The sequence below is a fragment of the Bradyrhizobium sp. 187 genome (assembly GCF_023101005.1).
GTDB classification, from domain to species: domain Bacteria; phylum Pseudomonadota; class Alphaproteobacteria; order Rhizobiales; family Xanthobacteraceae; genus Bradyrhizobium; species Bradyrhizobium canariense_D.
In genome coordinates, this window is sequence record NZ_CP064693.1 from 4,877,383 (window position 1) to 4,933,254 (window position 55,872).

56 protein-coding genes and 1 pseudogene (2 of these 57 cut by a window edge) are annotated in these 55,872 nt (G+C 64.3%); 33 read left to right on the plus strand and 24 right to left on the minus strand.

The features are described from left to right. A protein-coding gene (locus IVB19_RS23610) for an SRPBCC family protein (protein WP_018455582.1) crosses the window boundary here: on the minus strand, positions 1-62 show its beginning. The gene continues 385 nt to the left of window position 1, outside the view; 62 of the gene's 447 nt are visible here — the first part of the coding sequence; its start codon is at positions 60-62; its stop codon lies off the left edge, out of view. Positions 63-246: 184 nt separating this feature from the next. On the opposite strand from IVB19_RS23610, the gene IVB19_RS23615 reads away from it, so the two are divergent. The 3 genes from IVB19_RS23615 to IVB19_RS23625 all read left to right on the plus strand — a co-directional run bounded on the left by IVB19_RS23615 (position 247) and on the right by IVB19_RS23625 (position 2,921). Beyond that, complete coding sequence (locus IVB19_RS23615; protein WP_247337359.1) at positions 247-1,602, plus strand: 3-carboxy-cis,cis-muconate cycloisomerase; 1,356 nt, start codon at positions 247-249, stop codon at positions 1,600-1,602. A gap of 36 nt (positions 1,603-1,638) precedes the next feature. Further along, positions 1,639-2,421, plus strand: coding sequence for a 3-oxoadipate enol-lactonase (gene pcaD / locus IVB19_RS23620; protein ID WP_018455580.1), 783 nt, complete (start codon positions 1,639-1,641; stop codon positions 2,419-2,421). A 107-nt stretch (positions 2,422-2,528) separates the two neighbouring features. After that, a complete protein-coding gene (locus tag IVB19_RS23625) occupies positions 2,529-2,921 on the plus strand; it encodes a carboxymuconolactone decarboxylase family protein (protein ID WP_085351059.1) in 393 nt (130 codons plus the stop codon). Here IVB19_RS23625 and IVB19_RS23630 read toward each other — a convergent pair. Next, positions 2,883-3,419, minus strand: coding sequence for a hypothetical protein (locus IVB19_RS23630; protein ID WP_018455578.1), 537 nt, complete (start codon positions 3,417-3,419; stop codon positions 2,883-2,885). The two genes, IVB19_RS23625 and IVB19_RS23630, sit on opposite strands and share 39 nt — an antisense overlap. Before the next feature lie 338 nt (positions 3,420-3,757). On the opposite strand from IVB19_RS23630, the gene IVB19_RS23635 reads away from it, so the two are divergent. The 5 genes from IVB19_RS23635 (at position 3,758) to IVB19_RS23655 (ending at position 8,848) form a co-directional block, all read left to right on the plus strand. Then, on the plus strand, positions 3,758-4,675 hold the full coding sequence (locus IVB19_RS23635; protein WP_018455577.1) for an ABC transporter permease subunit: 918 nt from the start codon (positions 3,758-3,760) through the stop codon (positions 4,673-4,675). An 11-nt stretch (positions 4,676-4,686) separates the two neighbouring features. Then, complete coding sequence (locus IVB19_RS23640; protein ID WP_018455576.1) at positions 4,687-6,006, plus strand: high-affinity branched-chain amino acid ABC transporter permease LivM; 1,320 nt, start codon at positions 4,687-4,689, stop codon at positions 6,004-6,006. After that, a complete protein-coding gene (locus IVB19_RS23645; protein ID WP_018455575.1) occupies positions 6,003-6,836 on the plus strand; it encodes an ABC transporter ATP-binding protein in 834 nt (277 codons plus the stop codon). The genes IVB19_RS23640 and IVB19_RS23645 overlap by 4 nt, the downstream gene beginning before the upstream one ends. After that, positions 6,833-7,573, plus strand: a complete 741-nt coding sequence (locus tag IVB19_RS23650) for an ABC transporter ATP-binding protein (protein ID WP_018455574.1) — start codon at positions 6,833-6,835, stop codon at positions 7,571-7,573. Before IVB19_RS23645 ends, IVB19_RS23650 begins: the two co-directional genes overlap by 4 nt. A gap of 156 nt (positions 7,574-7,729) precedes the next feature. Then, positions 7,730-8,848: a branched-chain amino acid ABC transporter substrate-binding protein gene (locus tag IVB19_RS23655; RefSeq protein ID WP_018455573.1), complete on the plus strand. Its 1,119-nt coding sequence runs from the start codon at positions 7,730-7,732 to the stop codon at positions 8,846-8,848. An 81-nt stretch (positions 8,849-8,929) separates the two neighbouring features. Here IVB19_RS23655 and IVB19_RS23660 read toward each other — a convergent pair whose 3' ends face one another. Continuing rightward, entirely contained in the window at positions 8,930-9,316 is a 387-nt protein-coding gene (locus IVB19_RS23660) for a response regulator (RefSeq protein ID WP_085351056.1), read from the minus strand. A 240-nt stretch (positions 9,317-9,556) separates the two neighbouring features. Between IVB19_RS23660 and IVB19_RS23665 the strand changes: the two genes are divergently transcribed. From IVB19_RS23665 to IVB19_RS23675, 3 genes are read left to right on the plus strand one after another with little or no spacing between them, the layout of a single operon-like run. Next, on the plus strand, positions 9,557-12,367 hold the full coding sequence (locus IVB19_RS23665; protein WP_247819893.1) for a PAS domain S-box protein: 2,811 nt from the start codon (positions 9,557-9,559) through the stop codon (positions 12,365-12,367). A 58-nt stretch (positions 12,368-12,425) separates the two neighbouring features. After that, the gene (locus tag IVB19_RS23670) at positions 12,426-13,421 is read left to right on the plus strand and encodes a P1 family peptidase (RefSeq protein WP_018455570.1); all 996 of its coding nucleotides are present in this window, start codon (positions 12,426-12,428) and stop codon (positions 13,419-13,421) included. A 49-nt stretch (positions 13,422-13,470) separates the two neighbouring features. Then, the gene (locus IVB19_RS23675; RefSeq protein ID WP_085351054.1) at positions 13,471-13,683 is read left to right on the plus strand and encodes a KTSC domain-containing protein; all 213 of its coding nucleotides are present in this window, start codon (positions 13,471-13,473) and stop codon (positions 13,681-13,683) included. Positions 13,684-13,695: 12 nt separating this feature from the next. On the opposite strand, the gene IVB19_RS23680 is transcribed toward IVB19_RS23675, so the two are convergent. Further along, complete coding sequence (locus tag IVB19_RS23680; protein WP_247361913.1) at positions 13,696-14,490, minus strand: EF-hand domain-containing protein; 795 nt, start codon at positions 14,488-14,490, stop codon at positions 13,696-13,698. A gap of 249 nt (positions 14,491-14,739) precedes the next feature. Here IVB19_RS23680 and rpe point away from each other — a divergent pair, with 249 nt between their 5' ends. From rpe to IVB19_RS23700, 4 genes are all read left to right on the plus strand, one after another. Continuing rightward, positions 14,740-15,441 (plus strand): ribulose-phosphate 3-epimerase, encoded by a 702-nt coding sequence (gene rpe, locus IVB19_RS23685; protein WP_247337352.1) that lies wholly within the window; start codon positions 14,740-14,742, stop codon positions 15,439-15,441. Between the two features lie 149 nt (positions 15,442-15,590). Then, on the plus strand, positions 15,591-15,731 hold the full coding sequence (locus IVB19_RS23690; RefSeq protein ID WP_162847284.1) for a hypothetical protein: 141 nt from the start codon (positions 15,591-15,593) through the stop codon (positions 15,729-15,731). 4 nt (positions 15,732-15,735) lie between these two features. Beyond that, positions 15,736-15,912: a hypothetical protein gene (locus tag IVB19_RS23695; RefSeq protein WP_162847283.1), complete on the plus strand. Its 177-nt coding sequence runs from the start codon at positions 15,736-15,738 to the stop codon at positions 15,910-15,912. Positions 15,913-15,933: 21 nt separating this feature from the next. Continuing rightward, positions 15,934-16,125 (plus strand): hypothetical protein, encoded by a 192-nt coding sequence (locus tag IVB19_RS23700; RefSeq protein WP_085351052.1) that lies wholly within the window; start codon positions 15,934-15,936, stop codon positions 16,123-16,125. Between the two features lie 24 nt (positions 16,126-16,149). Here IVB19_RS23700 and IVB19_RS23705 read toward each other — a convergent pair whose 3' ends face one another. The 5 genes from IVB19_RS23705 to IVB19_RS23725 form a co-directional block, all read right to left on the minus strand. Then, on the minus strand, positions 16,150-17,574 hold the full coding sequence (locus IVB19_RS23705) for a bifunctional serine/threonine-protein kinase/universal stress protein (protein ID WP_247337350.1): 1,425 nt from the start codon (positions 17,572-17,574) through the stop codon (positions 16,150-16,152). Between the two features lie 6 nt (positions 17,575-17,580). Next, positions 17,581-18,321 carry a metallophosphoesterase family protein gene (locus tag IVB19_RS23710; RefSeq protein WP_085351051.1) on the minus strand — a complete coding sequence of 247 codons (741 nt, stop codon included), beginning with the start codon at positions 18,319-18,321 and terminating at the stop codon, positions 17,581-17,583. A gap of 116 nt (positions 18,322-18,437) precedes the next feature. After that, entirely contained in the window at positions 18,438-19,043 is a 606-nt protein-coding gene (locus IVB19_RS23715) for a hypothetical protein (protein ID WP_018455562.1), read from the minus strand. After that, positions 19,036-19,722 carry a DUF2135 domain-containing protein gene (locus IVB19_RS23720; protein ID WP_085351050.1) on the minus strand — a complete coding sequence of 229 codons (687 nt, stop codon included), beginning with the start codon at positions 19,720-19,722 and terminating at the stop codon, positions 19,036-19,038. The genes IVB19_RS23715 and IVB19_RS23720 overlap by 8 nt, the downstream gene beginning before the upstream one ends. Further along, on the minus strand, positions 19,719-20,489 hold the full coding sequence (locus IVB19_RS23725; protein WP_085351049.1) for a MotA/TolQ/ExbB proton channel family protein: 771 nt from the start codon (positions 20,487-20,489) through the stop codon (positions 19,719-19,721). The genes IVB19_RS23720 and IVB19_RS23725 overlap by 4 nt, the downstream gene beginning before the upstream one ends. Before the next feature lie 179 nt (positions 20,490-20,668). Between IVB19_RS23725 and IVB19_RS23730 the strand changes: the two genes are divergently transcribed. From IVB19_RS23730 to IVB19_RS23740, 3 genes are all read left to right on the plus strand, one after another. Further along, the gene (locus tag IVB19_RS23730; protein WP_085351048.1) at positions 20,669-22,039 is read left to right on the plus strand and encodes a sensor histidine kinase; all 1,371 of its coding nucleotides are present in this window, start codon (positions 20,669-20,671) and stop codon (positions 22,037-22,039) included. Between the two features lie 7 nt (positions 22,040-22,046). Beyond that, positions 22,047-22,697, plus strand: a complete 651-nt coding sequence (locus IVB19_RS23735; RefSeq protein WP_085396093.1) for a response regulator — start codon at positions 22,047-22,049, stop codon at positions 22,695-22,697. A gap of 143 nt (positions 22,698-22,840) precedes the next feature. Next, positions 22,841-23,143 (plus strand): hypothetical protein, encoded by a 303-nt coding sequence (locus IVB19_RS23740; RefSeq protein ID WP_018455556.1) that lies wholly within the window; start codon positions 22,841-22,843, stop codon positions 23,141-23,143. Positions 23,144-23,200: 57 nt separating this feature from the next. Here the strand turns inward: IVB19_RS23740 and IVB19_RS23745 are convergent, their stop codons facing one another. Then, positions 23,201-23,785 carry a TetR/AcrR family transcriptional regulator gene (locus tag IVB19_RS23745; protein ID WP_018455555.1) on the minus strand — a complete coding sequence of 195 codons (585 nt, stop codon included), beginning with the start codon at positions 23,783-23,785 and terminating at the stop codon, positions 23,201-23,203. A 576-nt stretch (positions 23,786-24,361) separates the two neighbouring features. Between IVB19_RS23745 and purB the strand changes: the two genes are divergently transcribed. Then, a complete protein-coding gene (gene purB, locus IVB19_RS23750) occupies positions 24,362-25,669 on the plus strand; it encodes an adenylosuccinate lyase (RefSeq protein ID WP_247377866.1) in 1,308 nt (435 codons plus the stop codon). A gap of 106 nt (positions 25,670-25,775) precedes the next feature. Continuing rightward, positions 25,776-26,948: a M20 aminoacylase family protein gene (locus IVB19_RS23755; protein WP_247377868.1), complete on the plus strand. Its 1,173-nt coding sequence runs from the start codon at positions 25,776-25,778 to the stop codon at positions 26,946-26,948. A gap of 106 nt (positions 26,949-27,054) precedes the next feature. Here IVB19_RS23755 and IVB19_RS23760 read toward each other — a convergent pair whose 3' ends face one another. The 4 genes and pseudogenes from IVB19_RS23760 to IVB19_RS23775 form a co-directional block, all read right to left on the minus strand. Beyond that, on the minus strand, positions 27,055-28,380 hold the full coding sequence (locus IVB19_RS23760; RefSeq protein WP_204511648.1) for an LVIVD repeat-containing protein: 1,326 nt from the start codon (positions 28,378-28,380) through the stop codon (positions 27,055-27,057). A gap of 124 nt (positions 28,381-28,504) precedes the next feature. Continuing rightward, positions 28,505-30,313, minus strand: coding sequence for a caspase family protein (locus IVB19_RS23765; protein ID WP_018455551.1), 1,809 nt, complete (start codon positions 30,311-30,313; stop codon positions 28,505-28,507). Between the two features lie 39 nt (positions 30,314-30,352). Further along, positions 30,353-32,207, minus strand: a pseudogene (locus IVB19_RS23770) (caspase family protein). A 167-nt stretch (positions 32,208-32,374) separates the two neighbouring features. Next, positions 32,375-34,282, minus strand: coding sequence for an acyl-CoA synthetase (locus IVB19_RS23775; RefSeq protein WP_247377874.1), 1,908 nt, complete (start codon positions 34,280-34,282; stop codon positions 32,375-32,377). 258 nt (positions 34,283-34,540) lie between these two features. Here IVB19_RS23775 and IVB19_RS23780 point away from each other — a divergent pair, with 258 nt between their 5' ends. Beyond that, positions 34,541-35,632: a SecDF P1 head subdomain-containing protein gene (locus tag IVB19_RS23780; RefSeq protein ID WP_247397330.1), complete on the plus strand. Its 1,092-nt coding sequence runs from the start codon at positions 34,541-34,543 to the stop codon at positions 35,630-35,632. 278 nt (positions 35,633-35,910) lie between these two features. After that, positions 35,911-36,717: a Crp/Fnr family transcriptional regulator gene (locus tag IVB19_RS23785; RefSeq protein WP_018455547.1), complete on the plus strand. Its 807-nt coding sequence runs from the start codon at positions 35,911-35,913 to the stop codon at positions 36,715-36,717. Between the two features lie 16 nt (positions 36,718-36,733). On the opposite strand, the gene IVB19_RS23790 is transcribed toward IVB19_RS23785, so the two are convergent. Beyond that, entirely contained in the window at positions 36,734-37,375 is a 642-nt protein-coding gene (locus tag IVB19_RS23790) for a glutathione S-transferase family protein (protein WP_085396084.1), read from the minus strand. A 107-nt stretch (positions 37,376-37,482) separates the two neighbouring features. Then, on the minus strand, positions 37,483-38,034 hold the full coding sequence (locus IVB19_RS23795; RefSeq protein ID WP_085396082.1) for a cytochrome b: 552 nt from the start codon (positions 38,032-38,034) through the stop codon (positions 37,483-37,485). Between the two features lie 173 nt (positions 38,035-38,207). On the opposite strand from IVB19_RS23795, the gene murI reads away from it, so the two are divergent. From murI to IVB19_RS23825, 6 genes are all read left to right on the plus strand, one after another. Then, complete coding sequence (murI, locus tag IVB19_RS23800) at positions 38,208-39,005, plus strand: glutamate racemase (RefSeq protein ID WP_018455544.1); 798 nt, start codon at positions 38,208-38,210, stop codon at positions 39,003-39,005. A 61-nt stretch (positions 39,006-39,066) separates the two neighbouring features. Then, positions 39,067-39,840, plus strand: coding sequence for an HpcH/HpaI aldolase family protein (locus IVB19_RS23805; RefSeq protein ID WP_247819894.1), 774 nt, complete (start codon positions 39,067-39,069; stop codon positions 39,838-39,840). Positions 39,841-39,902: 62 nt separating this feature from the next. Then, positions 39,903-40,286 carry a cupin domain-containing protein gene (locus IVB19_RS23810; RefSeq protein WP_027518835.1) on the plus strand — a complete coding sequence of 128 codons (384 nt, stop codon included), beginning with the start codon at positions 39,903-39,905 and terminating at the stop codon, positions 40,284-40,286. 106 nt (positions 40,287-40,392) lie between these two features. Beyond that, positions 40,393-41,160 carry an acyltransferase gene (locus IVB19_RS23815; RefSeq protein WP_018455541.1) on the plus strand — a complete coding sequence of 256 codons (768 nt, stop codon included), beginning with the start codon at positions 40,393-40,395 and terminating at the stop codon, positions 41,158-41,160. Between the two features lie 196 nt (positions 41,161-41,356). Next, entirely contained in the window at positions 41,357-41,974 is a 618-nt protein-coding gene (gene rpsD / locus IVB19_RS23820; RefSeq protein WP_007602315.1) for a 30S ribosomal protein S4, read from the plus strand. A 90-nt stretch (positions 41,975-42,064) separates the two neighbouring features. After that, the gene (locus IVB19_RS23825) at positions 42,065-43,132 is read left to right on the plus strand and encodes a threonine aldolase family protein (RefSeq protein ID WP_247337337.1); all 1,068 of its coding nucleotides are present in this window, start codon (positions 42,065-42,067) and stop codon (positions 43,130-43,132) included. On the opposite strand, the gene IVB19_RS23830 is transcribed toward IVB19_RS23825, so the two are convergent. Genes IVB19_RS23830 through grxD form a run of 4 tightly spaced genes read right to left on the minus strand, consistent with a single transcriptional unit; the run spans position 43,133 to position 46,611 of the window. Then, positions 43,133-44,395 (minus strand): serine hydrolase domain-containing protein, encoded by a 1,263-nt coding sequence (locus tag IVB19_RS23830; protein ID WP_247377882.1) that lies wholly within the window; start codon positions 44,393-44,395, stop codon positions 43,133-43,135. A gap of 1 nt (position 44,396) precedes the next feature. Next, positions 44,397-45,683, minus strand: coding sequence for a serine hydrolase domain-containing protein (locus IVB19_RS23835; protein WP_247377884.1), 1,287 nt, complete (start codon positions 45,681-45,683; stop codon positions 44,397-44,399). Between the two features lie 46 nt (positions 45,684-45,729). Beyond that, entirely contained in the window at positions 45,730-46,281 is a 552-nt protein-coding gene (locus tag IVB19_RS23840; protein ID WP_247377889.1) for an O-acetyl-ADP-ribose deacetylase, read from the minus strand. A gap of 3 nt (positions 46,282-46,284) precedes the next feature. Beyond that, entirely contained in the window at positions 46,285-46,611 is a 327-nt protein-coding gene (grxD, locus tag IVB19_RS23845; RefSeq protein ID WP_007602294.1) for a Grx4 family monothiol glutaredoxin, read from the minus strand. Between the two features lie 240 nt (positions 46,612-46,851). Between grxD and egtB the strand changes: the two genes are divergently transcribed. Both egtB and egtD read left to right on the plus strand, forming a co-directional pair. Then, positions 46,852-48,144 carry an ergothioneine biosynthesis protein EgtB gene (egtB, locus tag IVB19_RS23850; RefSeq protein WP_247377891.1) on the plus strand — a complete coding sequence of 431 codons (1,293 nt, stop codon included), beginning with the start codon at positions 46,852-46,854 and terminating at the stop codon, positions 48,142-48,144. 52 nt (positions 48,145-48,196) lie between these two features. Beyond that, positions 48,197-49,168, plus strand: coding sequence for an L-histidine N(alpha)-methyltransferase (gene egtD / locus IVB19_RS23855; protein WP_247819895.1), 972 nt, complete (start codon positions 48,197-48,199; stop codon positions 49,166-49,168). Positions 49,169-49,193: 25 nt separating this feature from the next. On the opposite strand, the gene IVB19_RS23860 is transcribed toward egtD, so the two are convergent. Then, on the minus strand, positions 49,194-50,387 hold the full coding sequence (locus IVB19_RS23860) for a low temperature requirement protein A (RefSeq protein ID WP_247392698.1): 1,194 nt from the start codon (positions 50,385-50,387) through the stop codon (positions 49,194-49,196). Between the two features lie 24 nt (positions 50,388-50,411). Further along, positions 50,412-50,648: a BolA/IbaG family iron-sulfur metabolism protein gene (locus IVB19_RS23865; protein ID WP_007602284.1), complete on the minus strand. Its 237-nt coding sequence runs from the start codon at positions 50,646-50,648 to the stop codon at positions 50,412-50,414. 210 nt (positions 50,649-50,858) lie between these two features. Between IVB19_RS23865 and IVB19_RS23870 the strand changes: the two genes are divergently transcribed. Next, positions 50,859-51,218 (plus strand): DUF427 domain-containing protein, encoded by a 360-nt coding sequence (locus tag IVB19_RS23870; protein WP_027567668.1) that lies wholly within the window; start codon positions 50,859-50,861, stop codon positions 51,216-51,218. Between the two features lie 175 nt (positions 51,219-51,393). Here IVB19_RS23870 and IVB19_RS23875 read toward each other — a convergent pair whose 3' ends face one another. Then, entirely contained in the window at positions 51,394-51,567 is a 174-nt protein-coding gene (locus tag IVB19_RS23875; protein WP_007602280.1) for a DUF1328 domain-containing protein, read from the minus strand. A 190-nt stretch (positions 51,568-51,757) separates the two neighbouring features. Between IVB19_RS23875 and IVB19_RS23880 the strand changes: the two genes are divergently transcribed. After that, the gene (locus tag IVB19_RS23880) at positions 51,758-52,936 is read left to right on the plus strand and encodes an acyltransferase family protein (RefSeq protein WP_247821695.1); all 1,179 of its coding nucleotides are present in this window, start codon (positions 51,758-51,760) and stop codon (positions 52,934-52,936) included. 101 nt (positions 52,937-53,037) lie between these two features. Here the strand turns inward: IVB19_RS23880 and purL are convergent, their stop codons facing one another. Then, on the minus strand, positions 53,038-55,248 hold the full coding sequence (gene purL / locus IVB19_RS23885) for a phosphoribosylformylglycinamidine synthase subunit PurL (protein WP_247361880.1): 2,211 nt from the start codon (positions 55,246-55,248) through the stop codon (positions 53,038-53,040). Between the two features lie 183 nt (positions 55,249-55,431). Between purL and IVB19_RS23890 the strand changes: the two genes are divergently transcribed. After that, on the plus strand, positions 55,432-55,872 hold the 5' portion of the coding sequence (locus tag IVB19_RS23890) for a PaaI family thioesterase (RefSeq protein WP_027518848.1). Its footprint extends 39 nt past the window's final position; the window shows 441 of its 480 coding nt (coding positions 1-441); the start codon lies at positions 55,432-55,434; the stop codon falls past the right edge of the window.

Sequence of the window (55,872 nt, forward strand, 5' to 3'; positions counted from 1 at the left end):
TTGGCCCACACGGCCTCGCGCGGCGCCGCAAGCTGGACTTCGCCGTTCATCGTCATGGCCATTGGGTGCCTCCCGGGATACCGAACTTGGATCGCGCAACTATAATGCAGCTCAAGTACCGCACGGAGGCGGCAAAAGAAAGGGTGGCCCTCGGTCACGTGCAATGCATATTCGCAACTGCAAAAAGCTTGCGCCGCCGGTTTGGGATTGGCACAGGCGGGTCATGGTGGTTAGGTCCCGCACAATATGAGCACATCCCTCTCCCCCCTGCTCGCGCCGATGCTGTCGAGCGTGGCCATGCGCGCGGTCTGCGACGACCGGTCGACCCTTCAGAATATGCTCGATTTCGAGGCAGCCCTCGCCCGAGCCGAGGCGGCCACGGGTGTGATTCCCGCGTCCGCGGTGGGCCCGATCGAAGCCGCGTGCAAGGCCGATACCTTTGACATGGCTGCGCTGGCCGAGGCCGCGACTCGATCCGGCAATCTCGCGATCCCCTTGGTCAAGACTCTGACCGCCAATGTCGGCAAGGGCGACGCCGAGGCCGCACGCTACGTGCATTGGGGCGCGACCAGCCAGGACGTCATCGACAGCGCGACCATGCTCACGCTTCGCGCCGGCATCGATGCATTGGACGCCGATCTCAGCCGCGCCATCAAGGGCTTTGCCGCACTTGCGCGCAGTCATCGCAACACGGCAATGGTGGCGCGAACCTGGCTCCAGCACGCCCTGCCGATGCCGTTCGGACTGAAGGCCGCCGAATATGCCGCAAGCCTTGCCCGCGCCCGCTGCCGCCTCAGGCGGCTGCGCCGCGAGGGCCTCGCACTGCAATTCGGCGGCGCGGCCGGCACGCTTGCGGCACTTGGCGACAAGGGGCTCGTCGTTTCAGAACGGCTGGCGCAGGAGCTGAACCTGCCATTGCCAGAAGCCCCCTGGCACACCCACCGTGACCGCATCGCGGAAGCCGCATCAGCCTTCGCGATTCTCGCCGGAAGCTGCGGCAAGATCGCGCGCGACGTCTCGCTGCTGATGCAGACCGACGTCGCAGAGGCGTTCGAGCCCGCCGGGGAAGGCCGCGGCGGCTCCTCGACCATGCCGCACAAGCGCAACCCGGTCGCAGCCGCAAGCGCGCTCGGCTGCGCGACCATGGCGCCTCAGCTCGCAGCGACGATTTTTGCCGCACAGGTGCAGGACCACGAACGCAGCGCCGGTCCCTGGCACGCGGAATGGCCGACGCTGCCGCAATTGATGCTGGTCACCTCCGGCGCGCTTGCCGCCATCGTCGACATCGCCGAGGGTCTCGATGTCGATGCCGCGCGCATGCGCAGCAATCTCGATGCGACGCACGGGCTGATCATGGCGGAAGCGGTTACCTTTGCGCTGGCCGAGACGATGGGCAAGAGCGATGCGCATCATCTGATCGAGGCCGCGAGCAAGCGCGCGGTCGCCGAGAAGAAGCATCTGCGCGAGGTGCTCGCAGCCGATTCGCATGTCACTGCGCATCTTTCGCCGGACAAAATTGCGGCGTTGCTCGAGCCGATGGCCTATCAAGGCGCTTCCCAAGCCCTGATCGATCGCCTGCTCGACAGCCTCGAACGCGAATAAAGCAGTCCTGCGCGCAAATAAAACGGAGACGCCCGCATGCCCATGATCGATGCCGACGGTTGCCTGATCAACGTCTCCGTCGAGGGCCGCGACGGCGGGCCGACGCTGATGCTCTCGAACTCGCTCGGCTGCACGCTGCAGATGTGGGAGCCGCAGATGAAGGCACTGACGCAGATATTCCGCGTCATCCGCTACGACCGCCGCGGCCACGGCAAGTCCAACGTTCCGCCCGGCCCCTACACCATGGAGCGCTTCGGCCGCGACGTGCTCGCCATCCTGGACGACCTCAATATCGAAAAAGTGCACTGGTGCGGCCTGTCGATGGGCGGCATGGTTGGGCAATGGCTCGGCGCGAACGCGCCGGAGCGCTTCGGCAAGCTCATCCTCGCCAACACCTCCTGCTACTACGCCGAGCCGACCAAATGGCTCGAGCGCATTGACGCGGTGAAGAAGGGCGGCATCGCCGCCGTCGCCGACGCCGTTATCGCCGGCTGGCTCACCCAGGATTTCCGCGAGCGCGCGCCCGACATCACCGCCAGGATGAAGGAGATGCTGCTGGCCTCGCCGCTCGAAGGCTATCTCGCCTGCTGCGAAGCGCTGTCGACGCTCGACCAGCGCGCGTTGCTGCCGAACATCAAGAACCCGACACTGGTGATCGCCGGCCGCCACGACATGGCGACGCCGATTTCGGCGGGTGAATTGATCCGCTCAAGCATTCCCGGCGCGAGCATGACCATCATTGACGCCGCCCACATTTCCAATGTCGAGCAGCCGCACGCATTCACCGACGCGGTCGTGGGCTTTTTGACGCAACGCTAGCCACAACCGTCGTTGGGAGCACAGCGATGCAACCAGAAATCCGTCTGCCGTGAGAGACTGGATTGCTTCGTCGCTTCGCTCCTCGCAATGACGAAGGAGGAAACAGCATGGACGACCAGAAACGCCGCGATGCCGGTATGAACGTGCGCCGAAAAGTGCTGGGCAATGCCTGGGTCGACAAGTCGATCGCGGGTCGCAATGCATTCAACACCGATTTCCAGGACATGATCACGCGCTACGCCTGGGGCGAGATCTGGACGCGGCCGCATTTCGACGAGCGCACGCGGCGGGTGCTGGTGATCGGCACCATGGTTGCGCTTGGGCAATGGGATGAATTCCGCCTGCATGTGCGCGCGGCCCTCGCCGAGGGTGGCTTCACGCCCAACGACATCAAGGAAATCCTGCTGCAGCAGGCGATCTATTGCGGCGTGCCGGCGGCGAACCACGCCGTCAAGGAAGCCTCAGCGATTGTGCAGGAGCTCGGCCTGCTCAAGACCTAGCGGCGGGGTGGCCTCGACGGGCTTCTGAACGATCTTGGGCGCCGCCGCGGGCCGCTCGATCACCACCACGATGGCGGCACCGAGCAAGAGCAGAAGTTCGGTGGCGTGCAGCCGCAGCGCGGCCATCTCGCCGACCTTCGAGGCCATGATCATGCTCGCAAACGAGATCAGGCTGCCGATCGCAAGCGCAATGCCGAGCGCTTCGTCGCTGCCGCCGTTCTTGCGGATACGGGGGATGCAGAGCAGCGCAAGGTAGATCGCAAAGAACGCCACCACCGTTAAGCGCCCCAGCGCCAGCAGCCAGGCGGCGCGCACCGTGTCCATCCCCGCCATCTGGAGATGGTCGCTGAGGAAAAGAGCGACTGCGACGCTCGGCCGCTCATAGAGGCCGTGCACCGGCGCCACCATGATGTTGAAGGCAACGAGGGTCCAGGTCGGGATGAAATAGGCCGCCAGAAGTGCGCCGTTGACCGAACCGATCCGCCAGTTTCCGAACATGCCGCTTCCCGCTTCGTTTGGCCGCGCCTTCGATGAAAGGCTCTGCCGGGAGCTAACTCGCATCAGACTGTGGCGGCAATTTAAACCCTTTGTTTACCTTAACTGCCTCCCGACAGGCATCCGATGGCGCTGACGGAGCCGGTTCCGCCCATTGCGGGGGAACCGGAGCGCCAAATGATCTCTGTAAAAGCCTTGATGCGGAGGCGAGGCCGGTTGCAGCCGCCAGTTCCCTCCTGTTACAAAACGAGAATGCTTAAGGGCTGCCGGGGCCCGAGAAGAAACCAGCACTCTCTCGAAGAGCTCCCTTTGAGCCGCGTCAGATTTGGGTACGGCAGCCTATGGATTATTTCGCCCAGCAGCTCATCAACGGTCTCGTGCTCGGCTCGATCTACGGGCTGATCGCGATCGGCTACACGATGGTCTACGGCATCGTCGGGATGATCAACTTCGCCCATGGCGATGTCTTCATGATCGGCGGCTTCATCGCCCTGATCACCTTCCTTCTGCTGGTCTCGACGGGCCTGACTGCGGTCCCGGTGATCCTTTTGATCGTGATCCTGGTCTCGATGGCGATCACCGCCCTGTATGGCTGGACCATCGAGCGCATCGCCTACCGTCCGTTGCGCCACTCCTTCCGCCTCGCGCCGATGCTGTCGGCGATCGGCATGTCGTTCGTGCTGACCAACTATTCGCAGGTGGCGCAAGGCGCGCGGGTGAAGCCAGTGCCGCCAGTGATCACCGGCGGCTATACGCTGCACGAGAGCGCCGATGGCTTCGTCATCCAGCTCTCCAATATCCAGATCGTGGTGGTCATCACCACCATCGTGCTGCTGGCGATCTTCACCTGGCTGGTGTCGCGCACACGGCTCGGGCGCGACATGCGCGCCTGCGAGCAGGACCAGACCATGGCGGCGCTGCTCGGCGTCAACGTCGACCGCACTATCTCCATGACCTTCGTGATCGGCGCTGCGCTCGCCGCAGTGGCCGGCCTGATGTACCTGCTCTATTACGGCCTGGTCGATTTCTTCATGGGCTTCGTCGCCGGCATCAAGGCGTTCACCGCGGCCGTACTCGGCGGCATCGGCTCGCTGCCCGGCGCCATGCTCGGGGGGCTCGCGATCGGGCTGATCGAGACGTTCTGGTCGGCCTATTTCTCGGTCGAATACAAGGATGTCGCCGCGTTCTCGATCCTGATCGTCGTGCTGATCTTCATGCCGACCGGCCTGCTCGGCCGCCCCGAAGTCGAAAAAGTCTGACGGTCGCGCGCGTGAAAGCTCCCTCGATCAATACCGCCAAAACCGCATCGGGCATCCCCGCTCTCCTGAAGACCGCCTGCGTCAACGCACTGATCGCGCTGGTGCTGTTCTCGCTGATGGTCGGCGTCCGCACCGAAGCCGGTTCCGACGGCCAGCTCACCTATTGGACGCGCTTCGGCGAGGTCGCCTCCCTCGTCGCCGCGGTATTCGGCGGCTCGATCGTGCTCGAGCTGCTCAAGCAATGGATCGGTCCGACCGGCGCCGAGAAGCTGGTGCCGCCGGCGGTGCAGAGCGGAATGTCGTTCCTCGGCCGCTATCTCGCACCGGCGCTTCTGATCTTCACCCTGCTGGTGCCTGTGATCTTCTATGACCAGCGCTACATCCTAGATCTCGCCATCCTCGTGCTCACCTATGTGATGCTGGGCTGGGGGTTGAATGTCGTGGTCGGGCTGGCTGGCCTGCTCGATCTCGGCTATGTCGCCTTCTATGCGGTCGGCGCCTATTCCTACGCGCTGCTTGCGACCAATTTCGGCTGGTCATTCTGGATCTGCCTGCCGCTAGCGGGCGTCCTCGCCGCATTCTGGGGCGTGCTGCTCGGCTTCCCCGTGCTGCGCCTGCGCGGCGACTACCTCGCGATCGTGACGCTCGCCTTCGGCGAGATCATCCGCCTCGTCATCATCAATTGGCAGGATCTGACCGGCGGCCCCAACGGCGTCTCCAGCATTCCCCGCCCCTCTTTCTTCGGCATCCCGCTCGACAATAGCGACAACGGCCTCGCAGCCAGGCTCGGCATCGAATATTCGCCGACCCACCGCATCGTCTTCCTGTTCTACCTGATCCTGGCGCTCGCGCTGCTCACCAACTGGGTGACGATCCGGCTGCGCCGCCTGCCGATCGGCCGCGCCTGGGAAGCCCTGCGCGAGGACGAGGTCGCCTGCCGCGCGCTCGGCATCAACACCACGACCACCAAGCTCACGGCATTCGCGACCGGTGCGATGTTCGGCGGCTTTGCCGGCGCGTTCTTTGCGACCCGCCAGGGCTTCATCAGCCCGGAATCCTTCACCTTCCAGGAATCGGCGCTGGTGCTCGCCATCGTCGTGCTTGGCGGCATGGGCTCGCAGCTTGGCGTCGCGCTCGCAGCGCTCGCCATGATCGGCGGTTTCGAACTGTTCCGGAGCCTCGAGAGCTATCGCATGCTGGTGTTCGGCATGGCCATGGTGCTGATCATGATCTGGCGGCCGCGCGGCCTGATCGGCCATCGCGCGCCGACCGTGTATCTGACCAAGGCCCACGCGATCTCATCCGACCTCGTCAAGGAGGGGCACGGATGAGCCGCGACCAGATTCTCGAGGTCGACCGGCTCACCATGCGCTTCGGCGGCATCGTCGCGGTGCAGGACCTGTCGTTTGCTGCCGAGCGGAAGAAGATCACCGCGCTGATCGGACCCAACGGTGCCGGCAAGACAACGGTCTTCAACTGCATCACCGGGTTCTACAAGCCGAGCGGCGGCGCCATCCGCCTCGGCCATGACGACGGCAAGGTGATCGCGCTGGAGCGGCTGAACGATTTCCGCATCGCGAAGCAGGCCAAGGTCGCCCGCACCTTCCAGAACATCCGCCTGTTTCCCGGCATGACGGCGCTGGAAAACCTGATGGTGGCGCAGCACAACGCGCTGATGCGCGCCTCCGGCTTCACCTTGCTCGGGCTCATTGGCGCGCCCGTCTACCGCGACGCCGAGAAGCGCGCGATCGATCTCGCCACCGACTGGCTCAAGCGCGTCAATTTGCTCGATCGCGCCGACGATGCTGCCGGTAATTTTGCCTATGGCGACCAGCGACGACTCGAGATCGCACGCGCGATGTGCACCGAGCCCGCGCTCTTGTGCCTGGACGAACCCGCCGCCGGCCTCAATGCGCGCGAGAGCGCCGCCCTGAGCGAGCTGCTGCTGTCGATCCGGAACGAGCTCGGCACCTCGATCCTGCTGATCGAGCACGACATGTCCGTGGTGATGGAGATCTCCGACCATATCGTGGTGATGGACCACGGTGTGAAGATCTCTGAAGGCTCCCCGCGCGAGGTTCGCGACGATCCGAAGGTGATCGCCGCCTATCTCGGCACCGATGAGGAAGAGGCGGCGGCCGTGATGGAGAGCGGGTCGTGACGTCGCCCACTGCCCTGCTCGCGATCCACGGCCTTCGCGCTGCCTACGGCAAGATCGAGGCGCTGAAGGGCGTTGACCTCGAGATCAATGCCGGCGAGATCGTGGCGCTGATCGGCGCCAACGGCGCCGGCAAATCGACGCTGATGATGACGATCTTCGGCAAGCCCCGCGCCCGCGCCGGCCAGATCCTGTACGAAGGCCGCGACATCACCGAAGTGCCCACCCACGAGATCGCGCATTTGCGCATCGCGCAATCGCCGGAAGGCCGCCGCATCTTCCCGCGCATGAGCGTGGCGGAAAATCTCCAGATGGGGGCGGACGCCACCGAATGCACCGACGCCGAACGCGAGGTGACGCTACAACGCGTGTTCACGCTGTTTCCGCGGCTGAAGGAACGCTACGGCCAGCGCGGGGGAACCCTGTCTGGCGGCGAGCAGCAGATGCTGGCCATCGGCCGCGCTTTGATGAGCCGCCCTCGCCTGCTCCTGCTTGATGAGCCCTCGCTCGGTCTGGCGCCGCTGATCGCGCGCCAGATTTTCGATGCGATCCGCACTCTGAACCGGCAGGACGGCCTGACCGTGCTGATCGTCGAGCAGAACGCCAACCACGCGCTCAAGCTCGCCCATCGCGGCTATGTCATGGTCAATGGCCTGATCACCCTGGCCGGGACCGGTGCCGAGTTGTTGCAGCGCCCCGAGATTCGCGCCGCCTACCTGGAAGGCGGCCGGCACGGCTGAGGCCGCCAAGGCGAACCCGTGCGGCCGAATTTGGCGATATCTCTGCCAATGCCCGTATTTTGCCGGTGACTTCTCCTCGAATTCATTCAAGAATGGCGCCGGTTTGAACCGGGCATGCCCGGTAACTTCCACAGGCGACCACCCTCGAGGTATCTCATGAAATCACTGAAGCTCATCGGTCTGGCATTCGGCGCATCGATCGCGCTGTCGAGCGCGGCATTCGCGCAGGATGTCACCGTCGCAGTCGCAGGTCCGATGACCGGCGGCGAGTCCGCCTTCGGCCGCCAGATGAAGAACGGCGCCGAGATGGCCGTAGCCGATATCAACGCCGCCGGCGGCGTCAACGGCAAGAAGCTCGCGTTGTCCGTCGAGGACGACGCCTGCGATCCGAAACAGGCGCGCTCGATCGCCGAGAAGATCGCCGGCGCGAAAATTCCGTTCGTGGCCGGGCATTATTGCTCGTCCTCGTCGATCCCCGCGTCGGAAGCCTATGCCGACGGCAACGTGCTCCAGATTACTCCCGCCTCCACCAATCCGAAGTTCACCGATAGCGGACTGTGGAACGTGGCGCGCGTCTGCGGCCGCGACGACCAGCAGGGCCTGGTCGCCGCCCAGTTCATCGCCAAGAACTACAAGGGCAAGAACATCGCCATCCTCAACGACAAGACCACCTACGGCAAGGGTCTTGCGGACGAGACCAAGAAGGCGCTCAACAAGGCCGGCGTCACCGAGAAGATGTACGAGTCCTACAACAAGGGCGACAAGGACTTCAACGCGATCGTCTCGCGGCTGAAGCGCGACAACATCGATCTCGTCTATGTCGGGGGCTACCATCAAGAGAGCGGCCTTCTCCTGCGCCAGATGCGCGACCAGGGCCTGAAGACCGTGCTGATGGCCGGCGACGCACTCGCCGACAAGGAATACGCCTCCATCACCGGCCCGGCCGGCGAAGGCACGCTGTTCACCTTCGGCCCCGATCCGCGCAACAAGCCGACCGCGAAGAAGATCGTCGAAGCCTTCAAGGCCAAGAACATCGACCCCGAGGGCTACACGCTCTACACCTACGCAGCGATGCAGGTTTGGTCGGAGGCGGCCAAGAAGGCCGGCACCACCGACGCCAAGAAGGTCATGGCAGCCATCAAGGCCGGCAAGTGGGATACCGTGATCGGGCCGATCGAGTATGACTCCAAGGGCGATATCAAGCAGCTCGACTACGTCGTCTACAAATGGGACGCCAAGGGCGGCTACGCCGCGATCAGCGGCAACGGCACCTAAGCACGCTTGCCGGGGCCTGAAGGCCTCCTCCAATCATCATCGCGCCCCGGCTCGCCCGGGGCGTTTCTTCCTGCGTCAGGATCAGACTGCTGCTTGTATCGCGCCGTCCACCGCGCCTTGGGCCTTCCTCAGCGCTTCAAGAAGATCGTTCGGCCGAAACGGCTTTTGCAGGCAGACCACGCTGGCGAGGTGGGGCGATTGTTCCATGAAGTCCAGCGCCGTCATCCCCGACACGGCAACGACCGGGAGGCTCGGTGCAAGCTCGCGCAGGGTCGTGATGACCTCGACGCCACTGGTATCGCCGAGGAAAATGTCCACGATTGCCGCGTCGAAGCCGACCTCGGTGAAGGCTTTCACCCCGGCTGCGCCGCTGTCGGCCTCAACGACCTCATAACGGTTGACGCGCAGCACGATCGCGACCATCGCACGGACGTCCTTCTGGTCGTCGATGATGAGAACGCGGGGCATAGGGAACAACTCCCGGATCCTGAAATCAAAATGCCTGGTTCAAACCTGGAACCCGCAGCTGCGGGAGAGCATTATTGCACCATCCAGTAAAGCGCATCTTACCCGATCCCCGGTGCGCGTTCCCCCCATAATTAAGTAAACTGTAACCTTCGGTTGAGTCGCAGTGGGTTTTGTCATGATGCGTGCCCAGAACCCGCTACCATCGGCAGAAATTGATTGGGCCAAATGAGATTGGCGAAGATGCTCAAAACCGATCTGCGCGAGCTGCACGTGTCTGCGACGACCGATCGAAGCACATTCCTTTCGACGTTGCCGGCTACCCCGAAGGACCGCACCGCAGCATTGGCGATCGTGGGCGTCTCGTCGATCCTGTTCGCAGTGGCCGTGCCCTTCGCGGGTATCCCGCTACTGCCCGTGCCAGCCTTCGTCGCCAGCTATCAATCCGCCCTTGTGGTCGCGGACATTGTCACCGCCGTCCTGCTGTTGTCGCAGTTTGCGGTGCTCAGGACCAGCGCGCTGCTCATGCTCGCGACGGGCTATCTTTTCACAGCCGCCGCGGCCGTGGTCCATGCCCTCACCTTCCCCGGACTTTTTTCGCCGACCGGGCTGCTGGGGGCCAACCAGCAGACCACGGTCTGGCTCTACATGATCTGGCACGGCGGCTTTCCGCTCTGCGTGCTGGCCTACGCCTGGCTGAAGGAGGCCGACGGCGGCGCCCGGATCACGGGCTCGGCAAGCAAGGCGATCTACGCCAGCGTGGTCGGCGTCGTCACGATCATGATCGTCTTGACCTGGATCGTCACTGCGCAGCACGACCTGCTTCCGGTCCTGCTGCGCGATGGCGGTTACACGCAGATCATGATCGGCGTGGTGTCCTTTGTCTGGTCCTTGAGCTTCGCCGCGCTGGTCTCGCTGTGGTTCCGCCGTCCGCATTCGGTCATCGATGTCTGGCTCATGGTGGTGATGTGCGCATGGCTGTTCGACATCGCGCTGTCGGCGATCGTCAACGTGGCGCGCTTCGATCTCGGCTTCTACGCCGGTCGTGTCTACGGCCTCTGCGCGGCGACCTTCGTGCTCGCGGTGCTCCTGATCGAAAATGTCCGCCTTCAGGCGCATACGCTGGGTCTCGTCGGCAGGCTGCGCCAGCAGTCGGCATTGGATCGCGACTATTATGGCAAGCGCCTTGCCCTGTACGGCGCCGTCGTCGAATCCGCCAATGATGCCATCATCACGAAGACGCTCGACGGTGTCATCACGGGCTGGAACAAGGCCGCCGAACATCTGTTCGGCTATGCCGCCGCGGAGGCCATCGGGCAGCCGATCGACATCATCGTCCCGGAGGACCGCAAGGCCGAGGTCAGGGGTATCCTGAACCGGGTCGGCGGCAACGAAACGATCGCACAGCACGAGACGGTCCGGATCCGAAAGGACGGCCGGCGGGTCGACGTCGTCCTCAATGTTTCTCCGCTGAAATCAGCCAACGGACAGATCATCGGCGCTTCCAAGATCGCCCACGACATCACGGAAGAGAAGCAGGCACGAGAAAAACTGCGCCGCGAGGTCGAGGAGCGGCAGCGGATCTTCGAGACCTCACAGGATCTGATCCTGGTCACCGACGGTTTTGGCAATTTCATCCAGGTCAGCCCGAGCGTGAAGACCATTCTCGGCTTGAATCCGGAAGACATGATCGGGCACAGCGCCACCGAGTTCATTCATCCCGATGACCTCCAGAAGACGCGCGACGAGATGCGCGCGGCGCGGCGTGGCGCGGTCAAGCGCAGCTTCGAGGCGCGCTACTACCACTACGACGGTCACGAGGTCACGCTGAACTGGATGGGCACCTGGTCCGAGCCGGTCAAGCGCCATTTCTTCATCGGCCGCGACCTCACCGAGAAGCAGGCGGCCGAGGCGCAGTTCAGGCACGTCCAGAAGATGGATTCGATTGGTCAATTGACCGGCGGTGTCGCGCACGACTTCAACAATGTGCTGACCGTCATCACCGGCACGATCGGAATTTTGGCGGACGCGGTCGCTGACCGTCCCGAGCTCGCCGCCATCACCAAGCTGATCGACGACGCCGCCGAGCGCGGCGCGCAACTGACCAAGCATCTGCTCGCGTTCGCCCGCAAGCAGCCGCTCCAACCGCGCGAAATCGACGTCAACGCATTGACGCTCGAGGCCGCAAAGCTCCTGCATCCCACGCTCGGCGAGCAGATCACCATCATGCCGCAACTCACCGAGGATGCGTGGCCGGCACTGATCGACCCGGGTCAGCTTTCCACCGCGATCCTCAACCTCGCGCTGAACGCGCGCGATGCGATGCCCGACGGCGGAACGCTGGTGCTGGAGACGCGCAACATCTTCCTCGACGACGGCTATGCCAGCATGAATCCCGACGTGGTGGCCGGCAATTACGTCATGATCGCCGTCAGCGATACCGGCTCCGGAATCCCGCCGGAGTTGATGGACCGGGTGTTCGATCCCTTCTTCACCACGAAGGAGGTCGGCAAGGGCACCGGCCTCGGGCTCAGCATGGTGTTCGGCTTCGTCAAGCAGTCCGGCGGACACATCAAGATTTACAGCGAGGAAGGCCACGGCACGAGCGTGAAGATTTACCTGCCGCGCTCGAGCGGCGTGCAGGAGACCGAATTCGAGGCGCTGCAGAACGCGCCCGTCACCGGCGGCCACGAGAAGATCCTGATCGTCGAGGACGACGCGCTGGTGCGCCAATATGTCGTGACCCAGATCAAGAGCCTCGGCTATACCGCCCTCGAAGCCGCCAACGCGGCCGAGGCCCTCGTCATCATCGACGCCGACAAGGACATCGACCTGCTATTCACGGACGTCATCATGCCCGGCAACATGAACGGCCGCCAGCTCGCCGACGAGGCGGCTCGCCGCCGCCCCGACCTGAAGACGCTGTTCACCTCGGGCTACACCGAGAACGCCATCGTCCACCACGGGCGGCTCGATTCCGGCGTGCTGCTGCTGGCAAAGCCCTACCGTAAGTCCGAGCTCGCCAAGATGCTGAGGACCGCGCTCGCGGGTTGAGCCTGCGGCATCCCTGCGATATCGCTGAAGCGAGCGCCTTTCAGCCTGCGGAGCCGCCTTGAAAAACCTTCTCACCGATATCGCCGGCGTCCGCGTCGGCCATGCCGAGGATGCGAAAATCGCCACTGGCACGACCGCGATCATCTTCGACGCCCCCGCGGTTGCGGCCATCGATGTTCGCGGCGGCGGACCCGGCACGCGCGAAGACGCGTTGCTCGACCTCGCCAGCACCGTCGATCGCGTTGACGCCATCGCGCTGTCCGGCGGCTCCGCCTTTGGAATCGACGCCGGCGGCGGCATCCAGGCCTGGCTCGCCGAACAAGGCCGCGGCTTGCGGATTCGCGAGGCGGTGATTCCGATCGTGCCTGGCGCAATCGTTTTCGACTTGCTCAACGGCGGCGACAAGGCCTGGGGACGCTTCGCGCCCTATCGCGACCTCGGCTACGCCGCAGCGTTGGCCGCCAGCGACGATTTCGCACTGGGCAGCGTCGGCGCCGGCCTCGGTGCCACCACCGCGACCTTCAAGGGTGGACTGGGGTCGGCCTCCGCGGTCCTGGCCAATGGTATCAAGGTCGCCGCGATCATGGTCGTCAACGCGGTCGGCAGCACAACCGTTGGCGAAGGGCCTTGGTTCTGGGCTGCGCCCTTCGAGGAGAACGGCGAGTTCGGCGGGCGCGGCCTGCCGTCCACGTTCACACCGGACATGCTGGCGATGCGCATCAAGGGCGGACCCGCCGCGAACGCGCGCGAGAACACCACGATCGGCGTCGTTGTCACCGATGCCACGCTGACCAAACCCCAGGCCAAGCGGCTTGCGATGATCGCGCATACCGGGTTCGCCCGTGCGATCTATCCGGTGCATGCCCCGACCGACGGCGACGTGCTGTTCGCCGCCGCAACGGGCGAGAAGCCGATCGAGCCGCTGGTCGGCCTTACCGAGCTCGGAACGATCGCCGCCAACGTGGTCGCACGCGCCATCGCTCGCGGCGTCTACAATGCGACGGCCCTGCCCTTTGCCGGCGCAATGCCGGCGTGGAAGGACCGGTTCGGATAGAAACGAAACGGCTGACACGGCGTTACCCTGGCCGACAAGGTGCACCGCCATGCCGTCTTCCGTGATCCGCTTTTTCCGCTACGCCCCCGATAGGCGCGAGCTGACGGTGACTTTCGTCAGCGGACGCGTCTATGTCTACGCGGACGTTCCACCCGAGGTCGCCGCCGCGCTCAAGAATGTGCGCTCAAAGGGTACGTTCTTCAACCGCGAAATCCGTGATCGGTATGTCTATCGTGACATCACGCACGAATATGCAGGCTAGCCGTGAGCAAGGTTACACGCTCATCGACATCGATGAACCGACAGTCGCTGAGGCGCCTTGTCCCTGCCCGCCCTGCCGCTGCATCAACTGCGCGAACAGATCGTACGCCGAATTACGGGAGCTGGAGGCGCCCGGGACCGTCGTCGACATCTTGAAGCCGTCGGCATAGGTGACAGTGGTGGTGGTCGAACCGTCGGCGCCGGTCGTCGAGGTCGAGGTCGAGCCGCCGCTGGACCGCGAGGAGGAACCCGAACCGCTGCCGGAGGCATCGCCCGCGCCTTGCGCGTGATGGTGACCGTGATGGCCGCCCTTCAGCGCCTTCGACATCTCGTCGAGGCTGACGCTGCCGTCGGTATTCGAATCCAGCTTCGAGAAAACGTCGTCGGCCTGCGCGAGATTGGTGCCGCCGGCGCCGAGCGCATTCTCGAATTCCGACTTGGTGATCTTGCCGTCGCCGTCCCCATCGATCTGCGAGAACAGATCCTTCAAGGCGGCGTCGCGGCGCGTCGAGGAGGAGGACGTCGAACTCGACGAGGTCGAGCTGGCGGCGCTGCCGGTGCTGTCCGAGGATTGGCTCTGCGCAGCGAACAGCGCGTTCATCGTCTCCGGCGAGATCTGCGGGGTCTTGCCCGCATTGACCGACGAGGCCGCGCCGGTCGTGCTGTTGCTGCCGCTCTCGATCGCGAACGGATTGGTCGCGGGCTTTTGCGAGGATCCCGTCTTCTGCGTCGACGAGGACGATTTCGAATTCGTCAGCGACTGGATCGCGTCGAGTGCGCTCGATACGGCCCCAAGAGCAAACAACATTGCACAACTCCAACCGATGCGGCATGCCGCGGCCAATGTTCTGTTCAGGTGAAGTCAGCAAGCGCCGTGCCAGCGCAAAAAGCTCAATGAAATCCGCTTTCACCGCACTTTGCACGGCCCGGAACACCGGCAATTCATGCCGGTCGCGGCAGAAATTTCCGCCCACAGGAAGCACGCCGCCCCGCATTGCCCGGCTGAGAGGCCCATGTTAGGCGAGTCCATCTTCCACGGCCGCCACGGGAAACCGCCATGACCCAAGCCTTCGCTCCCCGCCCCCTGGCAATCGCGCCCTCGATCCTGGCCTCGGATTTCTCCAGGCTCGGCGAGGAGGTGCGCGCCGTGGACGCCGCTGGAGCCGACTGGATCCATCTCGACGTCATGGACGGGCACTTCGTTCCCAACATCTCGTATGGCCCCGACGTCATTAAGGCGATGCGCCCGCACACCAAGAAGATCTTCGACGCGCATCTGATGATCTCGCCCTGTGACCCCTATCTCGAGGCCTTCGCGAAAGCCGGCTGCGACCACATCACCGTGCATGCCGAGGCCGGTCCCCATCTGCACCGCTCGCTTCAGGCGATCCGCGCACTCGGCAAGAAGGCCGGCGTTTCGCTCAATCCGGGCACGTCGATCAGTGCGCTCGAATACGTCCTGGACCTGGTCGACCTCGTGCTGGTGATGTCGGTCAATCCCGGCTTCGGCGGCCAGGCCTTCATCCCCTCCGCGATCGGCAAGATCCGCGACATCCGCGCCATGACAGCGGGCCGGCCGATCGATATCGAGGTCGATGGCGGCGTCGGGCCCGACGTCGCAGGTCCCCTGGCTGCGGCCGGGGCCAACGCCTTCGTCGCCGGCACGTCCGTGTTCAGGGGCGGCACGCAGGATGCCTATAAGACCAACATCGCCGCAATCCGCAACGCCGCCGCGGGTGCACGCGGCGAGGCGATCTGAGGGCCCGCTCGACTCCGCAGACGTGCGGCCTCTACGGGTGTTGCGGCGCGTAATGCCTAAATTTGCAACTTGATCCGTACTCCTCCGGGCTTCCCTGATTCGCGCAAATCACCGCAAGTGATTCTTGCCTGTTTTCGCGGGAGCACATCATGACGACGACCCTGGTCTGGACTGGCGTGGCGTTGTGGCTTGGTTTTTGTGCGTTTGTTGTGTTTGGTCCATCGGCCGGACCGGTGAAGGTCTCGGTACGCTCGGCCCGCATCGCTCGTCGCGACTGGTATCGGGCCTGACCCCATGCAGATCGCGCTCGTGAAACGTCAGCCGAAGCGCCGGTGCCGCATCCCGCGGCGCCCACATCCTGACCTCGATTTTTTCTTCGGTCGGCTCGAACGCACCGAAGGCGAGATGCGCGACGACACCGGGCCCGAGATGGACCTGGATCACCCGCTCCGGTCACCGCGCCGGCATTGAATTCTTTTCTGGACCAAGCTCATGAAGCCGCATTGCCCGAACTGCCTCAAGGAAATGACCAAGGCATCCGCGTCGCGTAACCTGTTCAACTGCGAGCCGTGCCGCGAGATCATCCAGTTCTTCGGCGGCAGCGCGGATCACTGCGAGCCCGGCCCGCAATTCTCCTGGCCGATCCGTCGCAAGCGCTCCGTCCACACCGCTCACGCGGCCTGAGCCTCCAGGATCCAGAGCGCGGCCCTATCCGGCCTCCTCGCCCGCATCCGCAGCCATTCGCGGCGGCCGTACCACGGTGACGGTGCAGGCCGCTTCCGAGGCCACCTTGGCCGAGACGCTGCCGAGCAGCGTGCGCCTGAACGAGCCCTGCCGCGCGCCGATGATGACGTGGTCGACGTGGTTGACCTCGCAAAACTCCAGGATGGCCGCCGCGGGATCGACGGCTTCCAGCACGTGAGCCGAGAGCCGGCTCTCATCGAGCTTGAGCGGCGTGGCCCAGTGTCTGAGCGCCACCAACCGGTCGATATGCTTGTTGGAGCCCTGCTCATCCAGCGTCCTGTCAATCGCGATGCGGTTGAGCCTCAGCACGTTGAGACAGGCGAGCCGCGCCGACGGCAGCGTGGCGAGAATACGCTCGGTGGTGACGCGCAACGCTTCGTTCAGCTCGGGGGCGCCTTCCACCGTGTCGAGCGCGACCGCGAGGATCGGGCTTGATGCGATCTGGGCTGCGACATCCGATTTCGCGCGCGGCTGCATGACGCCCTGGTTGAAGCGGCGCCGCCAAGCGAAGCTTAACGGGTCGCGCTTCATCCGCTCCGAGCGTGTGGTGAGCCTGATCTGGTCCGGATGGGTCAGATCGAAGGCGAGCTGCGACGCCGTCGGATAGCGCCGCACCGGCTCGATCTCGAGGCACCGCAGCACCACCTCCTGGAGCCAGGGCGGATAATCAGCGCGCAAGCCGCGCGGCGGGTGCGGATCGCGCCAAAGCCGGCGCCGCATCGCACGCAGTGTCTCGCCCTCGCCGAACGGCCGCTCGCCGGTCGTGAAGAAATAGAGCAGCACGCCCAGCGAGAACAGATCGCTGCGCGGATCGTCGCGCACCCCTGACAACCGTTCTGGCGCCATATAGGGCGCGGTGCCGTAAGGCAGGCGGAATTCCTCCTGCAACAGGTCCGGCAGATGGTTGTGATGCGACAGGCCATAGTCGATCAACACCGCCTCGCCGCTCTCGCGGAACATGATGCTGCTCGGCTTGATGTCGTGATGGATCACGTTCTGCCGGTGCAAATCAGCAAGCCCCGTTGCGATCCTGGCGACGAGCTGCCGCGCCTCGTCATACGGCAGCGGCAGGTCGGGCAACCGCTTGTAGAGCGTGGTCCCGGAGATGCGCTCGATCACGACATAGGCCTGGTGGGCGAAATCGCCGGTGCCGAAACAGGAGGGCACGTGCGGACCCGCAAGCCGCGGCAGGATCATCATCTCCATCTCGAAGGAGACGATCGCCGCGGGGTCCTCGCCCTCCGACACCCGCGGAATTTTCATCAGCAGCGGCACGTCGAGGCCGGGACGGGTGACGGTCCACAGCGTCGCCATTCCGCCGGCATGGACGCATTCGCCAATCGTGTAGCCGTCGATCTCTGCGCCCGATTTGACGAGGGGTTTCGGCATCGGCCTCTAACGCCCCTGCGACAGTCGGTCGGCGAGCCAATGCGGCAGGCCGTTCTCGCGGATCCGGTTCGCGGCCGTCTCGACGTCGTAGGGCGCGCGGCAATAGGTGATCTGGCACGAGACCGTGTCGAACAGCGCGAAAGCCGCGGATGGATCGCCATCGCGCGGCTGGCCGACCGAGCCGAGCACCGCAAGCCATTGCCGGCCACGCAGCAGCGGTACGGAGACGTCAGTCTTGGGCACGAGTCCCGACATCTTCGCCGTCACCGACATCGAATAGATCGCCGGGCGGTGGATGTGGCCGCAGAACGTGACATGAGCCGGCGTCGCGATCAGGCTCTTGGCTGCGTCGGCGGTCGATCGGACATAGTGCCAGCTTCGGGGGCTGGAGGCTTCCGAATGCACGAACAGGCGATCGCCGTCCTCCACCAGCATCGGCAATTCCGCCAGGAACCGCCGCTGCGCGGTGTCGAGCCGGCCGCGGGTCCATTCGATCGCGATTTGCGCCTCGGCATTCATGGTCTCGGCCGAGGAATTCACCGCCTGGTCATGATTGCCGCGCACGGCGACGGCGCCTTGGACAACCAGCTCCATCGCGGTATCCACCACCCATTCCGGATCGGCGCCATAGCCGACGAAGTCGCCAAGCAGGATGAAGCGCTCGGCGCCACGCGCCCGCGCGACTTTCAGGCACGCCTCGAACGCCTGCCGGTTGCCGTGGATATCCGAGAAGACAGCGAGAAGCACGCACCCTCCACCCTCGAACCTTATTGGGAGCCGATAAGGCTAAATTGAGGGAGGTCAAGAACATGCGCCAGCGGCGCGCGGTTTGCCAGCACTGCCCTGTCGCGATGGTGAAGAGCCTATTGCTCGTCCTTCGGCGGCATCCGGGGCGGCGGCAACGGCGTGAACACGGCGCCCTGCGCGCCGGCCGGTGGTGCCAGGAATTCGCCGGTCGAGGAATCGCCTCCGCTCGTCTCCATGATGGTCTTGGGCGTCACATATTCCCGGACCATGTCGATGAGGCTGCCATCGCCGCCGCCGAAATCGGCGGCCCGGCCGCCTTGCGGATGTCCCAGCGCGATCTCGTTCTCCGCCGCATGGGTCTTGTCGGCCAGCCTGTCATTGTAGGGCACACGAAAGGCGCGCGGGATGCCACTCGGCCGATTGTCCTCGTCGAGCTGCTCGACCCAGAGATAGATCGAGCCGGGATCGCCCTCCAGCGAATGCGGCTCGACGATGCGGGCCTTCAGCAGCTTGAACGAGGCCGGCAGCCGATCGGCGCTGGCCCAGCCGAGCAGCCCGCGCATCTCGGTGAAGCTGACGACATAGAACGCACTGGTCACGACCACCGCGACCGCCTTGAACGACCAATGCAGCCGCGCATAGACCAGAACGACCAGCAGCAGCGCACCGATGACGGCGTAGGCTATCGATAGCGTGAGGATGACCGTTGGCAGGCTAGTCACGGCGCACCCTCACAGCGTTCTTGCTCACGCCGGTGCTCGGGTCGAGATCGGCGCCGTTGCGCCAGCCGCTGCGAAAGGTCTCCAGCAGCGATTTCGGCCGCTGGTCCACATTGACGACTTTGCCTTCGGCGTCGAGCCGGAACCGCACCGCAGTCTTCTCGTCGCCGGTGTGATCGACCGTGAACTTGTTATCGAAGATCACCTGCGCCGTCGGATTGAGTTTTTGCACCTTCACATTGGCCGTCACAGGCTCGCCGGTCGTAGCCACGAAATGTGAGACATTGACGGTGTATTCGCCGGGAACGATGCCCCGCACCGTGACGATCTCCTCGCGGATCGGCGAGGCAATCTTTTTGCCGTTGACCATGATGAAGTCGTTGGCTCCGCCGCGATCGTCGCGGTCGAGCGTGAGGAAGCCGGCCTCGCGGTGGCGATACCAGGCGATATTGCCCACGGGATCCTGCACGAACAGGTCGAGATCGTCGGGATGGCTGTCGGGCCAGTCCAGCGTGATCATGAACTCGGCCTTGGAGTCGATCTTGCCGTCCTTGGCGTCCGGCGAGACCGCGAGCAGCGCGAGGAAGAACAGGAAAGCGATCACCTGGAGCGCCTTGAACAGCATCACGCCCAAGGGATCGAACGGCTCCTCGCGCGGATAGAGACCGAAATCATCCATCATGTCGCGATTCCAGCGCCCTTACGTTCCAGCACCGGCGTCACATAGGTCTCGGTCAGCACCACCGCATCCGAGAACACCTTCTGGGTCGCGGCATCCAGCATGTAATACTGGATGCGGACCAGGATCGAACCGACGAGGCCCGCCAGCGTCGTGTACATCGCGACCGCCATGCCGTCGCTCATTAGTCCCATCGAGGATCGCATCGCGACCTTGTCGGCGGCATCCAGTCCCGCGATCGGCGCCAGCATGATGATGAAGCCGACGATGGTGCCGAGCAGGCCGAGCTTCATCAGCGTATCCGAGACGAAGGCCCCGAAGCCGTTGGAGCCGCGCAGCCGGTCGGCGAGCGTTCGCAGCAATAGCGTCTGGTCGACGGGGCGGTAGTCCTGCGCCGCGGCCTTGGTCACGAGGCTCTCAATGTGGTCCCGCACCAGCCCGCGCGGCAGCGCGGCAGCGCCGACGTCGAGCGCCCTGCCGCCCTCGGGGGCCGCAAGCACCGCGCGGCAGCGCCTCGCCGCCGCGCCCTCGCGGGCAATGGCCCGCGTGCGCAGGAAGCAGTGACCGCAGGTGAGGACATAGAGCAGCGCGATCACGCTGGAAATGTAGGTCCGATCTGAGGTCAGCATCAAGCGGATCAGGCCGAACCGCCACAGCAGCACGACGGCGAAGATCGAAAGCCCGGTGAAGATCATCCAGAACAGGAGCGCACTGCGCTCGGATGGGTCGGCAGCAGGCCCCGCGATCGGCCCAATAGTCATCGAACTCATGCTGCACCGCTCCTGGCCGTGAATTCCGCCCATTAGATCAAAGCCGCCGCGCCCGGTCCAAAGAGCCATGCCCAATCCAGCATGGGAAATTTGCCCGAGCTACCATCTTGCCGTGCCTCGCAATTGGCAAGGCGCGGCGGCGTTGTTAGGCTGACCTTAGCAAACTTTGGGGTGATCGCATGCGCCTTGTGCTTCAGCTTGTCGCCCGTCTGTTTCTCATCGTCGCGCTCTGCCTTGGGGCGGCGACGATCTGGGCCACGTTCGACGCCTATCGCAGCGTCGACCGGGCAACTGCGGCCTCGGCGCAGCGGGTCGCCCAGGCGCTTCAGGCCCTGTATTGGCACGAATTCCTGTTGCGTAGCAGCAGAACACGCGAGCAGCTTCTGCCGGTTCCGGAGTGGCGCACGCTGGAGACGATGAAGCTGATCTCGCCCGGCGTCTGCGTCGAATTCCAACCGGCCATCGCATTCGAAAAGCCGCTCTGCGGCCAGAGCGAGGGGCTGGGCAAGACGCCGCCGCGCTGGTTCGCGTCGATCGTGCCGACCTTCCTCGGCAGCCATGCCGAAGTGATACGGCCCGTCAGTCCCCGCGCGGCGACCGCCGGAACGGTGGTCGCGACGCCGGATGAAACGGCCGCCATTTCGCTCGCCTGGGAGTACATCCTCAACGTGATCGACGTCGCGCTTTTGATGGCGGCGGCGATCGCGCTGCTGGCCTCGCTCGCGATCGCGCATGCGCTGGCGCCGGCGCGCACGATCGTCACGGCCTTGCAGCGCATGGCCCGCGGCCATTATCGCACGAAACTGCCGCGCTTCCGCTCGATGGAGCTGGCGATGATCGGCAGCGCCGTCGGCGAGCTCGGCGGCCGGCTGGAGGAGGCGACCGAACAGCGCGCGGCGCTGACGCGGCGCCTGATCGAGATCCGCGACGACGAACGCCGCGCGCTCGCCCGCGAGCTGCACGACGAGTTCGGACAAAATCTCTCGGCCATCCTCGCCTTCGCCAACACCATCGAAACGGCGAGCACGAAGGCAGATAAGCGCGACGACATCGTGCAGGACGCGCGGATGATCTCGCAGGCCACGCATCATCTGATGGCCTCGCTGCGCGACGCGCTGAAGCGCCTGCGCAATCCCCTGCCCGCCGAGCTTGGGCTGGAGGCGAGCCTCGTGAATTTGGTGGATAGCTGGCGCTCGCAGAGCTCGGCGCGGCCGACGATCCAGCTCGATCTCAAGGGCGACCTCACCGACATCAGCGGCCCGGCCGCTATCACGGCCTATCGCGTCGCGCAGGAATGCCTGACCAACGCGTTGCGCCACGGCGCGGCACGCGAGATTTCGCTCAGCGTGGAACGGCGCGCGGGCGACGACGATGCATTGCTGATCCGTGTCGACGACGATGGCGGCGGCGACGCGGCACGCGTCAAGCAGTCGGCCGGCTTCGGCCTCACCGGCATCCGCGAGCGCGTCGCAGCGGCCGGTGGATCATTCTCGATCCTGCCCGCCCGAGGCGGACTCAGCGTCGCCGCCACCATCCCGCTCGCCGCATGAGGCCGGCATGAACGAGATTACGGCAACGGGCATTTCCGTGCTGCTGGTCGACGACCATCCGATCGTGCGGCAAGGCTATCGGCGCGTGCTGGAAAGCCAGGGTGATCTGCATGTCGTGGCGGAAGCCGACAACGCTGCGGATGCCTACAGCGCCTTCAAGGCGCGCGATCCTGATGTCGTCGTGCTTGATATCTCGATGCCCGGCGCGAGCGGACTGGAAGCCATCCGCAACATCCGCGCGCGCAGTCCGCGGGCGCGCATCCTCGTCTTTACCATGCACAACGAAGCCGTTCTGGTGAAGGCAGCCTTCAGTGCCGGCGCCAGCGGCTTCGTCACCAAGAGTAGCGAGCCGTCCGCAGTCGTGTCCGCGATCCGCAGCGTTGCCCGCGGCGAGCGCGCCATGAGCGACGACATCGCGCACATCTTGGCCGAGGACAGTCTGTCGGCGGGCTCGGCGCTGGATCAATTGGGAGAACGCGAGATCGAGATCCTGCGCCAGTTCGCCGGCGGTGCCACGACCGAACAGATCGCTGCGCATCTCAATCTCAGCGTCAAGACGGTGCAGAACTATCACTATCTGATCAAGACCAAGACCGGCGCGCGCACGGATGCGCAGCTGGTGCGGCTGGCAGCCAATTGTGGACTGACGAAGATCTAGATGTTTGCCCCTCCCTGAAGGCAGGCGCACGGAGCCATCCTCCGCATGCGGGCGTCTCCCAGGTATATTTCGACCGCCTTGCGATGCGGATTGGAACGGACGCCATCGAACTCCAGTTAGTACCGCAGTGAAGGAGTTCCGCCATGAGTAAGGCTATCCGCGAAGCTACCTATCCCGCGCTCATCACTGTCGGCGAGCTCATCGATGAACTCTGCCGCTTGCCAGACACAGCAACCATTCGATTCCACTGCCCCATGCTCGAACAGGAGCTTGCATTCTACAGGCTTCGAAAGCGGGCGAAGGACCTCGTCGAAATTGAAGTCAATGCGTATCCGGAAAGCCCGCCGGTCGTGCCATTGGCGGGTACCGCTCTTCGTGCGCGGAAAAAGTCCCACCATCCGCGTTCGCTCCGCGATGGTGCCCTCGCCCACAAGGTCGACGGATAAAAGCGCCGCCCATGCGGGCGATCGAACGGCTTTGGAACAGCGCGTGGAGTATTCGGCCTACGCCTTCAGCCCGCGCAATACCAGCGCCAGCGTCGCATCGACACGCGCCGAGAGATCGGCATCCTTCCACTCGTCGGCATGGGCCGGATGGTGAAAGCGGACTGTGGCATCGAAGATCGCACGCGCGGTGGTCTTGACGTCATCGACGGCGAACACGCCCTGCGTCACGCCGTCGGACAGGATTGCCGCGATCTGGTCGATCATGGTGTCCTTGTGACATTTGACGGCCGCGCAGGCTTCGCGCGCCAGGGTCAGATAAGTGTCGAACATCTCGGGGTCGTCGAGCACACGCGAACGTTTGGCGGCGAACAGCGTGCGCAGCCAGCGGTCGAGCCTGTCAGGCGCCGGGCCCTGCTCCTTGGCGATCGCCAGCAGCGGCGCGTCGATGCGGTCAAGCCAGCGTTTGGCAACCGCTTCGCGCAGTGAAGCCTTGCTCGGGAAATGGCGATAGACGCTGCCATGGCTCACATCGAGCGCACGGGCAACGTCGACCACGGTGGCTTTGGCCAGTCCGTAACGCCGCAACACGTCCTCGGTGACTTCGAGGATCCGCTCCGGCGTCAAGATAACGGCTTCGTTCATGCCAGCACCATGTTCCCGTTGAGGGCTCAGTTACCCGGCGACAGAGCTGCTTCCGAAGCGCCCGTGCCGGTCGTTTCGGAAAGCTCTCGCCTTAATGAGGCAGTTTTGCAGCCTGCGCCGCGATCTGGCGCGCCACCAGTAAATTGAGCCAGTGCCCAATCGTCCCGGTCAAACTGATGATTTCGGTCGTCATTGTCGTAAGTCTCCAATCAATTGGCGGTCCCTGTTGTTCAATTGCGACCCTCAATCCCCCATTTGTTTGGGACGTCGGGCTCCCGGGATGCCGCCAGACGCCCAATCGGAGCGTCCGACAACAGATATACACGTCTCGCTGACAGATTTCAATATCTGTCAGTCAATGATCCGTGATTGACAGTTAAATATCTGCGGTCCCTACGGCGCGGGCCGCCCAGCGCCCCGCTGCGGCCGGCGCGATGCCCCACCCAGCCCAATCATCCCCGCTACGCTGCCGGTGCCGTTTGTTTCGCTCTCCCCGCTCTGCTAAGTTACGGCGTAAAAAGCATTTTGGCAGGTCGCCCCTTCTGAGTCGCCCGCCCACCTTCCTGGAGCAGTCCAATGATCCCCCGCTATACCCGCCCGGAAATGGCCTCGATCTGGGAGCCGCAGACCCGGTTCAAGATCTGGTTCGAGATCGAGGCGCATGCGGCGGACGCCCTTGCCGAGCTCGGCACGATTCCCAAGGAGGCCGCCAAAACGGTCTGGGCCAAGGCCAAGGACGCCACTTTCGACGTCGCCCGCATCGACGAGATCGAGCGCGAGACCAAGCACGACGTCATCGCCTTCCTCACCCACCTCGCCGAGATCGTCGGCCCCGAAGCGCGCTTCGTCCATCAGGGCATGACGTCCTCCGACGTGCTCGACACCTGCCTCAACGTCCAGCTCACCCGCGCCGCCGACCTGCTGCTCGCCGACCTCGACAAGGTGCTGGCGGCGCTGAAGAAGCGCGCCCTCGAGCACAAGATGACGCCGACCATCGGCCGCAGCCACGGCATCCACGCCGAACCCGTGACCTTCGGCCTCAAGCTCGCCTACGCCTATGCGGAATTCTCGCGCGCCAAGGAGCGCCTGATCGCGGCGCGCAAGGAAGTCGCCACCTGCGCCATCTCCGGCGCGGTCGGCACGTTTGCCCAGATCGATCCGCGCGTCGAACAGCATGTTGCGAAAGCCATGGGCCTCGTCCCCGAGCCGATCTCGACGCAGGTCATCCCCCGCGACCGCCACGCGATGTATTTCTCGACGCTCGGCGTGATCGCTTCCTCGGTCGAGCGTTTCGCGGTGGAGATCCGCCACATGCAGCGCACCGAAGTGCTGGAAGCCGAGGAGTTCTTCTCCGAAGGGCAGAAGGGTTCGTCCGCGATGCCGCACAAGCGCAATCCGGTGCTCTCGGAAAACCTCACCGGGCTGTCGCGCATGGTGCGCGCCTATGTGACGCCGGCGCTGGAGAACGTCGTGCTCTGGCACGAGCGCGACATCTCGCACTCCTCCGCCGAGCGCATGATGGGCCCCGACGCGACCGTGACGCTCGACTTCGCGCTGGTGCGCCTCGCCGGCCTGATCGACAAGCTGCTGGTGTACCCCGCCAACATGCAGAAGAACCTCGACCGCCTCGGCGGCCTCGTGCATTCGCAGCGCGTTCTGCTGGCGCTGACGCAGAAGGGCGCAAGCCGCGAGGACGCCTACAAGCTCGTGCAGCGCAACGCCATGCCGGTCTGGCGCGGCGAGGGCGACTTCCTCCAGCTCCTGAAGAAGGACGCTGACGTGAAGAAGTATCTCACCGACGCCGAGATCGAGGAGCAGTTCGACCTCGGCTATCACTTCAAGCACGTCGACACGATCTTCAAGCGCGTGTTCGGTGAAAGCTGAGCGTCATTCGTAACCCGGGTGAGCGCAGCGATACCCGGAACTTCTCTCACAAAGATCCCGGATGTCCCTTCGCTCATCCGGCAACAACAACAGAGACGGAGCCTCCATGCCCATCGTCAATCGCGTTGCCGCCCTCTCCGACGAAATGGCCGCTTGGCGCCATGACTTCCACGAGAATCCGGAGCTGCAATACGACGTCCACCGCACCGCCGGCATCGTCGCCGACCGCTTGCGCGAGTTCGGCTGCGACGAGGTGGTGACGGGCATCGGCCGCACCGGCGTCGTCGGCGTGATCCGCGGCCGCAAATCCGCCTCGGGCAAGACCATTGGCCTGCGCGCCGACATGGACGCGCTGCCGATCATGGAGACGTCGGGCGTGCCTTATGCATCGAAGGTCCCGGGCAAGATGCACGCCTGCGGCCATGACGGCCATACCGCGATGCTGCTGGGCGCGGCAAAATACCTGACCGAGACGCGCAACTTCGACGGCACGGCCGTGGTGATCTTCCAGCCCGCCGAGGAAGGCGGCGGCGGCGGCAAGGCGATGGTCGAGGATGGGCTGATGACGCGCTGGAACATCCAGGAGGTCTACGGCATGCACAACATGCCGGGCCTGCCCGAAGGACATTTCGCGACCACGCCCGGCGCGATGCTCGCCTCCTCCGACAACATCCAGATCACGGTCCACGGCAAGGGCGGCCACGCCGGCGCGGGTCCGCACAAGTCGATCGACAGCGTGCTGATCGGTTCGCAGATCGTCAATGCGCTGCAGTCGATCGTCGCGCGCAACGTCGATCCGCTGAAGTCCGCCGTAATCTCGATCACGCAATTCCACTCCGGTACGGCCTTCAACATCATCCCGGAGATCGCCGAGCTCGGCGGCACCGTGCGCACGCTCGACCCTGAAGTGCGCGATCTCGTCGAGCGCCGCATCGGCGAAGTCGCCGAGAGCATCGCGCGCGCCTATGGCGGCTCGGCGGAGACCAAATACACGCGCATGTATCCGGTGACGATGAACCATGCGCGCGAGGCCGGCCTCGCCGCCGACGTCGCCCGCGACATCGTCGGCGCCGAGCGCGTCAACGACAAGTTCATTCCGATGATGGGCGCCGAAGATTTTTCCTTCATGCTGGAAGCACGCCCCGGCGCGATGATCCTGGTCGGCATGGGCGACGGCAACGAGTGCCACCACCCGGCCTACGTCTTCAACGACAACATCCTCGGCCACGGCGCGTCGTATTGGGCGCGCCTGGTAGAGACGCGGATGCCGGCGGGTTAGTGCAGGTCTCGCCGGGTGGGCAAAGCGAAAGGGTGCCCACCACAAACTTCTCCGCTGCAAATGGTGGGCACGGCGCTTCGCGCCTTTGCCCACCCTACAACACCGCTCATCCCTGATATTGCAGCACGTGCATGCCGGCGTTCCAGTCGGAGACGAACATCAGCCCGTCAGGCCGGACATAGGCGTCGCAGGTTTTGGCCGCGAGCGCGACGTTCGGGCGCGGATCGATGAGCTTTTTCGGTGTCGGCGGCACCCAATACGCGATCTCCTTCGGTGCGAAGGCGTCCCTGACGTCGAACACCCTGACGCCGGCATTGTTGTAGGTTGCGAAGATCGTCTCCTCGCTCTGGAACGAGCCCGGGCGGTTCTCGTGCAGATTATGCGGACCGAAGGTGCCGTTCGTGCAGAAATCGCGGTCGCGCGGGGTCGGCAGGGTCGCGATCGGCACCGGATTTGCCGGCGCGCGCACGTCGAGAACGAATGTATGGAACAGCCCCTTGGCGCAATTGTCCGCGTTCGCTTCGTCGGCGACGATTGCGAGCTGTCGCTTGGGCAGCGGCAGCGGCGTATGCGTCCCGCCGGCGAAGGGCGGCGACCAGTTGATGTGGGACAGCAGCTTTGGATTCACGGGATCGCCGATGTCGTGAATGGTGAAGCCGCCATCGCGCCAGGCAGCATAGCCGCGATCACCCGCCGTGATCATGTGATGGAGCGCAAAGCGCTTGCCCTTCGGCGTTGCCGGCTCGCCGGCCGCACGGTTCATGCCCGGCAGCCACCATTTCGCGACGATCTCCGGCTTGGTGATGGTCTTGAGATCGACCACGCAAAGGATGTGGTCGGTGAACCCGTCGAGATGCGCCGATACATAGGCATAGCGGCCGCCCGGCCACCACAGCCGATTGATGCCGAAGCCGGGCATTTCGAGGAATGCGATTTCGCGCATCTCGTTCGGTTTCGATATGTCGTGGATCGACAGCCCACAGCGGAATTTCTTGGCCTTGGTGATGCTGTCGACCAGCGTGTTCTCGAAATAGCCGCGCATATTGTCGTAGGACTGCATCGCGACGATGTTGGCGCCGTTTGCAAGCAGCAGCAGGTCTTCCGCCACCTGTAAATGGTGGGTGCGAGTGTATTGTCCCGCGGTGAAGAAATTGACCGGCTTCAGCGCACGCGGATCGGATGCGTCCAGGACCGTCACGCCGTCGCTGAACATATGTCCGACATAGACATGCTGCCGGTTGAACATCACCTGCACGCTGTCGGGCCGTCCGCCGATGTCGCTGTAGGAGATGTGCTTGATGCCCTTGCCGATGCCCTCGGAGGGAATGTCTGCCTCCGAAGCCCTAGCGCATCTCGACCACCCAGGCAGCGCGGCGGATCCGAGCACGGCCGACAATTGCTGAAGGTGACTGCGGCGCGAGAGCTCAAGCATCGGTTTTCCCCATTTTTTTGGGAATGATGCTCGCTTGCGGCGGGGCACGCAAGCCTCGTGTCGCCTGCCCTCACCTCAACCGCAGACGTGTCTGGTCCGGCCGGACATCACCGCTGCCTGGCCCTCAGTTGCAGACCTCGCCGGTGATCTTGGCGCTGGCGTTCGCATTGGGCACCGGCCCGAGGTGACAGCCCTTTGCGACCGGTCTGCATCCGGCGTTGTTGCAGATCATCTGCCCGGAGGACTGCGACTTCGGAGCCGCGGACTCCGCCTCCTTGCGGTCCTGGTCGCGCCTCTTCGAATCCTCGCGCGTGACCACCGGCTTCTTCTCCGGCACCTTCTCGCATTCATTGTCATCGCCGACGTGATAGCCGGCGCGGCAGGTGATCTTCGCGCATTGATCGCCGTCGGCCTTGAAGCCGAAATTGCATACGAGCGGACAGACGCGTCCTGGCTTCGCCTTCAGCGCATCGAGCGCGTCGACGCTTGCAAGCTTCGCGTCGAGTTGGGTGCCGGCATATTTGTTGAACAGCGTCAGCGAGCGTTGCGATGCGGCGTTCCAATCGCCGTCAGCGGCGGCCGAAAGACAGCCGACGCGGCGCAGCTCGCTCTGAACGGATTTCGCGAGATCGCCGGGCGGCGGGGAGCTTGGCGGCGGCGACAGCGCGGCGACCTTCCTGCTTTCGGCATCAGCCGCCTGCTTGTCCGCCGCCTGCTTCGTTGCGGCCTCCGTCGCCGCTTTCTCGAGCGCCCGCTTCTCCGCGAGCGACTTGGCCGCGGCAGCTTCCGCCGCCTTGCGATCTCGTTCGGCCGCCTCCGCCTTGGCCTGCTCGATCTGCTTGGCTTTCTCGGCCGCGATCCTCGCCTCTTCCGCGGCTTTGGCAGCTGCGGCGGCTTTCTCCTGCTCGGCCTTCTGGGCTCGTTCGGTCGCGAGCCTCGCCTTCTCCTGTTCGGCCAGACGCGCCTTCTCGGTCGCCACCGTGCGATCCTCCTCGGCGGCAATCTTCTTCAACTGCACACGAGCGAGGTTGGCGTAAAAGCCGTCCGGATAGGTCTGGAGGAATGCTTCCCAGGCTTCGCGCAGGCCGGCCTGAAGCGCCAGCTCGTAGTCCTTGCGCACACTGTCCTGCGGGTTCGCCTGCGGACCTGCTGCGGCGACTGGCCTCAGCGGCACCAGCGGCACGTCGCTGCCGCCCAGGGAGCCATAGACATACGGCTCCTGCTTGTTGCCGGTCTTCTTCAAGACGTCGTCACGGACAAAACCGAATGCCTTGCGCAAGTCGAGCCCGGGCTTCGGGAGATGATCGGTCAGCGCGACCGCGAACGGGCTGTTGCGGGAGTCGCCATCCGACGCCGTCGATCCCGCCTTGGCCGCAAAGGCGATCATCGTGTTCGGACTGGTCGGCTCGACCTTGGCAAGTCCGCCACCAATCGCGCGCGAGGCCAGGGTGCGCTTCATCGTCTTGGCGAATGGGTTGTCGCGGCACGCATCGAGGATGACGAGACGGAGTTGTTTGGCCGGTTCGACCGCGTACAGCGCGCGATCCAGCGCGACCGTCTCGTCGAGGACGTCACCGTCAGTTTCCAGCATCGCATCGGTCGGAACGAGATAGTTGCTGCCGTCCAGCTCGATGCCATGGCCCGCATAGTAGATGACTGCCATGTCGGCATCGCGCGTCCTGGCCGCGAACTCGCGCAACGATCGCCGCATTTCGCTGGCGTTGAGATCCAGCCTGACCTCGACCGTATCGAAGCCTGCGTTCCTGAACATGCTGCCCACGAGCCCGGCGTCATTCACCGGGTTCGCAAGCCGCGGTGCGTTCTTGTAAGCGGAATTGCCAATGACGAGCGCAACGCGCTTGTCGGCCTGGGCCGATCCGCACCCCAGCCAAAGACCGAAAATCAACAGTGAAAGAGATCGCAAGACGATCATGAAACGCCGAGCCTTTTACGGGCGATTGCCTGTGACACCCTAATTGCAGACCTCGAAGTTGCCGCCTGTGGCTGTATTCGAACTAACCCTGCCGGGGATCGTCCCGCTGACAAGCCGACATCCCTTTTGCACCGGGCGACATCCCGTCGAGCTGCAAATAATCTGTCCACTCGCCTCAGGCCTGGACGGCGAAGATTCGCTTGCCTTCCGGTCCGTATCCCGCCTCCGCGATTCCTCACGCGTGGCGACCGGCTTCTTCTCCTGAATCTTTTCGCACTCGTTGTCATCACCGACGCGATAGCCGGCGCGGCAGGTAATCTTCACGCATTGATCGCCGTCGGCCTTGGAGCCGAAATTGCAAATGAGCGGGCAGACGCGTCCCGGCTTGGCTTTCAGGGCATCGAGCGCGTCGGCGCTGGCGAGCTTGGCATCGAACTGAGTACCGGCGTATTTGTTGAACAGCGCCAGCGAGCGCTGCGAAGCTGAATTCCAGTCGCCGTCCGCAGTGACGGACAGGCAGCCGACGCGGCGCAGTTCGCTCTGGAGTGATTTCGTCAGATCAGCCACCGACAATGTGGATGCCGGCGCCGGCGCAAGGGCTGCAACTTTCTGCTCGACCTCAGGCATCTGCCGATCGGCCGCCGGTTTTACCGCCTGCTCCGCCTTCTCGGCGGCCTGCTTGGCGGCAAGCTCGGCCCTGGCCTTCTCCGCTGCCTGCTTCTCGGCTTGTGCTTTTGCCGCGGCAGCCTCAGCCAGTTTTGCGCTGGTGCTCGGCCGCGTCCGCCCTTGCCTGCTCGATCTGCTTCTGCTTCTCCGCCGCGACCCGGGCCTCTTCGGCGGCCTTGGCAGCCGCGGCCGCCTTGTCCTGCTCGGCCTTCTGGGCGCGTTCGGCAATGAGCCTTGCCTTCTGCTGCTCGGCCGCGTTCGCTTTTTGCTCGGCCGACGCGCGCGTCTCTTCAGCAGCGATCTTGTTCATCTGGCCCTTGGCCAGATTGGCATAGAAGCCTTCGGGATACTGCGCCAGGAAGGCTTCCCAACCGTCGCGCGTGGCAAGCTGCAGCGCGAGCTCGTAATCCCTGCGAATCGAATCCTGCGGATTTGCCTGCGGACCGGTTGCAGCCGGCTTGGCAGAAACCAACGGCACGTCATCGCCGCCCAGCGAGCCATACACGAAGGGCTCCTGCTTGTTCCCGGTGCTCCTCAGCACGTCGTCGCGCACGAATCCGAACGCCTTGCGCAAATCTAGGCCCGGCTTGGGCAAGTGCTCGACCAGCGCGGTGGCGAACGGGCTGTTCCTCGAATCGCCGTCGGACGCAGTCGAACCGGCCTTTGCCGCGAAGGCGATCATGGTGTTGGGGCTGGTCGGCTCGACCTTGGCGAGTCCGCGTCCGATCGCGCGCGAAGCCAGCGTTCGCTTCATGGTCTTGGAAAACGGATTGTCGCGGCAGGCATCCAGGATGATCAGGCGCAGCTGTTTGGCCGGCTCTACCGCGAACAGCGCGCGCTCCACCGGGATGGTCTCGTCGAGTACGTCGCCATCCGTCTCCAGCGTCGCGTCGATCGGAATGAGATAGTTGGTGCCTTCCAGCTCGATGCCGTGGCCGGCGTAATAGATCACCGCCATATCGGCATCGCGGGTCCTGCCGGCGAACTCGCGCAACATGCGCCGCATCTCGCTGGCGCTGAGATCCAGCCTGACATCGACGGAATCAAAGCCCGCCTTCTTGAACATGCCGCCGACCAGAGTGGCATCGTTGACGGGATTGCCGAGCTTGGGCGCGCTCTTGTAGGCGGAATTGCCGATGACAAGCGCCACCCGCCGGTCCGCATGGGCCGGTCCGCAGGCGAGGCCAATGGCCAAAATCAACAAAGCAATTATCCGAAACGGAATCACTTGCGTCCCCCCGGATGCAATTCCACGAGACTATTCGGACCATCGCTCAATTACCAACTCTTCCTATGTGATATGTGTCACATAAGAGGCTCTACCGGCGTTATGGATAATGCGGCGAAGCGTCGCCCCGCTTTCGGGCCGACGGTCGAAGCCGTCTGTTGGGTCCGCTACATTTGCACCACCTCATGGCGCATCACGAACGGTGCAAGCAGTGCGTGCACCTCGCTCGCAACCGCCTCGCGCTGATCCGCCGGCAGGCCCGCCAGCGTCACAGTCGCGATCGAACCGTGGCTGCCGTGAGCACCGACCCTGACCTTGCAGTCGATGCCGCGCTCAGTGAGCGGTGTCAGCACCTTCGTGAACACGCGCTGGGCTGCGTCCCAGCGCAGCTGCGGCTTGAACACCTTGCCGACGCCCGTCACCGGCATCGGATCGATCGGGATGACCTGCACCGGGACAGCTGCGCGCTCCGGCGTACGCTCGCGCACCCATGTCTCCAACTCGCCCGGCTCGACGGTCGCGCCCGGCTTCAGCTGCACGTAACCGACCGGCAGCTCGCCGGCATAGGCGTCGGGTTGGCCGACCACGGCGGCAAAGCCGACGGCGGCATGCCGGAACATGATCTCCTCGATCGGCGCCGGATCGATGTTGTGGCCCCCGCGGATCACGAGATCCTTGGCGCGGCCGGTGATCCAGAGATAGCCGTCGGCATCGAGCCGGCCAAGATCGCCGGAATTGACCCAGACCTCGTCGACGAAGGCACCCTTGTTGTGCTCGTCGTTGAGATAGCCGCCGAACACGCCTGGGCCAGCCATGATGACGACGCCAATCTCGTCCGGCGCGCAGTCGCGGATCAGCTTGCCCTCGGCATCGAGCTGGACGATGCGGACCCGCGCGTAAGGCATGGGAAGGCCGACCGAACCGAGCCGGATCGGCCGCGACCGATAGGCCAGCGTGTGCACGCTCGAGGTCTCGGTCATGCCGTAGACCTCGACGACCGGCAGCTTGAGCTTGTCCTGGATCGCAGACCCCACCGCGACCGGGATCGCGGAGCCGCCACCGGCTGCATATTTCAGGCTGGAGATGTCTGCATTGCCAGGCGGTACCGCGAGCGTCGCGGCGAGTACCGTCGGCACGCTCGACAGCGCCTCCGGCTTGAAGCGCTCGACCAGTTGCCAGATGTTCTTCACCGCATTCGGGTTGCGCCATCCGCTCGGCGACAGCACGACCAGCGAACCGCCAGCCGACAGCGTCGTCAGCACCTGCGTCAAGGAGCCCCCGACGTGAAACAGCGGCATGCCGAACAGCATGTTGGCGCCCGGCTTCGACTTCAGCAGCAGATTGAGCGCCCAGGCCTGATAGACTTGGTTGGCATGCGTGTGCCGCACCAGCTTTGGCGTGCCGGTGGTGCCGCCGGTGTGGAAATAGGCGGCGATGTTGCTGCCGAGAATGTTGCGTCCGCTGATAAGGCGGTCCGAAGGCTGCGGCTTGATGAGGTCGTTGAAGGCAAAGATTCCTCTCGCCGGATCGCCAGCACCGAACACCTGCACGATCGCCTTGAGCTGCTTGAGTTGCGGCCTGATCTGCTCGACTTTCTGCCAGATGTCGGTGCCCGGCATCGGCCCGAGCGCCACCAGGATCTTCGTATTCGCGGCCTCGAGGATCTCAGCGATCTGGTGCGGCTCCAGGAGCGGATTGACGGGATTGGCGATGCCGGCGGCCTCCGCGCCGAACAGCGTTACAAAGGCGTCCGGCACCAGCGGCAGCATGAAGCTGACGACGTCGCCCTTCTCCACGCCGAGTGCGTGAAACATGTTGGCCGCTTGCGTGACGCGCGCGATGAAGTCGCGGTACGTGACCACGACCGGCGTGTCGGCGGGATCGGCATTTTGCAGGAACTGGATCGCCGGCCCGTCGGGGTTGCGGACCGCACCCAGCCTGACGGCGTCGTAAGTGCTCTCGGCCGCGACGCGATCGGCGTAAGGGACCTGCTCGAAGGCTCGAACCTCTGCGTCCGTCGCCAGGTCGGGATAGTCGCTGCCGATGAGCCGATCGAGCGCATGGATGCCCGCCATGGAATTCCGTCCTCCCTCAGATGCATTTCCCCGCGCCCTGTCTTTTGACTTTTGGGTTGGCGGGGCCTCGACCGATGGCCGGCCGAGCACGGGCAGAATGATGGATGATTTGGCGTTCGTCCATGACCTAACGGCCGCCGTAATCGGGCTGTGGTGAGAGGCTTTTGAACCTGCGCGCCCGATCCGGGGACCAAGAACTGGCATAGGACTCACATGCCGGCGTCCTCGCCAGCGCCCTGGCGCAAGACTGAGGTGATCATGACTACGCCCCCGCGGGATTGCGCTACCCGGCTGTTCATCGCGCTCGCCGTGACAGCGGGGATCATGACATCGGTGATCGCCCTCCCCCGCGCGGCACTCGCCGAGGACGGCCAGCTCGACAAGATGCGCGCCAAGATCTCGGCCTTCATCGGCGACAAGATGGAGAAGCTCGGCGGGTCACGCATCGTCTACAAGGTGGACACCGATGGCCTGCGCGAGAGCGTAGTCACGGATTTGCGCGACGACGTCTACAAGAACCTGCGCGAGGGCAAGATCGCCTTCTCCGGTCTTGCGATCCGCGACGGCGGCGTTGAGTTGAAGATTGCCGACGTCAAGGGCCGCGAGCAACTCGCGCGCAAGCTCGCGTCGGCCGCGGAAGGATTGCCGTCGCATGCACTCGCCGTGACCGACGGCAACGGACTGGTCAGGCTCGTGCCGACCAATGCGGCATCCGCCGCGCGGTTGCACGAACTCGTCGAAGATGCCATCGCCATGATCGAGCAGCGTCTGAAGGAGGCCGGCGTCCAGCTGGCCAGCGTCCAGCCCGATGGGACCGACCGCATCCGCATCTTCCTGCCCGGTGTGATGGAGCCCGAGCGCGTCACCGCGGTCTTCGCCCGCAGGGTCAAGGTCGGCTTCCGCCTGATCGACCTCTCGGTGCCGCCGGAGCAGGCGCAATCCGGCACGCCACCGGCAGGCACGGAAGTCCTGCCCGGCTTCAAGGACAAGAGCCTTTATCTGGTCGCCAAGGACAGCGTGCTCGACGGCGACGACATCAGCTATGCGGGCCCGGGGTTTGCGAGCGCCACGAAAGAGCCGATCGCCTCGTTCCGCTTCAACGGCCGCGGCACGCGGCGCTTTGCCCACATCACCGAAGAGAATATCGCAAAGCCCTTCGCCATCGTGCTCGACGGCAAGGTGATCTCCGCCCCCATCATCCGCGAGCCCATCACCGGCGGCTCGGGCCAGATCTCCGGCAATTTCACGCTGGAGGAAGCAAACAGCGTCGCCATGCTGCTGCGCGCTGGTTCACTGCCGGGGCACCTCGGCTTGGTCGAGCAGGAGGTCGTGCCGCCCGCCAAGCCCTAAGGCGGGGGGATCGCCCCACGCCCACGCCTGGTCCCCCTCGCCCGGTCGGCCGCCGAGGTCGACCACGCCGAGGCTCGTACCCACTGGCCCCCGAATCGCGGGCGCGCCACGGCCATATGCACCGCCAAACAGGCAATTGCCGAAACGCCCGATCAGGCTAAAATTTGCCTCTTGCGGCACGGCGGCCCAAAACTTCATTCAAGCGGTCGTCGTTCGATTTCGGCTATAGGTGTCGAGAATACCGACCGGGACTGAAGGCCTTACGCGGGGATAGTACCATGCCGTCCGGCAGCACAGACATTTCGTCGATCCTCGACCGCATTCTCGAGGCGGCGACGGATAACCTCAGGATCGCGAAGATCCTGGTCCAGATGGGCCTCGATCCAAACAACGTCACCTATGACTCGATCTTCAATCGGATGCTGGAGATCTTCGTCCAGAACATCACGTTGGCCAATATGTTCGCCGCGGTCGGCGCCGGCTTCTTCGTCGCCACCCTCCTGATGCGAACGATGGTGCCGCTGCGCGTCGCCAACATGGTCGGCTGCGCGTTCTTCGCCGTCTTCGGCGCGCTCTCCGCCAACGTGTCGACCTTCCTGCTCTATCTCCTGCTGCTACCGATCAACGCCTTGCGCCTGCGGCAGATGCTCAAGCTCGTCAAGAAGGCGCGCCATGCAGCCGAAGGCGACATGTCGATCGAATGGCTCAAGCCGTTCATGACCGAACGCAAATATCGTCGCGGCGATACGCTGTTCAAGCTGCGCGATCCGGCTAACGAGATGTTCCTCACCGTCACCGGCAAGTTCCTGGTCAAGGAGATCAACATCGAGATCCTGCCCGGAACGCTCATGGGCGAACTCGGCTTCCTCACGCCGGACAACCGGCGCACCGGAACGGTCGAATGCATCGAGGACGGCCAGGTGCTGACGATCACCTACGACCGGCTGCTCGAGATCTACTTCCAGGACCCGCAGTTCGGCTATTACTTCCTGGTGCTGACCAGCCAGCGGCTGCTGCAAAACATCGAGCGCCTGCAGAAGCAGCTGGCAACAGAGAGGGCCGCCACCACGAACAGGATCGCGTGAGCGATCGCCTCGCCGATCAGTCCAAGAGCAGCGCCATGCCCGGGTCGCCCTTCTCCATCGCACGCCGATAGCCCGCCCGCGCACTGATGCGGCCGAGATATTTGACCACGTTCGGAGAGCGCTGGAGGTCATAGGGCTGGAAGTAGCGCATCGTGGTCAGCGAGAAAACTGTCATGATGTCGGCGGTCGTGAAGGCGCTGCCCGCAAGATATTCGGCCTCGCGAAGCCTTGCGTCGAGAAGATCGTAGGCCTGATCGAGACGCCCCTTCATCGCGAGCAGGGTCGGATTGTCCTTGGCGAGATCGAGCCGGTTCAGGATCATCATCCGTCCCATACCGGGTTGCAGGCTGCCATTGGCGAAATGAACCCAATACAGAAACTGCGCGAAGGCGGGATCAGTGGGACCGAGCACGAGTCGGCCGTTGCCATATTTTGCAACGATGTAGTCGACGACGGCGCCGGATTCCGCGAGCACCAACTCGCCGTCGGTGATCACCGGCGCCGTGCCGGCCGGATGCAGCGCCTTGTACTCGGCCGGAGCCAGCATGGTGACGGGATCGTGCGCATAGCGCTTCAACTCGTAGGGAATCCCCAGCTCCTCGCACAGCCAGACGATACGCTCGGACTGCGACTTGCCGAGATGATGGACGGTGAGCATGAGGCCTCCTGCGATCGCAATTGGATAGTTCGTGACCCCACACCTTACTCCGTCATTGCGAGCGCCGCGAAGCAATCGCGGGCGCGATGCTTCCTCCCATGTCCGCCCTACCCCGCCTCGTCCGTCACCATCCGCGCCACGATGCGGTCGCGGCGGATGAAATGGTGCCACAGGGCGGCGATCACGTGAATCGCGATCAAGGCGAGCAGCACATAGGCAAAGAGGATGTGGCGGTCTTCATAGACGCCAGCCGCCGCGCGGTCGGGAGCCGTGAATTGCGGCACGTGAAACAGGCCGAAGAAGTCCGAATAATCAGGGGCGTGCGCACCGGAATGCGCCCAGCCGAGCAGGGTGACGACGATGACGGCGAGGTAGAGCGCGCCGTGGCTGACATGGGCCGCGACCTTCTGCCAGCGCGAGGTCCCCGCCGGCATGGCGGGCGCCGGGTCGACGAGACGCCAGACCAGGCGAAACACCGTGAGCAGCAGGATCACATATCCGATATCGGCGTGGATCGAGCGGTAGAAGAAGCGGTCGGGACGCGCCGGGATATGGTTCATCCACCACCCGAAGCCGATCATGCCGATGATGGTCAGCGCCAGACTCCAGTGCAGCCATCGGGAAATGCTGCCCCAGCCGTAACTGGTATTTCTGATCATGTCGGTGCTCCGGAGTTTTGCGGGCCTGTCCCTGTCCGCACCGCAGTACGGCAGCTGATACCGGGAACATGTGGCCGTCGCGAAATTGAATCGTTCCAAAATAGCCCTAAGTGCCCCTGCCGCAAAACCGCCCCAAAAACCGAATGGTAACCATGGCGGGCTAGAGTGTTCACGTGACCAATTCCCCGACGATTCTGGTGTTCGATTCCGGCCTTGGCGGCCTCACGGTCCTGCGTGAGGTCGTGGCTGCGCGCTCCGACGCGCATTACGTCTACGTCGCGGACGACGCCTTCTTCCCGTATGGCCACCACAGCGAGGACGAGATCATCGCCCGCGTGGTGCCGCTGATGGGGGAATTGATCGGCATGCACGATCCTGACCTCGTCGTGATCGCCTGCAACACGGCGTCCACGCTGGTCCTATCGCATCTGCGCGCCGCTTATTCCCTGCCCTTCGTCGGCACGGTGCCGGCGATCAAGCCGGCCTGCGCGCAATCGAGGAGCCGGCGCGTGTCGGTGCTCGGCACCAGGGGCACCGTGAAGCGCGAATACACCAAGGCGCTGATCCGCGATTTCGCACAGGGTTGCGAGGTGACACTGGTCGGCTCGCCCGAGCTGGCCGCGCTGGCTGAGGCAGAGCTCAGCGGCTCTCCCGTCAGCGACGACGCCATCCTCGCCGAGCTCGCCCCGTGTTTCGTGGGCGATGCCGGGGACGCAGGCGCACGCACCGACACCGTGGTGCTCGCCTGCACGCATTACCCGCTGCTGCTCGACCGGCTGAAAAAGCTCGCCCCCTGGCCGGTCGACTGGATTGATCCGGCGCCCGCGATCGCCCGCCGCGTCTCGGATCTGCTCGGCCCGCACACCGGTGGCATCGCGCAATCCAGCGCCGAAATGATCTTCACCTCGAACCGCGTGCATGGCCTTTCGGCCATGCTGACGCCGTTCTTCGGCGGCCGCATTCCAGCCTGATCTTGCGCCTCGACGCCCCGCTGCTAGGGTCCGCCGTCGTCGTTTCCTACAGGTTCTTCCCATGTCCGTCCCGACCACGCCGCTCAACCGTCTTCGCCAGCTCTGGCGCGAGGGTCGTCCTGCCTTCGGCGCGATCGCGACGATCCCGAGCGTGCAGACCGTGCAGATCATGGCGCGCTCTCTCAACTGGATCATCGTCGATCTCGAGCACGGGCCGATTGGACTGACCGAAGCACATGCGATGATCGCGGCCACCACCGGCACCCCATGCACGCCGCTGGTGCGCATCGCGGCGAACGAGCCATGGCTTGCGAAGGCACCGATGGACATCGGCGCCTTCGGCATCAATTTCCCGATGATCACCAATAGCGCGGAGGCCGAGAAAGCGGTGCGCAGCGTGCGCTATCCTCCACGCGGCGATCGGCTCTGGGGTCCGTTCCATGCGCCATTCCGCTGGGGCCAGTCGATGCCGGACTACATGGCCAGCGCCAACGACGAGATGATCTGCATGATCACGATCGAGCACGTCGACGCCGTCAACCGCATCGACGAGATCATGGCCACGCCCGGCATCGATGTAGCTGTGATCGGCCCCGGCGATCTCGCCACCTCCATCAACAAGCGCGGCCAGATGGACGATCCGGAATTGCTGGAGCTGGTGGCGCGGGCCGAGGCCGGCATCCTCAGAAGCGGTGTGCCAATCGGCGGTGTGGCCCGTACCGCGGACCAGGCCAACGCCCTGGTCGACCGCGGCTACCGCGCGATCGCGCTCGGCTTCGACTGGTCGCTATTCCAGCGCGGCATCATGGCAGCGTTCGAGGGGATCAAGCGCTAGCCATTGAGTCTTGCCGGGAACCGCGGCGCTGCTAGGGTCGGCCGTTCCAGGGAGGAAAAACCATGCTCAAAAAGACTTTGCTCGCTCTCGCCTTCACCGGCCTCGCTGTTGCGGCCTTCGCCCAGCAGCCCGGCATCAAGCGCACCCCGCTCCAGAAGGTCGAGTTTCCCGATGGCTACAACACCATCACGGCCATCGCGGAGGTTCCGGCGGGCGGCGCGGCCGGACGTCATACCCACCCGGGCATCGAGACCGGCTACGTGCTCGAAGGCGAACTGAATCTCCTCATCGACGGGCAGCCGGAAAAGACGCTGAAAGCCGGCGATTCCTACCAGATCCCGGCGGGCGTCGTGCATGACGCCAAAGCCCACGGCGATAAGGCTATGAAAGTGCTTGGAGTTTACGTCGTCGACAAGACCAAGCCGCTGGCCTCGCCGGCGCCCTGATGCGGCGAACCGACCGGCCCCCATGCGGGCTGGTTCGTGCTAGAGCAGGCGGCGAGCGGGAACCCCGCTCGCTGCACAAACTTTAATCAGGGGAAACCAAAGAGCGATGCGCGGGACGCCCAAGACCATTTCGCTGCCGCGTCGCCTGATTATCGACCTCATGCACGCCTCGATGGGCGTGCCCTTCGTGTCCCTGTCCCGTTCGCTCGATATTGGCCCTCTGCTGGAGGCCCGCGCGGGCGCGATGGCGCCAGCCGGCTGGGCGGCCATGTTCGTCAAGGCTTTTGCCCTCGTCGCCAGGGACGAGCCGGTCCTGCGTACCGTCTATGCCAAATGGCCCTGGCCGTCGCTTTACGAGCTGCCGAAGAGCGTAGCGTCGGTGGCCATTGCCCGGGTCGAGGGCGGCGAGGAATGCGTGATCCCGCAGCGAATCGCGGCTCCCGAGGCCATGACGCTGACTGCGGTCGACGCCGAGATCCGGCACGCAAAGACCGCCCCGATCGACGAAATTCCCATGTTTCGCAAGATCATGCGGGCGACCCGCCTGCCGCTGCCGTTGCGGCGGCTGTCTTGGGCGATCGGGCTGAATTTCGGCCGGCAGCGCGGCAACTGGTTCGGCAGCTTCGCGGTGAGCTCGGTGGCCGCCTATGGCGGTGGCGAGCTTCACCCGATCACGCCCGGCCCCTTCATCGTCAGCTATGGGGTGGTCGGGCCTGACCAGACCATCCATGTCGTGATCCGCTGGGATCATCGGGTCACCGACGCCGCCCCGATCGCCCGCGTCCTGACCCGGCTGGAACAGGTCCTGAACACTGAAATCGCTGCCGAATTGCGTGCGGCCGGGTCGAAGTCGATCCGGGCAGTCGGAACGTGATTCCGGGCCATTCGCATTGACAGCGAGCCCCAAATCCCCCTAAAAGCCGCTTGCTCGCGGGCCGATTTCGGCCCGCGAAGCGTTTCGCGACCCGTGGTCCTGTCCCTTAAGCTTTGGGATCGGACCTGTCAGTGCCGGGCTAGCCCGTCACACAGGAGGGCGCGTTTCCTCAAACCAAGTACCTGAAGAGGACGCGATGACTAAGCGCAGTGAGGCGAAGTACAAACTCGATCGCCGTATGGGCCAGAACATCTGGGGCCGCCCGAAGAGCCCCGTGAACCGCCGCGAATACGGCCCCGGCCAGCACGGCCAACGCCGCAAGGGCAAGCTCTCCGACTTCGGCGTGCAGCTCCGCGCCAAGCAGAAGCTGAAGGGCTATTACGCCAACATCTCCGAGCGTCAGTTCCACAGCATCTATGTCGAGGCCAGCCGCCTCAAGGGTGACACCGGCGAGAACCTGATCGGCTTGCTCGAGCGCCGTCTCGACGCGGTTGTGTACCGCGCCAAGTTCGTCTCGACGATCTTCGCCGCGCGCCAGTTCATCAACCACGGCCACGTCAAGGTGAACGGCCGCAAGGTCAACATCTCGAGCTATCTGGTCAAGCTCGGCGATGTGATCGAGGTCAAGGAATCATCCAAGCAGCTTGCCCACGTCCTCGAAGCCAGCCAGCTCTCCGAGCGTGACACCCCCGACTATCTCGAAGTCGACCATGGCAAGATGACTGCGAAATACATTCGCATCCCGCACCTCTCCGACGTGCCGTTCCCGGTGCAGATGGAGCCGCATCTGGTCGTCGAATTCTATTCGCGCTAAGATCTGAATATCGAAAGGCCCCGGTTCGCCGGGGCCTTTTTTGCTTAAAGAGCCACACTTCAGCGGCCGTTTACCTTCAGGAGGCGTCGCATGCTCTATACCCCTCCCCCGATCGATCCCAAGGCGCCGCCGGTGCGCATCAATCTGCTCTCGGACACGCAGACAAAGCCGACACCTGCGATGCGCGAGGCGATGGCGCGGGCGGAGGTCGGCGACGAGCAGGTCGGCGACGATCCGACCGTGAACGCCCTGTGCGAGCGCGTGGCCGAGCTGCTCGGCAAGGAAGCCGCGGTGTACATGCCGTCAGGCACGATGTGCAACGTCACCGCGACGCTGGTGCATTGCCGCCCCGGCGACGAGATCCTCGCCCATGAGAGCGCCCACATCATCGCGCGCGAAGGCGGCGCGCATGCCGCGATCGGCGGCTTTCAGGTCACGCAGCTGAAGGGACCCGACGGCCAGTTCACGCCGGAGACCTTTCGCAGAGCGCTGCATCCGCGTACCCGCTACCAGCCGCCGCAGACGGTGGTCAGCGTCGAGCAGACCGCCAATATCGGCGGCGGTACGGTCTGGAAGAAGGCCGCGCTCGACGAGATCGTCGCGATCGCGAAACAACATGGCCTCGTCACCCACATGGACGGCGCGCGCCTGCTCAATGCCACAGTTGCGAGCGGCATCTCTCCGCGCGACATGACCGCGGGGTGGGATTCGGCCTGGATCGACTTTTCGAAGGGCTTGGGCGCGCCGATCGGAGGCGTGCTCGCGGGCTCGCGCGCCTTCATCGATGCGGTCTGGCAGTGGAAGCAGCGCCTCGGCGGCTCGATGCGACAGGCCGGAATCTGCGCGGCGGCTTGCATCTACGCGCTCGACCATCATGTCGATCGGCTCGCCGACGATCACGCCAACGCGCGCGCGCTCGCCCGCGGACTGTCGCAGATCGCAGGCATCGAGGTGCAGGAGCCCGAAACCAACTTGGTGTTCTTCAAGCCCGATGGTACCGGCATTCCCGGCGACAAGATGGTCGCGGCGCTGCGCCAGCGCGGCGTGACGCTTGCGATGATGGATGGCCGCATCCGCGCCTGCACGCATCTCGACGTCAATGCGAGCCAGGTCGAGGAGACGATCGGATATATCCGCGAGATCGTGCGCGGAGCGTAATCACCGCCCCATCGCCTGGTAGATCAGCGTCTTCAGCGCCAGTTGAATCCGGCCGCGCTGCGTCGGGGTCTGCACCATGAAGATCCCGAACAGATCGTCCTCGGGATCGATGAAGAAGAACGTGCCGCCGACGCCGTCCCAGCGATATTCGCCAAGCGGCCACGTTGTTCCAGGAGGCACCGACGTGCGCACGGCGAAGCCGAGGCCGAAGCCGGAAGACCCGCCCGGATAATAGTTCTGGTCGCGCGCGATCTTTGTCTCGGGGCCGATGTGATCCGACGCCATCAGCGCAATGGTCTCGGGCTTGAGATAGCGTCGGCCGTCATAGGTGCCGCCATTCAGCAGCATCTGGGCGAAGCGGGCGTAGTCGCCGATCGTACCGACCATGCCGCCGCCGCCCGATTCCCAGGTCGCAGGCCGCCTGATGTCGCGGACCTGCGTCGTCGGATTGATGTTGCGATCCTCCGGCATCGGCTCGGCGATGCGCGGGAATTTGGCGGGATCGGCGACGAAGAAAGCCGTCTCGGTCATGCCCAGCGGATCGAGCAGCCACTCCTTCTCGAACTGCAGCAGCGTCTTTCCCGCAACGATTTCGACGACGCGGCCGAGCACGTCGGTGGAATAGCCGTAATCCCACACCGTGCCGGGCTGCTCGACAAGCGGCAGCGTGGCGATCTTGGCGGCGAATTCGGCGTTGGTCAGATCGCTGTTGAAGAGATTGGCGTTCGCATAGAGCTCGCGCACCATGCCGCCGCCGTAATAGCCGTAAGGCAGCCCCGAGGTGTGGCGCAGCAGATCCTTGATCGTGATGGGTCGCTCCAGCGGCTCCAGCACCAGGGCGACTTTGCCGTCCTCGGCCTTCTTCTCGATGCCGACCTTCATGCCGGCGAAGGCCGGAATGTATTTCGAGACGGGATCGTCGAGCGACAGCTTGCCCTCCTCGACCAGCATCATCGCCATGACTGAGGTAACCGGCTTCGACATCGAGTAGAGGCGGAAGATCGTGTCCGCGCTCATCGAGAGTTCGGTCGCGACGTCGCGGACGCCGAAATTCTGATAATAGACCGGCTTGCCGTGCTGCTGAAGCAGCAGGATGGCTCCGGGGATCTTGCCGGTGGCCACCTCGTTGCGGATGTAGTCGGAAACCTTCGCCAGCCCCGCGGGCGAGAGCGTGTGGACCGCAGGTCTCTCGGAACCTGCCTTCGCAACGATGCCGCCGGCGAGAAGGACGAGCGCCGCGATCAATGCGCGGCGCCCGAACATGTCAATTCTCCATCGCTTCATAAACCAGCTGCTTCAATGTTCGCTGCACGCGCTGGCGCTCGGTCGGGGTCTGCTCCAGCAGCACGAAGAACATGTCCTGCTTGGGGTCGACCACGAAATAGCAGCCGGAGGCGCCATCCCATTTCAATTCGCCGAGATCGCCGGGCGGCGGCGGTTTTGCGTTGCCGGGGTCGGTGCGCACCGCAAGTCCGAGACCGAAACCAAAACCGTCGCCGGGGAAATAAAAATAATCGCGATCGACGCCCGACTTGGGGCCGATCTGGTCAGTCACCATCAGCTTGAACGTCTCGGGCTTGAGAATCGTCTTGCCGTCGAGATTGCCGCCCTGGAGCAGCATCTGCGTAAAGCGCTCATAATCGGCCATGGTCGTGACCATACCGCCGCTGGCGAACTGGATCTTCTTGACGACCGTCGGATCGTTGATCCGCCCGACCCGGAAATCGCTGTCGTTCGGGACCGGCTGCGCCAGCAGCTTCTGCTTCTCGGGATCGGTGACGAAGAAGCCGGTGTCGACCATGCCGAGCGGGTCGAGCAGCTTCTCCCGTTCGATCTCGATGAGCGGCTTGCCGGCCGCGACTTCCATGACCCGCGCCAGGATGTCGGTGGAATGGCCGTATTGCCACAGCGCGCCCGGCTGGTTGTGCAGCGGCAGTTTTGCGATGCGCTCGGCGAACTCCGCGAGGTCGAAATCGCCGGCATAGATGTTGGCGTCGCGATAGGCCTTGCGGACCAGGCTGTCGCCATAGAAGCCGTAGGTGACGCCCGAGGTGTGCGTCATCAAATCGTGCACCGTCATCGGCCGGTTGGGCGGCACGAGCTCGAGCGACTTGGTGCCGTCCTCGGCCTTCTTCTCGACGCCGACTTTCACATTGGCGAAGGAGGGAATGTATTTCGAGACGGGATCGTCGAGCTTGATCGTACCTTCCTCGATCAACTTCACTGCAACGACGGAAGTGATCGCCTTGCTCATCGAGAACAGGCGGAAGATCGTCTTGTCGGTGATCGGCGCCTTGCTGACGGCGTCCTGCACGCCGAAGACTTCGTGGTAGACGGGCTTGCCATGTTGCTTGATGAGGACGTTTGCCCCTGCGATCTTGCCGGTCGCGACCTCGTTCTTGAAGAACTCGGTGATCCTCGCGAGCTTGTCCGGATTGAAATGCGCGCCGGCCGGAATCTCGTAGGTGCCCTCCGCCCGCGCGAACGACATCGTACCTAACGATACAAGCGCGGCGCAGACAAGCGCGCGCAGTCCAGACTGTGAAATCATATCCCCTCCCCGGAACATGGCCCGGCGGAGTGTACCGACCACGTCATCAGGCACAAGGGCCGCCGTACCGCGCCAAAGCGTCCGCGTGCAGAGCCGCGCTCCTTTCCGAGAAACAGCAAAATATGACGTCGACGACCAGCGGCGCGGCCGGCAGAGCCTCAATGGTCGCATGGATCGCAATCTTCGCGGCCTGGTCGGCTGGAAAGCCGTAAACCCCGGTCGAAATCGCGGAGAACGCCACGGAGGTCAGCTGATTGGCCCCGCAGAGCTCAAGTGCACGGCGATAACAGGAGCCCAGCGCCTCTGCCTCACCGCGAGTGCCGCCGTGCCAGACCGGACCGACTGCATGGATGACATGACGCGCAGGGAGAAGGTAGCCCTTCGTGATCTTGGCATCGCCGGTCGGGCATCCTCCGAGCTTCCGGCACTCGGCTAGAAGCTCGGGCCCGGCCGCCCGATGGATCGCGCCATCCACGCCGCCCCCACCCAGGAGCGACGTGTTGGCCGCGTTGACGATGGCGTCAACGCTCAGCGTGGTGATGTCAGCAACGATGACCTTGAGCTCCGCGCCGCCGATCCGGCGCGTCAGCTGGGTCACGTATCAGGCCGCGACAGCGACGCCCTTTTCGGAGAAGAGCTGCTGCAATTCACCGGCTTGGAACATCTCGCGGACAATGTCGCAGCCGCCGACGAACTCGCCCTTCACATAGAGCTGCGGAATGGTCGGCCAGTTCGAATAGTCCTTGATGCCGTTGCGCAGTTCGGCGGATTCGAGAACGTTGAGGCCCTTATAGCCGACGCCGATGTGGTCGAGGATCTGGACGACCTGGCCGGAGAACCCGCACTGCGGAAATTGCGGTGTGCCCTTCATGAACAGAACCACGTCGTTCGACTTCACTTCGTTGGCGATGAATTCCTCGATGCTCATATCCGTGTCCTTATGGGGCGGAGCCCACTCCAATTGCTTCGGGCTGGCTCCGCCGATCTAACCCGATACCTGGGTATATATGTAGCCCAAACCGTTGTGCATCCAAAGTAAAATGGCGGCGAGCTGCCTCTTGTGGACCGCTCTCGGCTGCACCGGCCCATTGCATGATGCCACGAATATCATCGTCAGGGAGGACTTTCATACCGTCACGGAGCCCCTATCTAGGACGAACCCGGCGTTTTGGAACCCGTCCACACCAACAACGTTCTCTTGTCCTGTCTGGAGAAAAACGTGACGAAACAAGCCTCCGCTCCGGCCCCCGCTCCGTCACTGTCGGTCGATTTGGGCGGCCTTGCCCAGAGGCTGGAAGACGCGTTTCTCGCCGTTCGCGACGAGACGGAGCGCCGGGCCGCGCCACTGTCGCCGGAGGACCAGCAGATCCAGTCCATGCCGGATGCGAGCCCGACGAAATGGCACAGAGCGCACACCACGTGGTTCTGGGAGCAGTTCGTGCTCGGCGAGCACTGTGCGGGCTACCGGCCCTTTCACCCTGACTTCGCCTTCCTGTTCAATTCCTATTACGTCAGCGCCGGTCCGCGCCATTCCCGCAATCACCGCGGCGACATCACCCGTCCGAGCGCCGATCAGGTCGGCGCTTATCGAAAACATGTCGACGCTGCCGTCGTGAAATTCCTCCGCGACGCCGGCGAGGACAAGCTTCGCGAGATCGCGCCGCTGGTCGAGGTCGGCCTCAATCACGAGCAGCAGCATCAGGAATTGATGTTCACCGACATCCTGCACGCCTTCGCGCAGAACCCGATCCCGCCGGCCTATGATCCGGACTGGCGCTTCCCGGCCGCGACGCCGGCCAGCGAGGATTGGCTGACGCTGAACGAAGGCATCCACACCGTCGGTCACGTCGATGATAGTTTTCATTTCGACAACGAGAAGCCGGCACACCGCGCCCTCGTCGGCCCGGTCAAGCTCGCACGCAATCTCGTCACCAATCGCGAATGGCTCGCCTTCATGCGTGACGGGGGCTACCGGACCGCAACGCTGTGGCTGATGGACGGTTTTGCGGCCGTGAACAACGAGGGCTGGGACTGCCCCGGTCATTGGCGCGAGATCGACGGCCAATGGCATGTGATGACGCCGGCCGGCCTCAAGCCGGTCGATCCCGACGCGCCCGTCTGCCACGTCAGCTATTACGAGGCTGACGCCTTTGCGCGCTGGGCCGGAAAACATCTGCCGACCGAGATGGAATGGGAGGTCGCGGCCCGCTCGGGCCAGCTCAACGATGCCTTCGGCATCGTCTGGCAGTGGACGCGATCGTCCTACTCGCCCTATCCCGGCTATCGCGCGATCGAAGGCGCGCTCGGCGAATACAACGGCAAGTTCATGGTCAACCAGCTGGTGCTGCGCGGCTCTTCGCTTGCAACTCCGGAGGGGCACAGCCGTATCACCTATCGCAACTTCTTCTATCCGCACCACCGCTGGCAATTCACGGGACTGCGGCTCGCCGACTACGAGTAAAATTCTCATCCGACGACAAATGCGCGCCGGACAGCGCGTTCAGGAGAGTATCATGAATGTGCACGCTAGCGCCTTGGCCGAAGCCCATCTTCCCGACGAACAGACCACCGCCTTTGCCCGCGAGGCCATCGAGGACCTGTCGCAGCAGCCTAAAAAGCTGTCGCCGAAATATTTCTACGATGCGGCCGGATCTGAATTGTTCGAGGCCATCACGCGGCTGCCGGAATATTACCCGACGCGCACGGAGCTAGCGATCCTGAAGGAGCGCGGCAGCGAGATCGCGAAAATCATTCCGGAGCACGCGGCCCTCGTCGAATTCGGCGCAGGCGCGACCACAAAGGTCCGCCTGCTGCTCAACCACTGCAAGTTCGCGGCCTATGTGCCCGTCGACATCTCCGGCGACTTCCTGACGGCGCAGGCAAACGGACTGAAGCGGGATTTTCCGTCACTCGGCATCTACCCGGTGGCGGCCGACTTCACCACGCCGTTCGAGCTGCCCAAGGCGGTGGCGACCATGCCCAAGGTCGGGTTCTTCCCAGGCTCGACCATCGGCAATTTCGAGCCGCATGAAGCGCAGGCCTTCCTGAAGAGCGCACGCGCCATTCTGGGCCGCGGCGCGCAGATCATCATCGGCGCCGATCTCGAGAAGGAGGAGCGCCTGCTCCACGAGGCCTATAACGATGCCGCCGGCGTCACCGCGCGCTTCAATCTCAATGTGCTGGTGCGGATCAACCGCGAGCTCGGCGGCAATTTCGACCTTTCCGCCTTCACCCATCGCGCGATCTACAATCGCGAGCGGCACCGCATCGAGATGCACCTGATCAGCAAGAAGAGCCAGACCGTGCGCCTGCTCGGCACCAGCTTTTCGTTCCGCGCGGGCGAGAGCATCCACACCGAGAACAGCTACAAATACAGCATCGAGCGCTTCGCGACGCTGGCGCAAGGCGCGGGTTGGCGGGTGCGCGAGAGCTGGACGGATGCGGCGAAGATGTTCTCGGTGCACGCGCTGGAGGTGGCGGAGTAAGCGCTCCGGCGCCAATGGCGCCGGCTCAATGCTCCCCAGCCTCTTCCACCGTCGATCCCAGCGAGATCGACTCCCATACCGCAACAATGATCATGATCACCGTCGCGGCGACCGACAGCCATAGCGGGGACAGTTCGGCGGCGAACCACCACAGCACCACAAGCAGAATGATGCCGATGCCGTGCGACAGCTGGAGGAAGCCGCGGATCGCGTGCTTGAACAGGATGGTACCGACCAGGAACAGCAAGGGACCGCCGATCGTGCTGACGACGGTCCTGATATCGGAATGGCCGACCGGATGCTTCAGCACCAGCTCATCGGAGACCGCGGTCAGGATGATGCCGGCGACGATCGGCATGTGCAGATAGGTATAGGCGAGCCGCGCCAAGCGGCCGGATTCGGCGGATCTCGAGATGCGCTCGGCGCCGGCCTCGGCGCCCTTGTGGAAATAGACCCACCACATCGCGATGCTGCCGACCAGCGCGGAGACGAAGGCCAGAATGTTGTTCGCGGTCCAGTCAAGCTCGGCGAACGTCGCGCCGTTGACGACGACGGCCTCGCCAAGCGCGATGATGACGAACAGCGAGCAGCGCTCGGCCATGTGGCCGCCCTCGACCGCCCAGGCCTCGACCGACGAGAAGCCCAGTTTCGGGACCCAGAAGCGCACCGCCGGCGAGACATATTCGATCGTCAGCGCCACGATCCAGAACCATAGCCGCGCCTCGTCATGGGCGAGGCCGCCCGCGATCCACAACACTGCGGAGACCGAGAGCCAGGTCAGGATGCGGATCGCATTGTGCCGGACCGCAGTTCGATGCCGCGGCGTTGCAAACATCCAGAAGGCGGTGCGCCCGACCTGCATCGTCGCGTAGGCGATCGCAAACCACAGACCCCGCCCCTCGAAGGCGGTCGGGATCGTCGTCGACAGCACGAGGCCGCCCAGCATCATCAGGAAGATCAGGATGCGGACCGGCGTCAGCTCGGGATCGAGCCAGTTGGTGACCCAGGCGGTGTAGACCCACACCCACCATACCGCGAGAAACAGCACCGCGACGTGCACCGCACCGAGTGGCGTGAAATGGTGCAGCAGTGTGTGCGAGACCTGCGTGATCGCGAAAACGAAGACCAGGTCGAAGAACAGCTCGGCATTAGTGACGCGGCTGTGCTGGTTTGGCAGGATGACGCGAAACATCGCGCCGCGCGGATTGTCCGCAGCCATCGTCATCACCCCGTCACGATCAGATCAAGCGCCCGGCACCCCGGTTTGCAGCGCCAGCGCATGCAGCACGCCGCCCATCTGGCCGCGGAGGGACTGATAGACGATCTGGTGCTGCTGGACGCGGGACTTGCCGCGGAAGGTCTCCGAGATCACGGTCGCGGCATAGTGATCGCCGTCCCCGGCGAGGTCACGGATGGTCACCTCGGCATCGGGGATCGCTGCCTTGATCATCGCCTCGATATCGTGGGCGTCCATTGGCATTCGGGTCGTGCTCCTGTCTCGGCTGCAATCAGTCTTGTCGTCGAATCGCTGCCGGGGTCCGGTTCTACAAAGCCAACCTTCCGGCGCGGCCAAACTTAGCGTGAACGGCCTTCTACGTCACGCCTTCCGGCACTATATCGGTGATCCGATCTGGATAAAGCCACGACAAAGTGCCGCGCGCGGCAGAGTGATCGAAAAAGGCGTGAAATCATGAAGCTTCCAGGGCCCGACCACCCCATCACCATCACCCCAAATCCCCGGCGCGTCCGCGTCACGGCCGGCGATATCGTGATCGCCGAGACCACAAAGGCGCTGACGCTGAAAGAGGCGAAATATCCGGCGGTGCAATATGTGCCGCGACAGGACGCCAACATGGCGCTGCTGGAGCGCACCGACCGCGTCACCCACTGCCCCTACAAGGGGGATGCGAGCTATTACAGCGTCAAGGCGGACGGCAAGACACTGGACAACGCGATCTGGACCTATGAGGCACCCTTTCCCGCGATGACCGAGATTTCGGGCCATCTCGCCTTCTATCCGGACAAGGTGAAGATCGAGGAAGTGGGGTAGCTGCTTCCGTCATGGCCGGGCTCGTCCCGGCCATCCACGTTTTTGGGCAATCGCGGATACAGAACAACGTGGATGCCCGGCACCCGGCTCCGCCGGGCTATAGGTGTTGGGCCGGCGAAACTTCAGCGAAGACGGCAAGCCCGGGCATGACGACTGTGCGCGTGGCAGCGCCCCGCTACGCCCTGAATATCGTCAGCCCCAGGATCAGCAGCACCAGGAAGATCGCGACGAACACGTAGAACAGGAAGCGGGCGATGTCGGCGGAGGCGGCCGAGATGCCGGTGAAGCCGAGCACGCCGGCTACGATCGAGACAAGTAAGAAGATCAGTGCCCATTTCAGGATCGTCATCGCCAGCTCCGAAATTGTACCGCCTGCCGCGGTCCTCAAGCCCTTTTGGCGAACGCTAACTTCGTCGCAGGGAACTGGTTCCTGGCGGTCTCAGGGACCTGCGGGCGTCCCAAACGACCCTTGCTGAATCCGGTTCCCGGCGGCAAAGTCCGGGCGGGACAGAAGCGCGACCGGCGCGGCTACGATGACGATGTCACATTCAGCGACGATCGGGGCAGAGGCGCACGCGGCGCCGAGGGCCAAGGCGCGCAATCTGTCGCTCGATCGCGCCCGCACCTTCCTGACGCTGGTGGTGCTGCTGCACCACGCCGTGATTCCCTACACCTATTTCGGGCACACCGATCCGGCGTCCTGGGCCGGTTTCGACGTGGTCGTGCTGGCCACCGACAGCTTCTTCATGGCGATGTTCTTCTTCCTGTCGGGACTGTTCACCTGGCCCGGTATCGCCCGCAAGGCACCGTCTGTCTTTCTCCGCGACCGCCTGTTGCGGCTCGGGCTGCCGTTCGCGATCGCGGCGTTCACCGTCATCCCGCTCGCCTATTACGCGATCGCGCTGCGGCACGATCCCGGGCTGAGCTTCACGGCGTTCTGGTGGAAGACGATCACGGTTGGCCCGTGGCCGAGCGGCCCGATCTGGTTCGTGTGGGTGCTGCTGGCATTCGACCTGACCGCGAGCCTGCTCTACCGGGTCTCCGCGCATCTGGTCGACCCGGGCAACCGGGTGTCGCTGCGCGGATTCGACCAGCCGGCCGTATTCTGGCTGCTGCTCGTCGTCGTCACGGCAATCGCCTACGTGCCGGCGCTGCTCTATTTCGGCGGCAGCAAATGGTTCGAGCTCGGGCCGTTCTCGGTGCAGGCGAGCCGCATCCTGCTCTACTTCGCCTATTTCTTTATCGGCGTCAGCGTTGGAGCGGCCAACTTCGATCGCGGCATCCTCAGCGCCGGCGGGCAGTTGCCGAAACAGCGCTGGCTGTGGGTGATCGCCACGCTGATCGCCTACTGCCTGATGTGGGGCATGATCTACATCAAGCGCGATATCCTCGGTAATCCCGACCCACAACCGCACTGGTATCAGGCGATCTACGGTACGTTCTTCGTGCTGTTCTCAAGCTCGATCCTGCTCGCGATTCTCGCGTTCTTCCTGCACAAGAAGTCGCCGGGCCCGAACCTGCTCGACCGCATGCAGGCGGATGCCTACGGCATCTTCCTGGTGCACTACCCGATCGCGTTGTGGATCCAGTACGCGTTGTTCGACTACAGCCTGCCGGCGATCGTGAAAGCTACGATCGGCTTCGTGCTTACGGTGATCCTGAGCTGGGGTCTGACGGCGGCCTTACGGAAGATTCCGGGAGCGTCGCACGTGTTGTGAGGCGCGATACCCGTAGCCCGGATGAGCGTAGCGATATCCGGGAAACCTCACGACAAAGACCCGGATATCGCTTCGCTCAACCGGGCTACCGGTTCAGCCCCTCAGGCTGCCTTCCCGCCCATATATTCCGGCAGCCAGCGCTCGAACGAGGTCCGCAGCGCCTCGATCGTTACAGGCGCCTCGCCCGCGATCGCGATCGCGTCGCCGCCGGTGGTGCCGATCCGCACGCAGGGCACCTCGCAGCCGCGCATCTTGGCGAGCACGCGGCCGGCCTCGGTTTCAGGCACGGTGACGAGATAGCGCGCCTGGTCCTCGCCGAACCAATAGGCCTGAGGCACCAAGGAGGTCGGCGCCGCGAGCAGTTTGGCGCCGATGCCGCCCGCCATCGCCATCTCGGCCAGCGCGATCAGCAGGCCCCCGTCGGACAGATCGTGCACGGCGGTCGCGGTGCCCGCATGGATCATGCCGCGCACGCAGTCGCCGTTGCGCTTCTCAGCCGCGAGGTCGACCGGCGGCGGCGCGCCCTCCTCGCGACCGCAGATGTCGCGCAAGTAAACGGACTGGCCGAGCCAGCCATGAGTCTCGCCGATCAGGAGGATCGCCTCGCCTTCGGCCTTGAAGGCGAGTGACGCGGACTTGGTGAAATCATCGAGCAGGCCGACGCCGCCGATCGAGGGCGTCGGCAAGATCGCGCGGCCGTTGGTCTCGTTGTAGAGCGAGACGTTGCCGGACACGACCGGGAAGTCGAGCGTACGGCAGGCTTCCGAGATGCCCTTCAGGCAGCCGACGAACTGGCCCATGATCTCGGGCCGCTCAGGATTGCCGAAATTGAGATTGTCGGTGATCGCAAGCGGCTTGCCGCCAACCGCGGTGATGTTGCGCCAGGCTTCCGCCACCGCCTGCTTGCCGCCTTCAAACGGATCGGCCTCGCAATAGCGCGGCGTCACGTCGACGGTCAGCGCCAAGCCCTTCGGGCCGTCCTGCACGCGCACCACCGCGGCATCGCCGCCGGGACGCTGCATGGTGTTGCCGAGAATGACGTGGTCGTACTGCTCCCAGACCCAGCGCTTGCTGCACATATCGGGCGTGCCGATCAGCTTTTTGAGCGCGGCACCGAGACCCATCGGCGCCGCCACCTCGCGCGCATGCACGACCGGCAGCGCGGCGGAGGGGACATGCGGGCGATCATAGAGCGGCGCCTCGTCGCCGAGCTCCTTGATCGGCAAATCGGCCATGACGTCACCGCCATGCTTGACCACGAAGCGCTTGCTCGGCGTGGTGTAGCCGACCACGGCGAAATCGAGGCCCCACTTCTTGAAGATCGCCTCGGCCTCTTTCTCCTTCTCGGGCTTGAGCACCATGAGCATGCGCTCCTGGCTCTCCGAGAGCATCATCTCGTAGGCGCTCATGCCGATCTCGCGCGTCGGCACCGCGTCGAGATCGAGATCGACGCCGAGGTCGCCCTTGGCGCCCATCTCCACCGCCGAACAGGTCAGGCCCGCCGCGCCCATGTCCTGGATCGCGATGACGCAGCCCTTCTCCATGATCTCGAGACAAGCCTCTAACAGCAGCTTTTCGGCAAAGGGATCGCCGACCTGCACGGTCGGACGCTTCTCTTCGGACTTGTCGTCGAACTCGGCCGAGGCCATCGAGGCGCCGTGGATGCCGTCGCGGCCGGTCTTGGAGCCGAGATAGACGATCGGCATGTTCACGCCGGAGGCGGCGGCATAGAAGATCTTGTCGGTATCGGCGAGGCCGACCGCCATCGCGTTGACGAGAATGTTGCCGTCATAGCGGGTGTGGAAACGGACCTGGCCGCCGACCGTCGGCACGCCGAACGAGTTGCCGTAGCCGCCGACGCCAGCGACGACACCGGAGACGAGATGCCGCGTCCTGGCATGCTCCGGTGCGCCAAAGCTCAGCGCGTTGAGGCAGGCGATCGGCCGCGCGCCCATGGTGAAAACGTCGCGCAAGATGCCACCGACACCGGTGGTCGCGCCCTGGTAAGGCTCGATGTAGCTCGGGTGGTTGTGGCTCTCCATCTTGAAGACCACGGCCTGGCCGTCGCCGATGTCGATCACACCGGCATTCTCGCCCGGGCCCTGGATCACCCAGGGCGCCTTGGTCGGCAAGCCCTTCAGATGGAGGCGCGAGGATTTGTACGAGCAGTGCTCGTTCCACATCGCCGAGAAGATGCCGAGCTCGGTGAAGGTCGGCTCCCGCCCGATCAGCTTGAGAATGCGCTCATACTCGTCGGGCTTGAGCCCGTGGGCGGCAATCAGCTCGGGGGTGATCTTGGGTTCGTTCTTCATGGAATTTGGGCTTTCGACGGCGGTTGGCCGTTCTTAGGAACATCGGACGGCTTGGAAAAGCCCTTTATGGCGCATTTTCCCGCTGTCCCACGTTTTGCGGCTGGGGGCTGCGGGAACAGGAATTGCACAGCGCGGACAGATCGGATTTAAGGACAAAAGACCCGCAATTGAAGGCCCATTTCCTTGCATGAATTGACCAAAGCGCCCCCGCCTCGCCGCCCCGACCTCCACGTCGCCACCGATGGGGAATTCCAAGGCTGGCGAACCTGGATTCGTGACAGTTTTGAGAGCCATATCGGCCCGTTCTGGCACAAGATCGAGGACGACGGCAGCGTCCGCTCGGCGTTCCGGGTCGAGAAAAAGCACCTCAACGGCTCCGGAAACGTCCATGGCGGCTGCTTCATGGCGTTTGCCGACTATTGCCTGTTCGCGATCGCCACCCACGAACTGGATGGGCCGGCGGTGACCACCAATTTCGCCTGCGACTTCCTCGACGCGGCGCGCGAAGGCGAGCTGATCGAATGCGTCGGCGAGGTCTCCCGCGCCGGCGGCTCGCTGATCTTCCTGCGCGGCAAGCTGACATCAGGCGGGCGGCCTCTCTTCACCTTCTCCGGCACAATCAAG

Coding starts and splice junctions, on each gene's coding strand:
- IVB19_RS23635 (WP_018455577.1), top strand. CDS start 3,758: ATGGATTATTTCGCCCAGCAGCTCATCAACGGTCTCGTGCTCGGCTCG.
- IVB19_RS23730 (WP_085351048.1), top strand. CDS start 20,669: ATGCGCCTTGTGCTTCAGCTTGTCGCCCGTCTGTTTCTCATCGTCGCG.
- IVB19_RS23760 (WP_204511648.1), bottom strand. CDS start 28,380: ATGCTTGAGCTCTCGCGCCGCAGTCACCTTCAGCAATTGTCGGCCGTG.
- IVB19_RS23680 (WP_247361913.1), bottom strand. CDS start 14,490: ATGTTGTTTGCTCTTGGGGCCGTATCGAGCGCACTCGACGCGATCCAG.
- IVB19_RS23645 (WP_018455575.1), top strand. CDS start 6,003: ATGAGCCGCGACCAGATTCTCGAGGTCGACCGGCTCACCATGCGCTTC.
- IVB19_RS23690 (WP_162847284.1), top strand. CDS start 15,591: ATGACGACGACCCTGGTCTGGACTGGCGTGGCGTTGTGGCTTGGTTTT.
- IVB19_RS23755 (WP_247377868.1), top strand. CDS start 25,776: ATGCCCATCGTCAATCGCGTTGCCGCCCTCTCCGACGAAATGGCCGCT.
- IVB19_RS23810 (WP_027518835.1), top strand. CDS start 39,903: ATGCTCAAAAAGACTTTGCTCGCTCTCGCCTTCACCGGCCTCGCTGTT.
- IVB19_RS23785 (WP_018455547.1), top strand. CDS start 35,911: ATGCCGTCCGGCAGCACAGACATTTCGTCGATCCTCGACCGCATTCTC.
- IVB19_RS23795 (WP_085396082.1), bottom strand. CDS start 38,034: ATGATCAGAAATACCAGTTACGGCTGGGGCAGCATTTCCCGATGGCTG.
- IVB19_RS23825 (WP_247337337.1), top strand. CDS start 42,065: ATGCTCTATACCCCTCCCCCGATCGATCCCAAGGCGCCGCCGGTGCGC.
- IVB19_RS23805 (WP_247819894.1), top strand. CDS start 39,067: ATGTCCGTCCCGACCACGCCGCTCAACCGTCTTCGCCAGCTCTGGCGC.
- IVB19_RS23660 (WP_085351056.1), bottom strand. CDS start 9,316: ATGCCCCGCGTTCTCATCATCGACGACCAGAAGGACGTCCGTGCGATG.
- IVB19_RS23880 (WP_247821695.1), top strand. CDS start 51,758: ATGTCACATTCAGCGACGATCGGGGCAGAGGCGCACGCGGCGCCGAGG.
- IVB19_RS23705 (WP_247337350.1), bottom strand. CDS start 17,574: ATGCCGAAACCCCTCGTCAAATCGGGCGCAGAGATCGACGGCTACACG.
- IVB19_RS23695 (WP_162847283.1), top strand. CDS start 15,736: ATGCAGATCGCGCTCGTGAAACGTCAGCCGAAGCGCCGGTGCCGCATC.
- IVB19_RS23745 (WP_018455555.1), bottom strand. CDS start 23,785: ATGAACGAAGCCGTTATCTTGACGCCGGAGCGGATCCTCGAAGTCACC.
- IVB19_RS23815 (WP_018455541.1), top strand. CDS start 40,393: ATGCGCGGGACGCCCAAGACCATTTCGCTGCCGCGTCGCCTGATTATC.
- grxD (WP_007602294.1), bottom strand. CDS start 46,611: ATGAGCATCGAGGAATTCATCGCCAACGAAGTGAAGTCGAACGACGTG.
- IVB19_RS23740 (WP_018455556.1), top strand. CDS start 22,841: ATGAGTAAGGCTATCCGCGAAGCTACCTATCCCGCGCTCATCACTGTC.
- IVB19_RS23860 (WP_247392698.1), bottom strand. CDS start 50,387: ATGGCTGCGGACAATCCGCGCGGCGCGATGTTTCGCGTCATCCTGCCA.
- IVB19_RS23790 (WP_085396084.1), bottom strand. CDS start 37,375: ATGCTCACCGTCCATCATCTCGGCAAGTCGCAGTCCGAGCGTATCGTC.
- IVB19_RS23625 (WP_085351059.1), top strand. CDS start 2,529: ATGGACGACCAGAAACGCCGCGATGCCGGTATGAACGTGCGCCGAAAA.
- IVB19_RS23665 (WP_247819893.1), top strand. CDS start 9,557: ATGCTCAAAACCGATCTGCGCGAGCTGCACGTGTCTGCGACGACCGAT.
- IVB19_RS23615 (WP_247337359.1), top strand. CDS start 247: ATGAGCACATCCCTCTCCCCCCTGCTCGCGCCGATGCTGTCGAGCGTG.
- rpe (WP_247337352.1), top strand. CDS start 14,740: ATGACCCAAGCCTTCGCTCCCCGCCCCCTGGCAATCGCGCCCTCGATC.
- IVB19_RS23765 (WP_018455551.1), bottom strand. CDS start 30,313: ATGATCGTCTTGCGATCTCTTTCACTGTTGATTTTCGGTCTTTGGCTG.
- IVB19_RS23870 (WP_027567668.1), top strand. CDS start 50,859: ATGAAGCTTCCAGGGCCCGACCACCCCATCACCATCACCCCAAATCCC.
- purB (WP_247377866.1), top strand. CDS start 24,362: ATGATCCCCCGCTATACCCGCCCGGAAATGGCCTCGATCTGGGAGCCG.
- purL (WP_247361880.1), bottom strand. CDS start 55,248: ATGAAGAACGAACCCAAGATCACCCCCGAGCTGATTGCCGCCCACGGG.
- IVB19_RS23875 (WP_007602280.1), bottom strand. CDS start 51,567: ATGACGATCCTGAAATGGGCACTGATCTTCTTACTTGTCTCGATCGTA.
- pcaD (WP_018455580.1), top strand. CDS start 1,639: ATGCCCATGATCGATGCCGACGGTTGCCTGATCAACGTCTCCGTCGAG.
- IVB19_RS23830 (WP_247377882.1), bottom strand. CDS start 44,395: ATGTTCGGGCGCCGCGCATTGATCGCGGCGCTCGTCCTTCTCGCCGGC.
- IVB19_RS23865 (WP_007602284.1), bottom strand. CDS start 50,648: ATGCCAATGGACGCCCACGATATCGAGGCGATGATCAAGGCAGCGATC.
- IVB19_RS23735 (WP_085396093.1), top strand. CDS start 22,047: ATGAACGAGATTACGGCAACGGGCATTTCCGTGCTGCTGGTCGACGAC.
- IVB19_RS23700 (WP_085351052.1), top strand. CDS start 15,934: ATGAAGCCGCATTGCCCGAACTGCCTCAAGGAAATGACCAAGGCATCC.
- IVB19_RS23655 (WP_018455573.1), top strand. CDS start 7,730: ATGAAATCACTGAAGCTCATCGGTCTGGCATTCGGCGCATCGATCGCG.
- IVB19_RS23835 (WP_247377884.1), bottom strand. CDS start 45,683: ATGATTTCACAGTCTGGACTGCGCGCGCTTGTCTGCGCCGCGCTTGTA.
- IVB19_RS23780 (WP_247397330.1), top strand. CDS start 34,541: ATGACTACGCCCCCGCGGGATTGCGCTACCCGGCTGTTCATCGCGCTC.
- rpsD (WP_007602315.1), top strand. CDS start 41,357: ATGACTAAGCGCAGTGAGGCGAAGTACAAACTCGATCGCCGTATGGGC.
- IVB19_RS23775 (WP_247377874.1), bottom strand. CDS start 34,282: ATGGCGGGCATCCATGCGCTCGATCGGCTCATCGGCAGCGACTATCCC.
- IVB19_RS23675 (WP_085351054.1), top strand. CDS start 13,471: ATGCCGTCTTCCGTGATCCGCTTTTTCCGCTACGCCCCCGATAGGCGC.
- egtD (WP_247819895.1), top strand. CDS start 48,197: ATGAATGTGCACGCTAGCGCCTTGGCCGAAGCCCATCTTCCCGACGAA.
- IVB19_RS23725 (WP_085351049.1), bottom strand. CDS start 20,489: ATGAGTTCGATGACTATTGGGCCGATCGCGGGGCCTGCTGCCGACCCA.
- IVB19_RS23720 (WP_085351050.1), bottom strand. CDS start 19,722: ATGATGGATGATTTCGGTCTCTATCCGCGCGAGGAGCCGTTCGATCCC.
- IVB19_RS23630 (WP_018455578.1), bottom strand. CDS start 3,419: ATGTTCGGAAACTGGCGGATCGGTTCGGTCAACGGCGCACTTCTGGCG.